At 34.6% G+C, this 57,671-nt stretch carries 50 protein-coding genes and 4 tRNA genes (1 of these 54 running past the window's edge); 32 read left to right on the forward strand and 22 right to left on the reverse strand.

All coding sequences use genetic code 11. From position 1 onward, the window contains the following. Together J3U56_RS03685 and nfsB are read right to left on the reverse strand one after the other, a co-directional pair. On the reverse strand, positions 1-184 hold a 184-nt coding region (locus J3U56_RS03685), incomplete at its 3' end, for a hypothetical protein (RefSeq protein WP_267366757.1). A gap of 484 nt (positions 185-668) precedes the next feature. Then, complete coding sequence (gene nfsB, locus J3U56_RS03690; RefSeq protein ID WP_267333500.1) at positions 669-1,313, reverse strand: oxygen-insensitive NAD(P)H nitroreductase; 645 nt, start codon at positions 1,311-1,313, stop codon at positions 669-671. Between the two features lie 342 nt (positions 1,314-1,655). On the opposite strand from nfsB, the gene J3U56_RS03695 reads away from it, so the two are divergent. From J3U56_RS03695 to J3U56_RS03720, 6 genes are all read left to right on the forward strand, one after another. Continuing rightward, a complete protein-coding gene (locus J3U56_RS03695) occupies positions 1,656-3,308 on the forward strand; it encodes a hypothetical protein (RefSeq protein ID WP_267333501.1) in 1,653 nt (550 codons plus the stop codon). Between the two features lie 319 nt (positions 3,309-3,627). Then, entirely contained in the window at positions 3,628-5,175 is a 1,548-nt protein-coding gene (leuA, locus tag J3U56_RS03700; protein WP_267347628.1) for a 2-isopropylmalate synthase, read from the forward strand. A gap of 62 nt (positions 5,176-5,237) precedes the next feature. Then, positions 5,238-6,317, forward strand: a complete 1,080-nt coding sequence (gene leuB, locus J3U56_RS03705) for a 3-isopropylmalate dehydrogenase (RefSeq protein ID WP_065633829.1) — start codon at positions 5,238-5,240, stop codon at positions 6,315-6,317. Between the two features lie 64 nt (positions 6,318-6,381). Further along, positions 6,382-7,791, forward strand: a complete 1,410-nt coding sequence (gene leuC / locus J3U56_RS03710; protein WP_267366758.1) for a 3-isopropylmalate dehydratase large subunit — start codon at positions 6,382-6,384, stop codon at positions 7,789-7,791. Positions 7,792-7,802: 11 nt separating this feature from the next. Beyond that, entirely contained in the window at positions 7,803-8,405 is a 603-nt protein-coding gene (leuD, locus tag J3U56_RS03715; protein WP_267333504.1) for a 3-isopropylmalate dehydratase small subunit, read from the forward strand. Positions 8,406-8,447: 42 nt separating this feature from the next. Continuing rightward, positions 8,448-9,212 (forward strand): class I SAM-dependent methyltransferase, encoded by a 765-nt coding sequence (locus J3U56_RS03720; protein WP_267333505.1) that lies wholly within the window; start codon positions 8,448-8,450, stop codon positions 9,210-9,212. Positions 9,213-9,247: 35 nt separating this feature from the next. Here the strand turns inward: J3U56_RS03720 and J3U56_RS03725 are convergent, their stop codons facing one another. The 10 genes from J3U56_RS03725 to manD all read right to left on the reverse strand — a co-directional run bounded on the left by J3U56_RS03725 (position 9,248) and on the right by manD (position 20,230). Continuing rightward, positions 9,248-10,663 (reverse strand): RNA polymerase factor sigma-54, encoded by a 1,416-nt coding sequence (locus J3U56_RS03725; protein WP_416380285.1) that lies wholly within the window; start codon positions 10,661-10,663, stop codon positions 9,248-9,250. Further along, complete coding sequence (gene lptB / locus J3U56_RS03730) at positions 10,663-11,388, reverse strand: LPS export ABC transporter ATP-binding protein (protein ID WP_267333507.1); 726 nt, start codon at positions 11,386-11,388, stop codon at positions 10,663-10,665. Before lptB ends, J3U56_RS03725 begins: the two co-directional genes overlap by 1 nt. A gap of 1 nt (position 11,389) precedes the next feature. Beyond that, a complete protein-coding gene (gene lptA, locus J3U56_RS03735) occupies positions 11,390-11,941 on the reverse strand; it encodes a lipopolysaccharide transport periplasmic protein LptA (protein ID WP_267333508.1) in 552 nt (183 codons plus the stop codon). Between the two features lie 3 nt (positions 11,942-11,944). Continuing rightward, positions 11,945-12,508 (reverse strand): LPS export ABC transporter periplasmic protein LptC, encoded by a 564-nt coding sequence (lptC, locus tag J3U56_RS03740; RefSeq protein WP_267333509.1) that lies wholly within the window; start codon positions 12,506-12,508, stop codon positions 11,945-11,947. Positions 12,509-12,607: 99 nt separating this feature from the next. Beyond that, a complete protein-coding gene (yccX, locus tag J3U56_RS03745; RefSeq protein ID WP_267366762.1) occupies positions 12,608-12,946 on the reverse strand; it encodes an acylphosphatase in 339 nt (112 codons plus the stop codon). Between the two features lie 442 nt (positions 12,947-13,388). Beyond that, positions 13,389-14,072, reverse strand: coding sequence for a GntR family transcriptional regulator (locus J3U56_RS03750; RefSeq protein WP_267333511.1), 684 nt, complete (start codon positions 14,070-14,072; stop codon positions 13,389-13,391). A 137-nt stretch (positions 14,073-14,209) separates the two neighbouring features. Continuing rightward, positions 14,210-15,691 (reverse strand): mannitol dehydrogenase family protein, encoded by a 1,482-nt coding sequence (locus J3U56_RS03755; RefSeq protein WP_267366764.1) that lies wholly within the window; start codon positions 15,689-15,691, stop codon positions 14,210-14,212. A 24-nt stretch (positions 15,692-15,715) separates the two neighbouring features. Continuing rightward, positions 15,716-17,224 carry an MFS transporter gene (locus J3U56_RS03760; RefSeq protein WP_267366766.1) on the reverse strand — a complete coding sequence of 503 codons (1,509 nt, stop codon included), beginning with the start codon at positions 17,222-17,224 and terminating at the stop codon, positions 15,716-15,718. Positions 17,225-17,299: 75 nt separating this feature from the next. Beyond that, positions 17,300-18,703 (reverse strand): glucuronate isomerase, encoded by a 1,404-nt coding sequence (uxaC, locus tag J3U56_RS03765; RefSeq protein ID WP_267366768.1) that lies wholly within the window; start codon positions 18,701-18,703, stop codon positions 17,300-17,302. A 312-nt stretch (positions 18,704-19,015) separates the two neighbouring features. Then, positions 19,016-20,230, reverse strand: a complete 1,215-nt coding sequence (manD, locus tag J3U56_RS03770; RefSeq protein WP_267366770.1) for a D-mannonate dehydratase ManD — start codon at positions 20,228-20,230, stop codon at positions 19,016-19,018. 288 nt (positions 20,231-20,518) lie between these two features. Between manD and J3U56_RS03775 the strand changes: the two genes are divergently transcribed. Both J3U56_RS03775 and pabB read left to right on the forward strand, forming a co-directional pair. Beyond that, positions 20,519-21,088, forward strand: a complete 570-nt coding sequence (locus J3U56_RS03775) for an anthranilate synthase component II (RefSeq protein ID WP_267347612.1) — start codon at positions 20,519-20,521, stop codon at positions 21,086-21,088. 8 nt (positions 21,089-21,096) lie between these two features. Further along, positions 21,097-22,842: an aminodeoxychorismate synthase component I gene (gene pabB / locus J3U56_RS03780; protein ID WP_267366772.1), complete on the forward strand. Its 1,746-nt coding sequence runs from the start codon at positions 21,097-21,099 to the stop codon at positions 22,840-22,842. Between the two features lie 50 nt (positions 22,843-22,892). On the opposite strand, the gene J3U56_RS03785 is transcribed toward pabB, so the two are convergent. The 3 genes from J3U56_RS03785 to J3U56_RS03795 are packed head-to-tail and all read right to left on the reverse strand — an operon-like array spanning position 22,893 to position 26,375. Next, a complete protein-coding gene (locus J3U56_RS03785) occupies positions 22,893-23,477 on the reverse strand; it encodes an ABC-type transport auxiliary lipoprotein family protein (protein ID WP_267343939.1) in 585 nt (194 codons plus the stop codon). Further along, the gene (pqiB, locus tag J3U56_RS03790) at positions 23,477-25,114 is read right to left on the reverse strand and encodes an intermembrane transport protein PqiB (RefSeq protein ID WP_267366774.1); all 1,638 of its coding nucleotides are present in this window, start codon (positions 25,112-25,114) and stop codon (positions 23,477-23,479) included. Before pqiB ends, J3U56_RS03785 begins: the two co-directional genes overlap by 1 nt. A 10-nt stretch (positions 25,115-25,124) precedes the next feature. Beyond that, positions 25,125-26,375, reverse strand: coding sequence for a PqiA/YebS family transporter subunit (locus J3U56_RS03795; protein WP_267366776.1), 1,251 nt, complete (start codon positions 26,373-26,375; stop codon positions 25,125-25,127). A gap of 473 nt (positions 26,376-26,848) precedes the next feature. On the opposite strand from J3U56_RS03795, the gene recA reads away from it, so the two are divergent. The 10 genes from recA to rarD all read left to right on the forward strand — a co-directional run bounded on the left by recA (position 26,849) and on the right by rarD (position 34,502). Then, the gene (recA, locus tag J3U56_RS03800) at positions 26,849-27,895 is read left to right on the forward strand and encodes a recombinase RecA (RefSeq protein ID WP_267333520.1); all 1,047 of its coding nucleotides are present in this window, start codon (positions 26,849-26,851) and stop codon (positions 27,893-27,895) included. A 2-nt stretch (positions 27,896-27,897) separates the two neighbouring features. After that, positions 27,898-28,401, forward strand: coding sequence for a regulatory protein RecX (locus J3U56_RS03805; RefSeq protein WP_267333521.1), 504 nt, complete (start codon positions 27,898-27,900; stop codon positions 28,399-28,401). A gap of 206 nt (positions 28,402-28,607) precedes the next feature. Further along, complete coding sequence (gene alaS, locus J3U56_RS03810) at positions 28,608-31,241, forward strand: alanine--tRNA ligase (RefSeq protein WP_267366778.1); 2,634 nt, start codon at positions 28,608-28,610, stop codon at positions 31,239-31,241. Between the two features lie 141 nt (positions 31,242-31,382). After that, entirely contained in the window at positions 31,383-31,583 is a 201-nt protein-coding gene (gene csrA / locus J3U56_RS03815) for a carbon storage regulator CsrA (protein ID WP_065633847.1), read from the forward strand. A 124-nt stretch (positions 31,584-31,707) separates the two neighbouring features. Continuing rightward, positions 31,708-31,800, forward strand: a tRNA-Ser gene (locus J3U56_RS03820). Between the two features lie 21 nt (positions 31,801-31,821). Continuing rightward, a tRNA-Arg gene (locus J3U56_RS03825) sits at positions 31,822-31,898 on the forward strand. A 19-nt stretch (positions 31,899-31,917) separates the two neighbouring features. Further along, positions 31,918-31,994, forward strand: a tRNA-Arg gene (locus J3U56_RS03830). A 19-nt stretch (positions 31,995-32,013) separates the two neighbouring features. Then, positions 32,014-32,090 (forward strand) — tRNA-Arg (locus J3U56_RS03835). A gap of 154 nt (positions 32,091-32,244) precedes the next feature. Next, complete coding sequence (serS, locus tag J3U56_RS03840) at positions 32,245-33,537, forward strand: serine--tRNA ligase (RefSeq protein ID WP_267333523.1); 1,293 nt, start codon at positions 32,245-32,247, stop codon at positions 33,535-33,537. Positions 33,538-33,605: 68 nt separating this feature from the next. Continuing rightward, complete coding sequence (gene rarD, locus J3U56_RS03845; RefSeq protein WP_267333524.1) at positions 33,606-34,502, forward strand: EamA family transporter RarD; 897 nt, start codon at positions 33,606-33,608, stop codon at positions 34,500-34,502. A gap of 44 nt (positions 34,503-34,546) precedes the next feature. Here the strand turns inward: rarD and pflA are convergent, their stop codons facing one another. The 5 genes from pflA to J3U56_RS03870 form a co-directional block, all read right to left on the reverse strand. Beyond that, complete coding sequence (pflA, locus tag J3U56_RS03850) at positions 34,547-35,323, reverse strand: pyruvate formate lyase 1-activating protein (RefSeq protein ID WP_267333525.1); 777 nt, start codon at positions 35,321-35,323, stop codon at positions 34,547-34,549. 255 nt (positions 35,324-35,578) lie between these two features. After that, the gene (gene pflB, locus J3U56_RS03855; RefSeq protein ID WP_267343943.1) at positions 35,579-37,861 is read right to left on the reverse strand and encodes a formate C-acetyltransferase; all 2,283 of its coding nucleotides are present in this window, start codon (positions 37,859-37,861) and stop codon (positions 35,579-35,581) included. Positions 37,862-37,930: 69 nt separating this feature from the next. Further along, positions 37,931-38,779 carry a formate transporter FocA gene (gene focA / locus J3U56_RS03860; protein ID WP_267333527.1) on the reverse strand — a complete coding sequence of 283 codons (849 nt, stop codon included), beginning with the start codon at positions 38,777-38,779 and terminating at the stop codon, positions 37,931-37,933. 374 nt (positions 38,780-39,153) lie between these two features. Continuing rightward, positions 39,154-40,224 carry a membrane-bound lytic murein transglycosylase MltC gene (mltC, locus tag J3U56_RS03865; RefSeq protein WP_267333528.1) on the reverse strand — a complete coding sequence of 357 codons (1,071 nt, stop codon included), beginning with the start codon at positions 40,222-40,224 and terminating at the stop codon, positions 39,154-39,156. Between the two features lie 8 nt (positions 40,225-40,232). Beyond that, entirely contained in the window at positions 40,233-40,502 is a 270-nt protein-coding gene (locus J3U56_RS03870; RefSeq protein WP_267333529.1) for an oxidative damage protection protein, read from the reverse strand. A gap of 214 nt (positions 40,503-40,716) precedes the next feature. Between J3U56_RS03870 and argD the strand changes: the two genes are divergently transcribed. The 3 genes from argD to J3U56_RS03885 all read left to right on the forward strand — a co-directional run bounded on the left by argD (position 40,717) and on the right by J3U56_RS03885 (position 43,607). Continuing rightward, the gene (gene argD, locus J3U56_RS03875; RefSeq protein ID WP_267333648.1) at positions 40,717-41,928 is read left to right on the forward strand and encodes a bifunctional acetylornithine/succinyldiaminopimelate transaminase; all 1,212 of its coding nucleotides are present in this window, start codon (positions 40,717-40,719) and stop codon (positions 41,926-41,928) included. 68 nt (positions 41,929-41,996) lie between these two features. After that, complete coding sequence (gene yihA / locus J3U56_RS03880; RefSeq protein ID WP_065798425.1) at positions 41,997-42,608, forward strand: ribosome biogenesis GTP-binding protein YihA/YsxC; 612 nt, start codon at positions 41,997-41,999, stop codon at positions 42,606-42,608. A 12-nt stretch (positions 42,609-42,620) separates the two neighbouring features. Beyond that, a complete protein-coding gene (locus J3U56_RS03885) occupies positions 42,621-43,607 on the forward strand; it encodes a serine/threonine protein kinase (protein ID WP_267366780.1) in 987 nt (328 codons plus the stop codon). Positions 43,608-43,654: 47 nt separating this feature from the next. Here the strand turns inward: J3U56_RS03885 and J3U56_RS03890 are convergent, their stop codons facing one another. Then, the gene (locus J3U56_RS03890) at positions 43,655-43,951 is read right to left on the reverse strand and encodes a GIY-YIG nuclease family protein (protein WP_267366783.1); all 297 of its coding nucleotides are present in this window, start codon (positions 43,949-43,951) and stop codon (positions 43,655-43,657) included. Between the two features lie 185 nt (positions 43,952-44,136). On the opposite strand from J3U56_RS03890, the gene J3U56_RS03895 reads away from it, so the two are divergent. Beyond that, positions 44,137-44,841 (forward strand): lipopolysaccharide core heptose(II) kinase RfaY, encoded by a 705-nt coding sequence (locus tag J3U56_RS03895; RefSeq protein ID WP_065633857.1) that lies wholly within the window; start codon positions 44,137-44,139, stop codon positions 44,839-44,841. A 200-nt stretch (positions 44,842-45,041) separates the two neighbouring features. Beyond that, the gene (locus J3U56_RS03900) at positions 45,042-45,629 is read left to right on the forward strand and encodes a hypothetical protein (RefSeq protein WP_267343947.1); all 588 of its coding nucleotides are present in this window, start codon (positions 45,042-45,044) and stop codon (positions 45,627-45,629) included. 175 nt (positions 45,630-45,804) lie between these two features. Here the strand turns inward: J3U56_RS03900 and J3U56_RS03905 are convergent, their stop codons facing one another. Continuing rightward, on the reverse strand, positions 45,805-46,464 hold the full coding sequence (locus tag J3U56_RS03905; protein ID WP_267366785.1) for an alpha/beta fold hydrolase: 660 nt from the start codon (positions 46,462-46,464) through the stop codon (positions 45,805-45,807). A gap of 223 nt (positions 46,465-46,687) precedes the next feature. Here J3U56_RS03905 and J3U56_RS03910 point away from each other — a divergent pair, with 223 nt between their 5' ends. From J3U56_RS03910 to J3U56_RS03950, 9 genes are all read left to right on the forward strand, one after another. Further along, positions 46,688-47,740 carry an ABC transporter substrate-binding protein gene (locus J3U56_RS03910; RefSeq protein ID WP_324101508.1) on the forward strand — a complete coding sequence of 351 codons (1,053 nt, stop codon included), beginning with the start codon at positions 46,688-46,690 and terminating at the stop codon, positions 47,738-47,740. Between the two features lie 9 nt (positions 47,741-47,749). Continuing rightward, the gene (locus J3U56_RS03915; RefSeq protein WP_267366787.1) at positions 47,750-48,763 is read left to right on the forward strand and encodes a FecCD family ABC transporter permease; all 1,014 of its coding nucleotides are present in this window, start codon (positions 47,750-47,752) and stop codon (positions 48,761-48,763) included. 1 nt (position 48,764) lies between these two features. Beyond that, positions 48,765-49,529 carry an ABC transporter ATP-binding protein gene (locus J3U56_RS03920; protein ID WP_267366789.1) on the forward strand — a complete coding sequence of 255 codons (765 nt, stop codon included), beginning with the start codon at positions 48,765-48,767 and terminating at the stop codon, positions 49,527-49,529. Then, positions 49,516-50,271, forward strand: a complete 756-nt coding sequence (locus J3U56_RS03925; RefSeq protein ID WP_267366791.1) for a substrate-binding domain-containing protein — start codon at positions 49,516-49,518, stop codon at positions 50,269-50,271. Before J3U56_RS03920 ends, J3U56_RS03925 begins: the two co-directional genes overlap by 14 nt. A gap of 96 nt (positions 50,272-50,367) precedes the next feature. Beyond that, entirely contained in the window at positions 50,368-51,687 is a 1,320-nt protein-coding gene (locus J3U56_RS03930; RefSeq protein WP_267333536.1) for a 2-hydroxycarboxylate transporter family protein, read from the forward strand. Between the two features lie 125 nt (positions 51,688-51,812). Next, positions 51,813-52,973 (forward strand): NAD(P)-dependent malic enzyme, encoded by a 1,161-nt coding sequence (locus J3U56_RS03935; protein WP_267366793.1) that lies wholly within the window; start codon positions 51,813-51,815, stop codon positions 52,971-52,973. A 125-nt stretch (positions 52,974-53,098) separates the two neighbouring features. Continuing rightward, on the forward strand, positions 53,099-54,718 hold the full coding sequence (gene dcuS, locus J3U56_RS03940) for a DcuS/MalK family sensor histidine kinase (protein ID WP_267333538.1): 1,620 nt from the start codon (positions 53,099-53,101) through the stop codon (positions 54,716-54,718). After that, positions 54,718-55,389, forward strand: coding sequence for a response regulator (locus J3U56_RS03945; RefSeq protein ID WP_267333539.1), 672 nt, complete (start codon positions 54,718-54,720; stop codon positions 55,387-55,389). Before dcuS ends, J3U56_RS03945 begins: the two co-directional genes overlap by 1 nt. A 122-nt stretch (positions 55,390-55,511) precedes the next feature. Further along, positions 55,512-57,671 carry the 5' portion of an autotransporter outer membrane beta-barrel domain-containing protein gene (locus J3U56_RS03950; RefSeq protein WP_267366795.1) on the forward strand. Its footprint extends 294 nt past the window's final position, so only the first 2,160 of its 2,454 coding nucleotides appear in the window; the start codon lies at positions 55,512-55,514; its stop codon lies beyond the right edge, outside the window.

The following is a 57,671-nucleotide window of genomic DNA, read 5'->3' on the forward strand; positions in this document are numbered from 1 at the left end:
GCATTCTAAAACCAAGTAATTCATTCAATCCTTTGATTTTAGTCCCTACATTTCCGTCTTGATCTGATTTTAATTGTAAATAAGGCGCATTGCCTGCAATGGTTTTAACGGTAATATTTGATAACGCTTCGGTATAAGGTGAAAAAAGAATAAATAAAAAATGAATACCAATAATAGATAACATTGAGTTAAGTTTTAGGTGTATAACTTTATTGGAAGTATTGATCCGTTTGAAAGTTAGAAGCCACATTAATTGATTAAAAATATTAACTGCAAAATGAGTAAAAAATAAGAAAGCTAGTTTTTTCTTTGTTATAAAAAGTTTACAAATAGAATATTTACTATATATGTGAAAATCCTTAATTCTGAACATACACAAAACCTACAATCCAAGTCCTTTTGAAGTTTAAATAAACAATCATTTTGATTATTCGTTATTTTTTATTTTTACATATATAAAAAAAATAATCTATAAATAACTTTTTTAAATTGAACAGACAATAAATTAATTTATACGAACAACTCAACACAACAACACAATATCGATATAGCGTAGAAAAATATAAAGGGATTAGTGACAATATCAAAAACGATAATAATATTTTTTTTATGAAGAATTATTGCGTCGAAAGAATCGACGCAATAATTTTTAATGTCAAAGCGGCAAATTATAGAAAAGTGAAAAGTTGTTCTTTTGGTAAACGTGATTTTGGTCGATGTGCGTTGCCATCATCAGCAGCGCGATAGCCTAATGTCGCAACTACAACACTTTTCAATCCCTTACTTTTAAGATCTAAAATTTCGTCAATTTTAGCTGAATCATATCCTTCGATAGCCGTAGAATCAACACCAATTGCCGCAGCAGCAAACAAAAGTTGCCCCAATGCAATATAAGTTTGCTTTTCTTCCCAACACTGTTGCGATTCAGGGGTTGCACTATTTAAATTAACAAAATAACGTCGACCTTGATCTTGCGATACTTTTAAATCTTCAGAAGGCAGACGACCGTCTTTTTCTTCTTGATTCAGTAGATTCACTAAATGACTTTCATCCAATGGCACTTTTATACAAAAAACAATAGTATGTGACGATCCTGTCACGCGTGGCTGATTAAAATCAGGAAAAGCAGGCAAAATCTTATTTTTTGCTGTGTCTGACTCAATCACATAAAAATGCCATGGTTGAGAATTTACCGATGATGGACTGTTTCTTAAAACAGTTAAAAGTTGCTCAATAATAGCTACAGGTATCTTTTTAGTAGGATCATAATGTTTAGTGGTATAACGTTTTTGCGAAATTTCGACGATATTCATATTTTTGACTCCACCTTATTGGTTAATGATGAACGATAACTTATTTTTAACTAAATTAATGATTTTCTATTCATTTTAGAATACTATTAATTACCACTTGAATAACAAATTCAACCGATCTTTACTTATCTCTATGCTCCTATATAAAAATGCGTATTATTACACTTCATTTTTTTATAAAAAAACAAATAATAATTATAATTTTCATTTATATCATAGAGTTATTTAACAACAAAACGACACCAATATCTTTACAATAAAAAAAATAGAGAATATTATCTAGCACAATTTTAAAGGCTTTACAGTTTATAGTGATATAAAAGTACCGTTACGGAAAATGTGATGTTTAAAAGTAAACATATATTAACAAAATTATGTGCAGCAGTCTTTTTTTCAAATATTTTTTATTGTTTTTCAGCCAATGCATTAAGTGCCACATCTGTTCAAGTCATAAATGGCACAGAACCTTATATTTCAATAGATAATAATCACACACCAGCAAACATAACTGATTTACTTTGGATTGCAGTAGAAAACGATCAAACTAATGGGACAGAAGAAGTTAACAATGAAAATTCAACTCAGATCGACACGCGAATAAAAAATCCTAATTTAACTTATTATATTCCTGATTTTGATTCATCCCCCGATAAATTAATTGTACTTCCTAAGTCTGTTGAAACTTTTGAAAATATAATAACTTTATTGACTGATTATAATGCAAAAGAAGTGGATATTTTTACTATTCTAAACGATCATCAATATGTTAAAGATGACGATGGTGATAATGGATTTAATGCTAGTGGAACCATGTCTCTCACTATAAAAGATAACAACAATAATACTATTGAGCCAAGCGAAAAATTAAATAACTGTATTGGTTACTACGCGGTAACATTAGCCACAACAGAATCACAGCTTTCAACCACATTTGGGGTACCTAATATTAGGACTTATCCAAGTGTAAATAAAACCTATTATGTCACATCTTCCTCCAAGGATGTGCCTACGATTTGCTGGCTACAACCATCTTTAGAAAAAGGTAATCCACCAGAATTTGCTTATACAAAAGAAGAATATGAAGCGAATTATATTCAGAATACTTGGGAACAAGATATGCCTTGGTGGGATGCCAATAAAGGTTTTTTGCCTCGAGGTTCGTCTGAAGAAAGTTATAATAAGTTTCCTACAACTGCTGCCAATAAATTATATTTTAATGTCGTACTTGCCGGTGCAAACTGGAGTCAAATTTCTTATACTAAAAACCCAACAACATCGCCCATTAGTTTAAAGCTTAGTGGAAAAGATAACGTGCTTCGAGTTGAGTTTACAGGACCCAATTTTTCAGAAAAATTAAAAAATAATATTTCAGCTGCAAATAATACAGTATTTTCTTTAACTGTCGGCAATAAAACTATTTATAGTTTTACTATCACTCAATGGTACCTGATTTCTGAAAATGTAGTTTTTAAAGATCAAAAATCTGCCAAACATTATTGTAGTTGTCAAAACCCAAGAGTCGCGCTGACTTATAGGCGATCATTAACTAATGCAAAAAGTTGGGATTATTTTTTTGGAGAAAATGAAAGAAATAATTACAAACGCACGGTTGGAACGCTTTTATCTGAATGGGGGAATACGGTAAATGAGGTTTATCCAAGCGATTCAACACTTTCAAATGCGCTATCTAATTACGCTTGGACAGATGAACAAGACTACGATATGGGTATAGCTGAGCCGCTAAAATCTAAATTACGAAATTTTAATCCTTTTGATGAAGATAATGGTGATGATGATGAACAAGGCACCTTATATCCCCCACCAATACCTGATGATGGTGACGATGAACTATTTCCAGAAAACGAATGTGATCAAGACCCCATAGATTGGTCTTTCGAAGGAACAAAATTCTATGGTGTTGATTTAACCAACGGAAGTATTGCTTCATTCGATAAAGATACTCAAGGCTTAAAAGCTATCTGCTTTATCGATTAACTGAATTTTGCTGATTAAAATCATAATATTTAATGACCTTTTAAGATTAGATATTGACATTAACTATGTTCTTTGATAAAAATATTGGCATTATTTTGACCAATATAAATTTAGAGATTCGTTTTAATGATTAGAACAACTACTCTCCTCACTAGCTTACTCCTCGCATTATTTTGCGCGGATTGCTTGTGTGTTGAGTAATGAGATAATTTATTAAACAACTCGACAAATTAACAAGAACCCGCGCTAAAGTGCGGGTTTTTTGTTTTCATAACTTGAAATACCGTAATAGCGCTAAAATATAGATAAGGAATAAACAATGAGCGATCAAGTCATTATTTTTGATACCACACTACGTGATGGCGAACAAGCTTTACAAGCAAGTTTAAGTGTCAAAGAAAAACTACAAATAGCGCTAGCTTTAGAAAGAATGCGGGTGGATGTGATGGAAGTTGGTTTTCCTATCTCATCCCCTGGTGATTTTGAATCAGTACAAACGATTGCTAAAACAATTAAAGATAGTCGTGTATGTGCATTATCTCGCTGTATAGATAAAGATATTGATGTTGCAGCAGAAGCGTTAAAAGTTGCCGATCAATTTCGTATTCATACTTTTATGGCAACTTCAACCTTACACGTGCAAGACAAATTAAAAATGACATTTGAAGATGTCGTTGAAAGGGCTGTGCACTGTATTAAACGTGCACGTAATTATACTAATGATGTGGAGTTTTCTTGTGAAGATGCAGGCCGTACCCCAATTGATAACTTATGTCGGATTGTTGAAGCAGCAATTCAAGCAGGGGCAACAACGATCAATATTCCGGATACTGTCGGTTATACTGTCCCTTATCAATTTGGTGGCATTATTCGTACCTTATTTGAACGTGTCCCGAACATTGATAAAGCGATTATCTCTGTTCATTGTCATGATGACTTGGGCATGTCGGTGGCTAACTCGATTAGCGCGATTCAGGAAGGTGCTAGGCAGATTGAAGGCGCGATGAATGGTTTGGGTGAACGCGCAGGTAATACAGCTTTAGAAGAAGTCATTATGGCAATTAAAGTTCGTCAAAATATTCTAAACGTTCACACCAATATTAATCATCAAGAAATCTATCGTACCAGCCAAATCGTCAGTCAAATTACTAATACACCAATACCGGCCAATAAAGCGGTTATTGGTAGTAATGCTTTTGCCCACTCCTCCGGCATTCACCAAGACGGTGTGCTTAAAAATCGTGAAACCTACGAAATCATGACACCTGAATCTATTGGTTTAAATCAAATCCAATTAAATTTAACTTCACGCTCGGGTAGAGCCGCGGTAAAACACCGACTTGAAGAGTTAGGTTATCATGATAACGATTATAATTTAGACCAAGTATACGAAGCATTTTTAGAGCTTGCAGATAAAAAAGGACAAGTGTTTGATTATGATTTAGAAGCCTTAATTTTTATCAATCAATTAAAAGATGAACAAGAACATTATGTGTTGGACTATTTTAATGTTCAATCAGGCTCTACTGTTGTTTCAACTGCATCAGTAAGTTTAATTATTGGCGATCAAAAATTTTCAGATGCAGCAACGGGTAATGGTCCAGTTGATGCAGTTTATCAAGCAATAAATCGTATTACTGGCGAGCCAATAACGATAGTTAAATACCAATTAGCGTCAAAAGGGCAAGGTGAAAATGCTTTAGGACAAGTAGATATCGTTGCTGATTATAAAGGTCGCAAATTCCATGGTGTGGGATTAGCAACAGATATTGTCCATTCCTCCGCATTAGCGTTAATTAATGTATTAAATAATGTTTATCGGGCAAATCAAGTTGCACAGCAAAAACAAAAATTGCATCATGAATAACATATTAAGTTATGTTGTTTTATAAATAAAAAATAAATCAATCAAATTGTTAAGGAATAAAAATGTCACAAAATTATCATATTGCAGTGTTACCTGGTGACGGTATTGGCCCTGAAGTAATGAAGCAAGCTTATAAAGTGCTCGACGTTATTCGTCAAAAATATAATCTTTCAATAACAACCAGTGAATATGATGTCGGTGGCGCCGCTATTGATATCCATGGCTGCCCATTACCAAAAGAGACGCTTGAAGGTTGTGAAAAAGCTGATGCGATTTTGTTTGGTTCAGTTGGTGGTCCAAAATGGACAAACTTACCCCCTGATCAACAACCAGAACGCGGCGCATTATTACCATTACGAAAGCATTTTAAATTATTTGCTAACATGCGCCCTGCTAGTTTGTATCAAGGTTTAGAAGAATTATGTCCTTTACGGGAAGATATTGCAAAACGTGGTTTTGATATTTTATGTATGCGTGAGCTAACTGGTGGTATCTATTTTGGCTTGCCTAAAGGTCGTGAAGGTTCGGGTCCTCAAGAGCGCGCCTTTGATACAGAAGTTTATCACCGTTTTGAAATTGAACGTATAGCTAAAATGGCATTTGAAGCTGCCAAAATTCGTCGTAAAAAAGTCACTTCTGTTGATAAAGCTAATGTACTACAAACATCAATTTTATGGCGTGAAGTTGTAAACGAAGTCGCTAAACAATATCCAGATGTCACACTTGAACATATGTATATCGATAATGCAACCATGCAACTTGTTAAAGATCCTTCACAATTTGATGTCATTTTATGTTCAAATTTGTTTGGTGATATATTGTCTGACGAATGTGCAATGATTACCGGTTCAATGGGGATGCTACCATCAGCAAGCCTTAACGAGCAGGGTTTTGGATTATATGAGCCTGCTGGTGGGAGTGCACCGGATATTGCCGGTAAAAATATCGCAAATCCAGCTGCACAAATTTTATCGTTAGCACTACTCGTGCGTTATAGTTTAAAACGTGATGATATTGCCAAAGCTATTGAAAATGCGGTTAATAAAGCTTTAGAACAAGGAACCCGTACTATCGATCTTGCTCGTGGTGGTAGTTATGTTTCAACCGATGAAATGGGTGATACCATTTGTCGTTTAATTTAATTTTTAGACTAAGGGTTAAGCAATCATATTAACCCTTTTAAAGAATATTAAAGGAATATAAGCAATGTCTACAAAACCCAAAACATTGTATCAAAAATTATATGATGCACATGTTGTTTACGAAGCACAAAATGAAACCCCTATTTTGTATATCGATCGCCATTTAGTTCATGAAGTTACCTCACCCCAAGCCTTTGATGGTTTACGTGCGATGAATCGTAAAGTCCGCCAACCACACAAAACATTTGCAACTATGGATCACAATACTTCAACCAAAAGTAATGATTTAAGTGCGTGTAGTGAAATGGCTCGCATCCAATTAACAGAATTAGCAAAAAATGCTCAAGAGTTTGGCATTTCGCTATATGGTTTACAAAGTCCGTTACGTGGGATTGTCCATGTTGTCGGGCCTGAGCAAGGGATGACTTTACCAGGAATGACCATTGTATGCGGTGACTCCCATACAGCTACCCATGGCGCATTTGGAGCGCTGGCTTTTGGTATTGGAACATCAGAAGTTGAACATGTATTAGCGACCCAAACCCTAAAACAAGGTCGAGCGAAAACCATGAAAATTGAAGTCAAAGGTCAGGTTGCCGACGGCATTACCGCTAAAGATATTATTTTAGCGATTATTGGTAAAACGACCAGTGCTGGTGGTACAGGACACGTGGTTGAGTTTTGTGGTGAGGCGATTAAATCCTTATCAATGGAAGGCCGGATGACATTATGTAATATGGCTATTGAAATGGGTGCTAAAGCAGGATTGGTCGCACCTGATGATGTCACTTTTGAATACTTAAAAGGTCGCCAATTTTCACCTAAAGGAGAAGATTTTGACAAAGCCGTGGCTTACTGGAAAACCTTGAAAACCGATGAAGGAGCGCATTTTGACCTTGTAGTCACCCTTGAAGCAAAAGATATTGCACCACAAGTCACATGGGGAACAAATCCAGGGCAAGTAACCGCTATTGATAAGCAAGTACCCAATCCACACGATTTTTCCGATCCGATCGAAAAACAGTCTGCTGAACGTGCATTAGCCTATATGGGATTAACTGCTGGAACTAAGATGTCTGATATTAAGATCAATAAAGTATTTATCGGATCTTGTACGAATTCACGCATTGAAGATTTACGCGCTGCGGCTGCTATTGCTAAAGGACGAAAGGTGGCACAAGGTGTACAAGCCTTAGTCGTGCCTGGTTCTGGACCAGTCAAAGAACAAGCAGAAGCTGAAGGATTAGATAAGATTTTTATCGATGCGGGATTTGAATGGCGCTTACCGGGTTGTTCAATGTGCTTAGCGATGAATGATGACAAATTAGCACCAGGCGATCGCTGCGCGTCAACCAGTAACCGTAATTTTGAAGGGCGTCAAGGTCGTGATGCTAGAACCCATTTAGTGAGTCCTGCAATGGCGGCGGCGGCTGCCATTACTGGTCATTTTACAGATATTCGTAAACCATTTTAAGGAGACTTGTCATGGCAAAATTTACAAAACATACAGGTCTAGTTGTGCCATTAGATGCAGCTAACGTAGATACGGATGCTATCATTCCTAAACAATTTTTACAAAAAGTCACGCGTACCGGTTTTGGTAAACATGCTTTTCATGAGTGGCGATTTTTGGATGATGCAGGTCAAAAACCTAATCCCGATTTTGTACTGAACAAACCGCGTTATAAAGGGGCAAGTATTTTATTAGCGCGCGAGAACTTTGGGTGTGGTTCATCACGAGAACATGCACCATGGGCACTTGCGGATTATGGTTTTAAAACTATTATTGGTTCAAGTTTTGCTGATATTTTTTACAATAATTCGTTTAATAATCAGTTATTGTTAGTGAACTTATCGGAAGAAGACGTTGACGAACTATTTAAAATAGTTGAAGCCAATGAAGGAATTGAATTTACAATTGATCTTGAGAATGAAGTTGTTATCGCTGGAGATAAGCAATATTCGTTTAAAATCGATGCATTCAAACGCCACTGTTTATTAAATGGTTTAGATAACATTGGCTTAACCCTGCAACATGAAGATGCTATTAGTGCATTTGAACATAACATACCGTCATTTTTAGCATAATTTTAACTTTGGGCACAAAAGTGCCCAATACCGAGATTACCTATGGCAACACATCACGATAACGTAAAACAGCAATTTGGTGAGCAAGCAAATGCTTATCTAACAAGTAAGGTACATGCTCAAGGTCCTGATCTTGAATATTTGGATAAGTTTCTTATCCCCTATTCTGATGCCCAGTTACTCGATATGGGATGTGGAGCCGGTCATGTCAGTTTCATTGCAGCAAAATATGTTAAACAGGTTACGGCATACGATCTATCTGATGAGATGTTATCGGTGGTTGCTTTAACTGCGCAAAGCCGTGGTTTTAGCAACATTTCAGTCAAACAAGGTTATGCTGAGTGTCCACCCTTTGCCGATAACCAATTCGATATTGTGGTAAGTCGTTATTCCGCACATCACTGGCATGATGTCGGTAAAAGTCTACGAGAGTTACACCGCATCATCAAACCTAACGGAAAATTAATCATAATGGATGTTGTGTCACCTGGCCACCCTGTTTTAGATATTTGGCTACAAACTATTGAAGCTATGCGTGATACTTCTCATGTTCGTGATTATACTCCAGGTGAGTGGTTAACATTCTTAACCGAAGCAGGTTTTAGCATAGATAATATAAAACGCCATCGCTTAACCTTGTCCTTTGACACATGGGTTAAACGCATGCGAACACCTGAACGCTTAATTGATGCAATAAGGCTGTATCAAGAAACTGCTGCCAACGACACAAAGACCTATTTTGAACTTCAAACAGATGGATCTTTTACGACAGATATGATGATTATCGAAACAACAAAATTAATCTAGTATTAATTGTTGATAGTGACCAAACAATTTTATCCTTAAAGTTGTTTTCTTTGATTTGATGAAGGTATTGATAAAGCTTCACGGTATTTTGCCACAGTTCGACGAGCAATAATAATTCCTTGTTCTTCAAGAATTGACACTAACTTGCTATCACTCAGTGGCTTTTTACTATCTTCGCCTGAAATATACTTTTTAATTAATGCTCGAATGGCAGTAGAGGATGCTTCACCCCCAGAATCGGTATTTACATGGCTAGAAAAAAAGAATTTTAACTCAAATATGCCACTTGGACATTGTAAATATTTTTGGGTCGTTACGCGGGATATGGTTGATTCATGCATATCAATTGCCGCCGCTACATCCGATAGAATCATGGGTTTCATATACTCTGCGCCATGCTCAAAAAACTGCTGTTGATGTTCAACGATAAATTGGCTTACTTTAAGTAACGTTTCATTGCGATTTTCAACACTTCTGATAAACCAATTGGCATCTTGTAGATGTGATTTTATGTATTGGCTATCACTTTCACTGGCTAACTTTTCCATCGCCGCATACTGCTGGTTAATACGCAGAGCCGGTACTGTATCAGTATTCAAATCAACTATCCATTTGCCATTTACTTTTTTGACTAGCACATCTGGGATAATATAATCTGGAGGGGTCGTGTTGACAGCATCACCTGGATAAGGATGTAAATGCTGAATAAAATTAATCGCTTCTTTTAATTGTTCATCACTGGCATTTAATACTTTTTTTAAAGTTCTGTAATCATGAGTTGCCAATAAATCAAGATAATTATCAATAATTTGTTTAACTAATGAAGGAACTGTTACATGTTGAGTTTGAATTGATAAACACTCTTGTAACGATCTCGCACCAACGCCTATTGGATCAAAATGCCAGATTCGCTTTAAAACCGTTTCAACTTCAGTCAATTCAATTTCACTATTACCCTGCTCTTCTAATATTTCATCTAACGAAACTGTTAAATAGCCGCTTTCATCAATCGCTTCAATAATCGATACCGCAATGGCGCGATCAACATCACTAAAAGGCGTTAATTCAAGCTGCCATTTTAAGTAATCATGCAATGTTTCATGCGTTTCGCCTTGATAAATAGGCAACTCATCATTACGATAGTCAGAATGCGTGCCTGAAGGTGTTCCTGCTGTGTAAATATCATCTAACGAGGCATCTAATGGTATATCTTCAGGGATCTCTTGACTATCTAACGCTTGTCGAGTATCGATATTTTCATCTAATGTATTTTGTTCAACACTGATTTCATCATACTGATCAGCCACTTCTAACAAGGGATTATTTTCAAGTGCAGTTTGAATTTCTTGTTGTAGTTCTAAAGTTGACAACTGCAAAAGTCGAATCGCCAATTGTAATTGTGGTGTCATCGATAGTTGTTGGGAAACTTTCAGTTGTAAACTTGGTTTAATCATAATCGGAATTCATTTCCTAAGTAGACTTTTTTAACATATTCGTTACTTAAGATACTATTTGGTGTTCCTTCAGCAATTAAATGACCTTTATTAACAATATAAGCACGCTCACATACATCAAGGGTTTCGCGAACATTGTGGTCGGTAATCAATACACCTAGCCCTCGATCACGTAGATGCTTAATAATATTTTTAATATCAATAACAGAAATAGGGTCGACACCTGCAAACGGTTCATCAAGTAAAATAAATTTAGGATTGGCTGCCAGCGCCCTTGCAATTTCAACTCTACGCCTTTCACCACCCGATAAAGACTGACCAATACTATCGCGGATATGGGTGATATGAAACTCTTCAAGCAATTCTTCTGCTCGATTTAATTTTTCATTTTTATCGATATCTCGACGCGTCTCTAAAATCGCCATAATATTATCAATTACAGATAGTTTTCTAAAAATAGACGCCTCTTGAGGTAAATAGCCAATCCCTTTTTGCGCTCTTTCATGTAGAGGTAAAATACTGATATCATGATCATCAAGATAAATTTTACCTGCATTTAATGTGACTATTCCTACCACCATATAAAACGTTGTTGTTTTACCTGCGCCATTTGGCCCTAGTAATCCAACAATCTCACCTGAGTTGACCGTCAAACTGACATCTTCAACAACCTTTCGTTTTTTATATATTTTGGCTAAATTAATCGCCTTTAAAATTGACATATTATTTTTTTATCTCTTTAATTTGACTTGGGATAATAGTACTTTTTACGCGACCATTTTTAGGCTGAGCCATAATTAGCTGTTTTTTAACATCATAGGTAATAACTTGGCTAACTATATGATTATCTTCTTGAAATAGCTCTGCCTTTCCTTGTAAAACGACATTGCTTTGTTTCACATTGTAAATAATTTGATCCGAATGACCTGTAACAATTTTGTTATTCTCTGGCAATATTTGTTTAAACTTTACTGGATTACCATAAGCGGTAATTTTCTGTTTTGTCGAATCTTGCATATCAGTTATCACAACTTTATCTGCCCAAATAGTTAATCCCTCTTGAACAATTTGCACATGACCTATAAAAGTAATAATATTTTTATCAATATCAATTTGTTGGTTATCGGCATCAATAGTGATCGGTTTATTATCAACAAACATCTTTTGATCCGTTTTGGTTGGTGATGTTGGTTCGGCTGGTTCTTGTGCAAAACAAGCAAACGATGTTGATAGCATAAAAAATAATGGAAAAAGTAGCTGTTGTTGCAATTTCATGTTCTATTTTGCCTCGGTATTATAATATGTTTTAACATTCTCAAGTATGTTTGCAGTCTTTGCTTGCAAATCGCCAGCTAATCCTAGACCTGTTGAGTAAAAACCAACACCTTTGATAGTAACTGGATCTTTAGACGTTACAAGTTGTGTATTTAAATCAATGACAGCATTATCGGTATTAACACGCTGTAATTGAGCATTGGGGGTCAAATTATCCAATTGAACATCATTATAAAGATAAATGTGTTTATCATTAGTCAATGTCGCAGTTTTGGCTCGAATATGCCATGTGACAGTGTGGTCTTGATCATAAAGCGTTAAATTTGGAAGATCAAATTCCGTATTATTTGAATCATCAAAATGTCGTACTTTGCTAGATTCAATCTTGTATACAATTTCGCCTGATAAATCATACACATCTGTTGTCATGTCATCGCTCTGATAAATTGGCGTATCAGTTAAATTAACAGAGGATTGCGTGGTTGCGTCATTGTCTTTTTGATAATTATAATAGACGCCAACTACCACAATAATAAGCAAGATACAGATTATATTTTTTTTATTCATAACATACATTAATCACGCAAATAAGATTGATCAATAATAAGGAAAAATCATTATCTTGAAGTTTAATATTTTTTCCATTTTACTTTATTTTTTATTAAATTAATATCTGACATTGAAAGAAGTTAATCCATTTTCAGGTAATAATTCGCAACTTTTTATATTCGTAATATGAGCGGAAGCTGGTCCTCCCTGCTCTAGCCATTGTGTAAACTGAGTAAGTTGTAAATTATCGCCTTGTATGACAATTTCGACATTACCATTATCCAAATTTTTAACATATCCTAACAGACCAAGCTTTTGTGCTTGTTGATAAGTAAAAAACCGAAATCCTACACCCTGAACAAGGCCGCTAACACATATTTTAATTCGTTTTATCATATTAAAACCGAGTATTTTTATTTTAAAGTTGACAATAATTAATCGCAAGGTAATGGCCATTAAAATAGGTAAACCATTATTTTATTCCTGATAATAAATCAACAATGATAAAATAGAAATCGGTAATTGATTAAATACATCATTATGTTCAAATCACCAATAAAATTAAATGATAAATTGATTCATTATTTAATCTAACTTTAAAAGTTTTGATAACAAAATGCATACCAATTTATCTATCAGTGATAGCCACATTCAGTGGCATCTAAAACAACTTTATCAGGGATAACTAAACCAGAATTTTTTGTTATCCATAATATTATCTAATCAGACAATAATTATGAGTCATTACGGTTAAGGAAAGGGTTAACACTTAACACACAATATTAGCCGTAAAACTGATAGGTTATGCATTAAGCTACTACTATTTATTGGTATAATTATCAAATGCTCTAAAATTTTTAAAAATTGTATTAGACAAAATAAATTTGACTAATATAAGTTAATCAACAAACCACATATTATGTTGTTGTGATACAATTTTTATTGTTTTTAATATCGTTGCTAAATGCTCATGAAGCGCAAGTGTAGCCATTTCCGGATCATGTTTTTTTAATGCAATAACAATTTTTTCATGCTGTTTAACTAGTTCTTCTGGTGGGGATATATCTTCTAAAGTAAGGTATCTTACCCTGTCCATCATTGCTTTGATATTTTCGACGGTTTCCCATGCCATAGGACAATCAATAACATTCATTATAATCTGATGAAATTCATCATCTTTTTCAAGAAAATAACCAATATTTTTATGTTTGTTAGCATCAATTTGTTCTTTTAGATTTTTTTCGAGTAATAAAAGATCTGAATCACTAATTTCTTGTGCTGCACGTTTAATAATTGCACACTCAACAGCATCGCGAATAAATTGACCATCAATGACTTTTTTAACTGATATTTTCGTTACAAAAGTGCCACGTTGTGGAAGAATTTGGACCAATCCAGCTTCTGCTAGTTTAATAAAAGCTTCACGAACCGGTTGGCGTGAAACATTAAATTGACTTGAGATATCTTTTTCAGACAATAAAACACCCGGTAATACTTGGCAAGTGATGATTGCCTTTCTTAATTGACGATATATTTGTTGATTAACAGGTTCTGAGACAGTTAACACTTCAGATTTGAACATATATGTTTTTCAAATAACAAACTAGCATGAAAAGAATAGTAGGGGATTTTTGAATATAAGAAAAGTTTTTTATTTAATAATAAAAGTGCAATCATCTAATGATCATTGCACTTTGCTATTAATTATTGTTAGTGGAATTAAAAATTTTGAGTGATTTGTTTAACTGTCTCTTTTGCGCCTAGGTCGCGTAAAGAAAGATAAGCGTTAGTTATCTGCTCAATAAACAATGGATTTGTTGGTAGATCCTCTCCAAAAACATGTGTTAAAGATAACAGCGCATTAACTCGTTCTTGATTATCAGAACTGTTTAAAACCAACGCTTTTAATTGTTCGGCTGCTGGATCGCAAACGTCAATAACGTTACCATTATCATCCACGCCACTCACATAACGCATCCAAGCAGCAATACCCAAGGCTAAACAATCAAATGGAGTACCATTAGCCAAATGATAACGAACAGAATCAAGCATACGTTGTGGGAGTTTTAACGTTCCATCCATTGCAATTTGCCATGTACGATGTTTTAAACCGGTGTTGCGATAACGTTCAAGTAATGAATCAGCATAAGCTTTTAAATCAACACCTTTAACCCGTAATGTAGTTGCTTGTTCATTTAACATTAAATGTCTAGCTGCTTTTACATAATTAGGATCTTGCATGCACGCATCTATATGCAAATATCCAGCTAAATAACCTAAGTAAGCCAAAAAGGAATGACTACCATTTAACATACGTAATTTCATCTCTTCATAAGGCAATACATCATCCACTAATTCTGCCCCTGCTTTTTGCCATTCAGGACGGCCAGACACGAAATTATCTTCAATCACCCATTGTCTAAATGGTTCACCAGCGATACCTGCCGAATCATCAATACCACCAAGTTGTTTTTTTATTTTAGCCATTGTTTCTGGCGTTGCCGCAGGTACAATTCGATCAACCATCGTTGATGGGAAAGCCACATTATCCGCAATCCATTGCGCTAAATTTTCATCTCGCTGCTTAGCCAAGGCTAACACAACATTACGAGTAACATGTCCATTTTCTGGCATATTGTCACAAGACATAACGGTGAAAGGTTTTAATCCTTGATCTTTACGTAAACGTAAAGCTTCTACAATAACACCAGGAAGCGATTTAGGTGTATGTGGATTAGCAATATCATGATTAATCAATGGATTATTGGTATCAATTGATGCTGTTGAGGGTAAATAGCAATAACCTTTTTCAGTTACTGTGATCGACACAATCGCAATTTCTGGACGAGTCATCACATCTAAGACTTTGTGTATTCCATCAATATCTGCATGTAATGCTTCTTTTGCAATACCTACAACACGAGTATTCCAGTTATCATAAGACATTTCACAAACACTAAATAAAAAGTCTTGCTGTTTTAAATCTTCAATCTGTTTTTCACCACCGATTAAATTAACTTCACAATAACCCCAATCGCTATTGTGTTCATTAGCTAAAATATCAGCAAAGACCGCCTGATGAGCTCGATGAAATGCTCCAAAACCAAGATGAACAATTTTGGTTTTAATTTTGCTTCTATCATAAGTTGGGACAACTACCTCTTTAGGTAGTTGTGATAAAGTTTGATTTGATAATTTCATTTTTTATTCCATTAAATTAGATTATTAAACAGTACGCCAAACATTTTCATATTTATGGCCCGTTAAATCCTCAATAACTTTTCTGGTTTCATCGGTAACATCTTCTTTAACACCATTATTTCTTAATCTTTCAATCTCAGTAACTAAAATAGCATGAGTTTGTTTATTTAATTTAAAGGTAAGTGCAAAAATTAAAGCAATAAATAACAGCCCAGCGGTACCACAAAGGAATAATAATCCTATGGTGGTAATTGCTTGTTCACTTTGTGTAAGGCTTCCTTGCACAAAACCACCTTTTTGTAAAATAAGACCCACAACGAATGTAGCAATTGCAACAGTCGTTTTTCTACCAAATGTCATCACCGCAGCATATAATCCTTCTCGTCTTTGTCTGGTTAATATTTCATCTACATCCGGAATAAAAGGAAATACATTCCAAGGTGTAAACTCAAGCACACATCTTCCTGCCTGATAGCAAACGGCAAAAACATAAAGTAGTAATATTTTTGATTCAGGATTAAATATATAGACACAGTAAAAACCAATGATACAAATAATCATTGTTGAATAAGAAAAGGTATATAATTTACCTGGTCCATATTTTACCATGGCAAAACCAGCAATTAATGTTATCGGTAGACCTATAATACTAAGTGAAAGTAATGCAGCCGCAACTGAGGATGGAACAATTAAACAATATACACAGAAAAAAACAAATACTGTATTAAATACATCTTTAGCGGTAAATGAAAATAAATAAATAGCTAAATGACGTCTAAATGCTTTTATGTTAAAAGTTGAGAAGTATTCAGCAAATAATTTTTTAAAAGTTGTTAATTTTTCAGCAAGAGTTTTTTTGATAGGCGCTTGTTGTAAGTGAGCTAACATTTCAGCTGTTGGTTCTCTCTCCCATGTAACTTTATAGGAAATAAATACACAAATAGCAAATATTACTGCAAAGAATAATCCATTAATAAAATAGGCATAGGCATTATTTTCACCAAAATAACTAATTAAAATGCCAGGAACAAAGGTTGCTAAAAAAGTACCACAAGCGGACAAGAACATTCTTCCGGTTGATAATTTAGTTCTGTCGTTGTAGTCCTTAGTCATTTCAGATGGAAGTGTTTCCCATGGAATAAGCACTATTGCAGCGACGATTTCAAAAGCCAAATAAGCAGTAAGATAGAACCAAAAATTCATACCAACTATCCATAATAATACATAAAGTAACATCAATGGCGAACCAATTAATAAGAAAAATCGTCTACGACCAAACTTTTGACCCAATTTATATTTATAGAAGTGATCAGTAAAACTGCCCATAAATAGACTGACAATTGCATCAACAATTCTTGCAATAGCAACAATGGACGCTGCTTCTAATGGTGTTAATCCTACAAAAGTTGTGTAAAAAAATAGTAACCATGCACCAATAATTGAAAAAGCACCTCCACCCATGATGTCGGTTAAACCATAACCAATGGCAATAGGAAGTGTTATTTTCCTTTTTTTATTTATTTGTGTATCCATTCTTTATTCCTTAATTTGATAATCAAATCTTTATTTACTTTTTTTAAAGATCTATGTTGCAAGTTAGCTTCGAACTTAAAATTCGAAATAGGAAAGCGCATTTTTATAGCAAATGCCCGTAACCAGTTTTCCTAGCAATTGATAATCTTCTGGTACTTCTCCGTCTGTAACCCATTTACCAATTAAATTACATAAGATACGGCGGAAATATTCATGACGGGTATAAGAGATGAAACTTCTTGAATCTGTTAACATTCCAACAAAATTCATTAATAATCCATGGTCGGCAAGGGTGGTAAGTTGTCTTAACATTCCTCTTTTAGTATCACTGAACCACCATCCAGCTCCATATTGCATATTGGATTTTACTAATCCTGATTTTTGAAAATTCGCAATTGCTGAGGCAACAATATCATTCACACTAGGATCTAAATTATAGATAATCGTTTTAGGTAATGAATTTAATTCATTCATTTTATTAAATAGTTGATTTAAATTAATTGCTAAATTTTGTTGATCACAAATAGAATCAAATCCAGCATTGATACCAACTTTATTGAGCATGATCATATTGTTGTTGCGAACTACACCAAAGTGAATTTGCATAGTCCAATTTCTTTTATGATAAAAACCAGATAATGCAATTAATACTGCTGATTTATATTGGATTTTCTCAACTTTATCCAAAGCAATGTTATTCATCTTTTTCTCAAATAACCTATTTTGTGTTTCAAGGTCACTTGGGTAAAATTCAATGCTCATCAATCCATGATCAGATAATCGACAACCCTTTTGATGAAAATATTCAACTCGATTTTCTAAAGCTGTTAAGTAATCACTAAAATTATTGATTTTAACTGATGATTTTTTTTCAAGATGTTGGACAAAAGTAATAAATTTTTCACCATCACTATCCAATGCTTCATCTGGTCTAAATGTTGGTAGCACTTTAGTTTTAAAATCATGCTGCTTTTTTATGTCATCATGATGTTCTAAGCTATCTAAAGGGGAATCAGTAGTACAAATAACTTCGACATTTGACAAACTGATCAGTCGTTGGGCTGTATAATTTTTTTCTTTTAAAATATGATTACATTGTTCCCATATTTCATTATAATTCTTAGCATTTAATGATTGAGTAATATCAAAATAGTTAGCTAACTCAAGATGACTCCAATGAAACAAAGGATTACCGATGGTGTTTTCAAGAGTTTCACTCCAGGCTTTAAATTTTTGTAAAGGTGATGCATTACCTGTAATGAACTCTTCATCAACACCATTGGCTCTCATAGCTCGCCATTTGTAATGATCGCCCGACAACCATAAGTCATAGATTGAATCAAATTTTTTATTTTCAACAATTTCTTTTGGATCCAAGTGACAATGATAATCAATGATGGGCAAATTTTCGGCAAATTCATGGTATAATTTTTGTGCTGCTTTGCTATTTAATAGAAAATTTTCATGTATAAAAAACATATTTTATTACCTCGTTGTGCACAAATAAAATCCCCTTTGCATATAGATAGTTGTAACACTAGTTCTATATCCAAATAAGAACACACATATCCAATATAGATTTAAAATGACCGATGCATTATTTTATGGACACTTTAATACTTCTTTTTTCATCTATTCTGGATGTAATATTTAAAAAATTAGATTGTTATATTTTCATAAAAAGTATCGTAACTTGACCTGTTCGTTAACCTGATAAACGAACTTCACGTTCCTCAATAACGAGTTCATTAGGCTGTTTTATTACAATACTTTTCATATAAACTCCTTAACTTACCAATTCCACAATGTGCCATCTTCAAGACGAGCAATTGGCAAATAGGCTGGGTTGTATGGATATTTTTGCGCTAGTTTTTCATCAAAATCGATACCTAAACCTGGTTTGTTACTTGGGTGCATATAACCATCAGTAAAGGTCCAGTTTGGCGAGAAGACTTCTAACATCTGCTCTGAGTAACCCATAAATTCTTGAACACCAAAGTTAGGTACCCACATATCAAAATGAAGTGCAGCGGCATGACAGATTGGTGATAAATCTGATGGACCATGTGAGCCAGTTCTAACTTGATAAAGCGACGCAAAATCAGCTATTCGACGCATATGAGTTATGCCGCCTGCATGGGTTATTGTGGTTCGGATGTAGTCAATAAGCTGTTCTTCAATTAACTGTTTACAGTCCCAAATACTGTTAAATACTTCACCTACAGCAATGGGGGTTACAGTGTGTTGACGAATTAAACGGAAACATTCTTGATTTTCGGCTGGTGTTGGGTCTTCCATCCAAAATAGACGATAATCTTCAACACTTTTACCAAATCGAGCCGCTTCAATTGGTGTTAGACGATGGTGCATGTCATGCAATAAATGTTCGTTAAAACCAAATTTATTCCTCACTGCCTCGAATAATTTTGGTGTGAAATCAAGATATTTGTCGGTTGCCCAAAACTGCTCTTCTGGATAGTTACCTCGTGTTGCCGGTTCATAAGCTAAGTTTTTACCTTTACTTTGACCGTAGGTGGTTTTCATTCCCGGTATGCCACACTGCACTCGAATGGCCTTAAAGCCCATTTCTTTATGTTTAGCATAATCATCTAATGCTTCTTCAATATCTTTACCTGTAGTATGGCAATACACCATTACACCGGTGCGAGAAGCACCACCTAATAATTGATAAAGGGGCATATTGGCAACTTTACCTTTGATATCCCATAATGCCATATCAATTGCTGATATCGCTGACATCGTCACAGGGCCTCGACGCCAATAGGCACCTTTATAAAAATATTGAAAGATATCTTCTATTTGACTGGCATCTCGTCCAATTAATTGTGGGCAAAGATGATCTTTAAGATATGATGCGACGGAAAGCTCACGTCCATTGAGCGTCGCATCACCTACTCCATATACACCCTCATCTGTTGTAATTTTTAATGTGACAAAGTTTCTGCCAGGACTACAAACAAAAACGTCTGCTTTTACGATTTTCATTGAATACCTCATAATTAATTTGTGTAGCAACAAATTAATCGATTAAATACTACCATACAAGTAGAGTTGTATGTATTTGTGATTACTGTCACAAAAAGAGACTCAATTTGGTAAAAATTCAAGAAAAGCTAACTGGTTGATATCAAAAAATAAGAGTGAAAATAAAACATCAATTGAAAAGAACGTCTCTTTTTTAAAAAGTTGTTTGTATAATGAAGGCTCGCATGTGATTTTTGATTAACGCAAATTTGTAATAACGTTAATGACTGATAAAAAGTGGATACTATTTTGATTTTACTCATTGATAACTATGATTCTTTCACTTTTAATATTTACGACTACTTGTGCCGAGTGGGTGCTAATGTAAAAGTAATTAAAAACGATGAAATGTCGATTACTGAATTAAAACAACTCGATTTTACTAAAATCGTTATTTCACCAGGACCCGGGACACCGAATCAGGCAGGCATATCACTTGAGGTTATTGCCGAATTTTCTAATACCTGTCCAATACTTGGAATTTGTCTTGGTCACCAAGCTATTGCCCAATACTATGGGTATCAAATTGGAAAAGCGCCACAACCAATGCATGGCAAAATTGATAAAATAGTTCATGATGGTCAAGGGTTATTTAAAGACATTAAAAACCCCTTATCAGTTGTTCGTTACCACTCCTTAATTGCCTATGATAATTTACCTTTTGATAAATCCCCTCTTATGATTACTGCGCGCAATAAACAAGGAATAATTATGGGATTACGTCATAAAATATTACCTATCGAATCCGTGCAATTCCATCCTGAAGCAATTAAAACTGAGTTTGGTTTACAAATCATTTATAATTTTGTACATAGGTAAATAATAACATGAGAATATATATCGACTTCGAAGGTCAGCATAAGTATTTTTGCAACCCAATCTCGATAATAAAGACTAATGATACCTCATTAGTCAATCAACATTTACAGGAGATCGAAGGATTTATCCAACAAGGCTATTATGCTGTTGGTTATTTAGCTTATGAAGCAGCGATGGGATTAAATCAATCAAATCAAACCAAAATTAATCGCCATAATAACCAAGATTTACCTTTACTGTTATTTGGTATTTTTGATCAGTATTCCAGTGTTGAGTCTTTACCATATCATGATTACACCCCACAATCACTTGAATTGATGAGTGACACTACAATTAATGAATATCAACAAAAGATCAATTATATCCGTGAACAAATTGAATTGGGCAATACCTATCAAACTAACTATACGATTGCATTTAAAGCACCTTTTACACAATCACCCCTTGATTACTATCATTTTTTACAAAAAAATAATTTTGCCAATTATTGTGCATATTTAGAATTTGATGATTATCACATTTTATCGATATCGCCCGAGCTATTTTTTAAAATAGAAAACAGATTAATAACCACAAAACCGATGAAAGGGACAACGAAACGAGGGATAAATCAGCAACAAGATGCCCAACAATTATCGCAATTAATGTCAGAAAAAAATCTCGCTGAAAATATGATGATAGTCGATCTGCTGCGCAATGATTTAAGTCAAATATCAGAGCCAGGATCTGTCACTGTTCCTCAATTATTTACTGCAGAAAAATATCCAACTGTTTGGCAATTAACTTCAACAATTCAGGGAAGATTAAAAGAAAATATTCGGTTATATCAGATTTTTCAAGCTATCTTTCCTTGTGGTTCAATCACTGGTGCACCAAAAACAAGTACTATGCAAATTATTGCCAATATTGAAAATTCACCACGTGGGGTTTACTGTGGCACAATCGGCTATATTAATCCATATATGCAGCAAGCAACATTTAATATACCAATACGAACATTAACTATTCATAATCAACAAATGAGTTATGGCGTTGGGGGTGGAATTACATGGGATTCAACCGCAGAAGATGAGTACGACGAAATCCTCGCTAAAACAGCTATATTAACCCGTAAGTCATCAATTCCTGATGCGATTATTGAATCTTTGTTACTTGAAGAAGGCCAATTTTTTTTATTAGAAGAGCATTTAGCTAGGCTTGCTGATTCTGCTAATTATTTTGATGTTCAGTGTGATACAAAATCAATAAAATTTCAGCTCGTTGAGTTAGCAAATCGGTATCGCGAAGGTAACTATAAAGTCAGGTTGTTACTGAAAATTGAGGACGGTAGTTATCACTTAGATATTGATAAAATTGATTGTGGTATGTTGTTAAATAAAATAACGTTGGCGCCAAATTGTGTCAATAGCAATAATGTTTATCTGTACCACAAAACAACGAACCGGCAACATTTTATGCATATTACCAAAGGACATGAGTATATTAATTTCAATGAAAAAGGCGAAATTACCGAATTCGTTAATGGCAATATTGCCTTATTTATCAATCAACAGTGGGTCACCCCTGTTGTCAGTTCGGGGTTATTGCCCGGAACGATGCGGCAATATTATATAAACAATCACCATTTGGTAGAACAAGTCATCACTAAAGCCCACCTATTAAAAGCACAAAAAATTGCTTTTATAAATAGTGTGCGTAAATGGGTGGAAATAGATAATGAAGTATTTAATCAATTCAAACACAATTTAACTTAAATAACGATTCATATTCCGTCATATTACTGACGGAATATGAATTTTTTAAATTAACGCGTGATTGAATTAGCAAAATCTTGTTCTTCTTCTTGCCAACCTTTAGATAACGCTTTAACCAATGCATCATAACCATTGGTCATAAGAGCAACATGGCGTTCAAAGGGTTTTGTCTCAATGTTATTATGACTATCTGTTATAACCCATCTTCCTTTGATAAGGGCATCGCCTGAATAACTACCATGAAAACCGTCAATAAAGAGTTTTACCGTTAAAGTTGGTGTTGACAGTGATTTACTGGAAACTAAATAATCAGGAAGAAAAACACTTAAGTCTTGAACGACGCGATCTTGAAGTTGTTGCGATAACGTTGATGCCCAAAGATGGTTTGAAGCAGTTACATATTTAATATCGTCTGTTTGCAAAACAATTCCAGGCTTATTTAAAAAATTTGCCACATCTACCGTTTCAATCCAAATAAAATGCTGAGTTTTTTTCATTGTGTGTGACGTTTGCTCAGGTAAATCACTCGCTAATTGAAAATAGCTTTTGCTTGGCGCATTAGAAGAACATCCCACTAATAAACTCAGTGATATTGCAACAACAATTGAGATTAGGTGTCGTATTATTTTAACCATCATTTTTTACCTTTAGCTTTAGGTTCTTGATCTTTCTTATTCGGTGCAGAAAAAATCAATGCATTACTTTTATCATTGAGGGTATTAAGTAATGGCGTTAATTCATCCATCATTTGTTGCACTTTTTGTAGACTTTCTTTCATTTGATTATTTAAATCAGAACCTGGTTGTAATCCTTTCATGGTCTCATTTAATGAACGCATTGCCTTTTGAAGATCTTTTGGCATATTTTGCATTTCTTTGCTTGCCATAATTTGATTTATCGAGTTCATTAACCGCTCGCTTGAAGCAAGTGATTTATTAAATTGAGACATCGTGTTATTAAGTGGTAAATTATTAAAATTATCAAGTAATTGTATAATTTTAGCTTGTATTTGAGCAATGCCTGTTGATGTGGTGTCAATCGTGTCGTAACCAAATTGTTTTGACTTTTTAACATCATACTTATTTTTTAAATCAGAATAGAAATCCAGATCGATATAAAGTGCACCAGTAAACATATTTGATGTTTTCAAAGATGCCCTTAAGCCATTTTTTTGCTCATCCATAATAAGTGTAGCAATATCTATCTTCTGATCTACAAGTTCCGACAAGCGATCTGGTTCAATCCTTATCAGAACAGGAACTTTTTGATTAAGAATTGAAGATTGTTCTAACATTTCTGGGGTATAAAATGGAACCTTCGAAACTGTTCCTAATCGAATACCATGATATTCGACCGGTGCGCCTTCAGAAAGCCCTGATATTGAATCAGAGAGCATAATAAGAAATTCTTTATATTCAGTATACTGTGAATCTTGAATGGATTTTTTATTTTCATATAACTTATATACAGAATATTGCTCAGCAGGGGCGCCTAATTTTGATCCATCCGGTAGATCAAAACTGATGCCGCCAGACAATAAAACATCCAATGAAGGCACATTTAAACTCGCACCCATTGATGATAACGTTAAATTAACACCACCTTCTTTCCAAAAACGTACGTTTTGGGTCACTAATGCATCATAAGGTTGAGTGATAAAAATTTGATATTTCATTTTTCGTGAATTAACATCAAACTGTGATGTTTCAACATTCCCAACACGATAACCATGAAACATAACCGAAGCACCACGAGGAACAACACCATTTTGATCACTTTCTAAATTCAACCGTATACCTTTGATACTAGGGTCAGATAACGGTGGTGTATCTGATAAAATAAAAGGATTATTTTTAAAGCTATGTGTATCATTACCTGATGCTAACTCAATATATACACCTGACAAGATAGTGTTCAAACCGGTAACACCATCTCGACCTATCTCGGGTTTCACAACCCAAAATATTGAATCATTTTTAAGTAATGGTTTCATATCGTTATAGATTCGACCTTTAACCACCACTTGGTTGTAATCATCCGATAGGGTTACTTCATCAACAATACCCACATCGACACTGCGATTTTTGATTACCGTTTTACCTGCAACAATACCACTTGCATCTTTAGCAAGTAAGGTAAATGGGGTGCCACGGTCAGCATAATGAGAATAAATAATCCAAAGCCCAACAACAGCAGTGACAATTGGTATTATCCATATTGCTGAAATAGCTCTGATTTTAATTATTTTTGCTAATTTACTTGTTGTTACCATATTGTTCCTATTATTCTATTTTTTTATTCGATGTACGATCCCAAATTAATCGAGGATCAAAATTTTGTGATGCAATCATGGTAATAATCACCACTGTTGCAAAAAATATTACGCCTATGTCGGGGTAAACACCCATCATTTGCTGATTTCTAACCAAAGAACAGACAACCGATACCACAAAAATATCAATCATTGACCATTTGCCAATAAATTCAACAACTGTATATAGTTTCTTCATTTTTAGACAATTATGTCTATGTTTTTTCTTGGCTGCTAAAGCAAAATAACAAAGCCAGCTAAGCGAAATAATTTTCAAAATCGGAATAACTACACTGGCGATAAAAATGACTAATGCAACCGGTATATCACCTGCTTGCCACATATAAATAACACCATCAAGAATGGTAGAACTTGATGGCGAACCAAAAACAACTGTTATCATAATTCCAAACAAATTAGCTGGAATATAGATAATTAACGATGTCACTAATAAAGCAATAGTCCATTGTATTTTATTTCTATTTCTTGTTTGGCTTTTTTGTTTACAACGAGGACATTTGACATAATGTTCAGGTAAAATCGCTTCACAATAATGACACAGTTTTAAATGCTGACAAATTCCTGTCTTACCTACTTTTAATTCATCACTCGCAAAATTATTGTTATGGATTTCGTTCCAAATCGTTTCTGGTGAAAAAATCACATCAGCTTTTATATAAAAAAAGACAAACAAACAAAAGGCCCAAAAAGTTTCAGTTACACCAATGCTACCGTAACTCATTAACTTAACAAAACTCACCAAAATACCGGTTAAAAATATTTCAGGCATACACCAATGTTGTAATTTTTCATAAGCAATTAATAGATCTCTTTTTCGATATTTTGACAATGGCAATTTAGAACAAAGGACAGTGATAATAGCAAGATTAAAAATAGGAAAAGCTAGAACAAATACAATAAATAACGCAGATAGATAACTGTACCTGTCAAAGAACATAATACTAGGAATATCTAAAATACTCACACCATTAAAATTGCCTACTAAGCGTATATCAATAAAAACAAATCTGCAAGCAATAACAATCATAATCAAAGAACAAACTGCATACATCGTTGCTCTAAATTTCATATTAATATTTTTTTTTATCAACGTTGTGTTGCAGCGAGGACATACGGCTTTGTGTCCTGACGTGACTGGTGAAAGTTCAGTGAGTAAATCACAATTTGAACATAATACGTAATGAGGTTGAGCGATGGTCATTATTTTCCTTAATTACAATAAATAATAGCCTTAATTGATAACGTTTTTTCTAGTTAACATTATATTTCATTAAAAAATTGATTCATTAATTCGAAAACAACTATTGGGAATAATTACTTCAACACACTACATATAATGGTTAAGATGTTTCGCTGCTAATCATAACAAATGGTTTTTTTTTATGAAAGTATTACCTAAGCAAATTGCTACAATTTGATGATAAAATTAAATCTATCCTAACAATAAAACTCTAGTTAACTGTATAAAATTTTAAAAGCCATATTTGATAAAAGTTGAGATACAAGCATCTTTAAACCCAAACTTTACTCTATTATTTCATTATCAATAAGTAAAATATTATCAACTAGTTGCTACTACTAATTAAATGCTTATTAAACATAAAAAAAACTTGATACTGTATAACAATACAGTATAATGTACATCAATATCCTTACTAATCGGAATTTTATAATATGAACGAAAACAAACAACGTGCACTTTCAGCAGCATTAAGTCAAATAGAAAAACAATTTGGTAAAGGTTCAATTATGCGTTTAGGGGATACCCAAACGTTAGATGTTGACGCGGTTTCAACTGGTTCATTAGGGCTTGATATCGCATTAGGAATTGGCGGGCTACCAATGGGTAGAATTGTCGAAATCTTTGGACCAGAATCATCAGGAAAAACTACATTAACTTTATCTGTTATTGCGCAAGCACAAAAAGAAGGGAAAACGTGTGCTTTCATCGATGCTGAGCATGCTTTAGATCCAATTTATGCAGCAAAATTAGGTGTGCAAGTTGATGATTTATTAGTTTCACAACCCGATACCGGCGAACAAGCGCTTGAAATTTGTGATGCATTAGTACGATCTGGTGCTGTAGATGTCATTATCGTCGACTCTGTTGCTGCTCTAACACCAAAAGCAGAGATCGAAGGTGAAATGGGCGACTCTCATATGGGATTACAAGCCCGCTTAATGTCACAAGCATTACGTAAATTAACTGCTAACATTAAAAATGCTAATTGCTTAGTCGTATTTATTAACCAAATTCGTATGAAAATTGGTGTTATGTTTGGTAATCCAGAAACAACAACCGGTGGTAATGCACTTAAATTTTATGCCTCTGTGCGTTTAGATATCCGTCGCACTGGTGCTGTTAAAGAAGGCGAAGATGTGATTGGTAGTGATACCCGTGTAAAAGTGGTCAAAAACAAAGTGGCGGCGCCATTTAGACAAGCTGAATTCCAAATTCTTTATGGATGTGGTATTTCTAAAGAAGGTGAATTAATTGATTTAGGTGTAAAACATAAGCTTGTTGATAAAGCTGGCGCATGGTACAGCTATAACGGTGAAAAAGTTGGTCAAGGAAAAGCTAACTCTATCAAGTTTTTACAAGAGCATCCCGAAATCGCCCAAGAACTTGAAACCAAATTACGAGATTTATTACTAAATAGCCCTGCTGTTTTCTCTGCTGATGAGGACGAAGTTTTATCAGAAGAAGATAACAACTTTTAGTTATGAATAAAAAAATCAATAAGTCAATTTTAAATAAAGCTGTGCAATTACTTGCACAGCGCGATCATTCATCTTATGAATTACACAACAAAATAGTGCAATTCTTTGCTAAAAAGATACAATGCTCAGAAGATGAATATCATGAACAGTTAAATCAATTAAAAATAGAAACCTCTGAGGTTATTCAATATTGTATCGATCACAATTGGATGAATGATAGACAATATATCGAAAAATATATTGCTATGCGTGCATGTAAAGGTTATGGTCAATATAAAATTGCATTAGAATTAAAACAGCGTGGCCTAGACGTCGATTTGAGCCGTGAACTATTACAAATAACAGATATTAATTGGAGTGAAATTGCTCATCAACAATTATTGAAAAAGTTTAAACACATTGATATTAAAGAAGATTATCGCCAAAAACAGAAAGTAATTCAATTTTTAACTGCTAGAGGCTATAGCCAAGATAATATTAAAACCGCATGTAATTTATTGACTTAAGTTTGTATAATACCTAGAATATAATACAGTTAAGTTAAACACAGCCCATTACAAAGAAAGCTCACTATATCATTTTTATTTTTCCTTATATTTACTTGTTATATTAGTTAGATTCACCGCAGTATAAAGAATATTTACTTTTCAACTTTAGTTGTAACGGGTATATTACTATGTTTAAAAATCTATCGTTTAATATGGAAGCCTAAATGAAAAGCACTGCAGAAATTCGTCAAAATTTTCTTGACTTTTTCCATAGCAAAGGACACGAAATTGTCGCAAGTAGTTCCCTTGTTCCACATAATGATCCAACTCTTTTGTTTACTAATGCAGGAATGAATCAATTTAAAGATGTATTTCTTGGAATAGATAAGCGTTCCTACACGCGAGCAACTACAGCACAGCGGTGTGTACGAGCTGGCGGAAAACATAATGACCTTGATAATGTAGGTTATACTGCACGACATCATACATTTTTCGAAATGTTAGGTAATTTTAGTTTTGGTGATTATTTCAAACATGATGCGATTCATTTTGCTTGGGAGTTATTAACCAGTAAAGAATGGTTTAATCTTCCTAAAGAAAAATTAACTGTCACTGTTTATGAAACTGATGATGAAGCCTACTCTATTTGGCAAAACGAAATTGGTATACCTAAAGAACGTATTATCCGCATAGGTGATAACAAGGGCGCACCTTATGCTTCAGATAATTTTTGGCAAATGGGTGATACAGGGCCCTGTGGACCTTGTACCGAAATATTTTACGATCATGGCGATCATATTTGGGGAGGACCTCCAGGTAGTGCTGAAGAAGATGGTGACCGATTTATTGAAATCTGGAACATTGTATTTATGCAATTTAATCGCCATCCTGATGGGACTATGGAACCTTTACCTAAACCGTCTGTCGATACCGGTATGGGATTAGAACGAATTGCAGCAGTTTTGCAACATGTTAACTCTAACTATGAAATTGATTTGTTCAAAAAACTCATTAAAGATACGGCTCAAATCATTCAAACTAAAGACTTAGAAAGTAAATCACTACGTGTTATAGCGGACCATATCCGTTCTTGTGCTTTTCTAATTTCAGATGGCGTAATGCCTTCTAATGAAGGTCGAGGCTATGTATTGCGTCGTATTATTCGACGAGCAGTACGACATGGTCATATGCTTGGTGCAAAAGATATTTTCTTTTATAAACTAGTTAAACCATTAATTGAGGTGATGGGCAGCGCTGCAACAGAATTAGCGCATAACCAAAAAATGGTTGAAAATACCCTTAAAACCGAAGAAGAACAATTCCTAAAAACTCTTGAACGTGGATTATTTTTACTCGATCAAGAATTAGGTAAAATAACTGGTTCTGTGTTGCCGGGTGAGATTGCCTTTAAACTTTATGATACATATGGCTTTCCATTGGATTTAACAGCCGATGTATGTCGAGAAAAAAACATCACAATTGATGAAGATGGATTTAATAAATGTATGGAAGAGCAACGTAAGCGAGCTCGTGAATCTAGTGCATTTAGTGTCGATTACAGTAATGTTATTAAGCTTGATGATAAAACCGAATTTTTAGGTTATCAGGAAACTGAAGCTTCAGGTAAAGTGATTGCCATTTTCCAAGGTGGCCACAAAGTCGAAAGTATTAATGAAGGTGATGAAGCCATCATTGTTCTAGACAAAACACCTTTTTATGGCGAGTCAGGTGGACAAATTGGCGATAAAGGCGTGTTAACTGCTGCAAATGTTGAATTTAAAGTTATCGATTGCCAAAAATATGGTAAAAGTATTGGACATATAGGCAATATTGCTAAAGGATCATTAAAAGTTGGTGATACAGTAACAGCAGCTATTGATGTTGAACTAAGGGAACGTATTCGTCGTAACCACTCAGCCACACATTTATTACAAGCGGCATTACAACAAATATTAGGTAAGCATGTTCATCAAAAAGGTTCCTTGGTTAATGATAGTTACTTACGTTTTGACTTTTCGCACAATCAAGCAATTACAACAGAGCAACTGATTGAAATCGAAAATCTGGTCAACCAGCAGATACGTCGCAACTTACCTGTTGAGATAGAATTAATGCCAATTGATCAAGCAAAAAGCAAAGGTGCAATGGCATTATTCGGCGAAAAGTACGAAGAAATTGTACGCGTATTAACGATGGGTGATTTTTCAATCGAACTTTGTGGTGGTACTCACGTTAGTAGAACCGGTGATATAGGTTTATTTAAAATCACTTCTGAGTCGAGCATCGCTTCTGGTGTAAGAAGAATTGAGGCAACATCTGGGCAAAATGCGATGGAATACATCCATTATGAAGCTAATTTGTTAAATCAAATTGGATCACTGATAAAAAGTGACAAATCGACAATTTTAACACGAGTTGAACAATTAATTGATCAAACTAAAGTGTTAGAAAAAACTATTGAGCAATTGAAGGCTGAAAAAGCTAGCCAAGAAAGCCAACAATTGTTAAATCAATGTGAAAAAATCAATAATAAGAACTTACTAATTGCTAAACTTGATAACGTCGAAGCTAAGCTATTACGCACAATGATTGATGATCTTAAAAATCAATTAAAAACAGGTGTCATAGTTTTAGCTGCTGTCAATGATGGCAAAATCAATTTAGCAGCTGGTGTAACTAATGACTTATTAGGCATTGTTAAAGCTGGCGAATTAGTTTCTCAATTAGCATTAAAAGTAGGTGGTAAGGGCGGTGGGCGGCCTGATTTCGCTCAAGCAGGTGGAATGGATCTTTCGGCGTTACCAGAAGCTTTATCTTCTGTAAAAAAGGAAATCAGTAATAAATTACAAGCAAGTTAGCCAGATATACTCAAGTGAATATTAATTAAACATTAGAGTGTATTCTGTAAAATTCCGTCTTTCTGTCTCACCGATGGAAGGCTGACGAAGCTATATCTTAAAATTGTTTGGATATATACTTAACTGATATTAGGAGATCTAATGTTAATTTTAACTAGGAGAGTAGGTGAAACATTAATTATTGGTGACGATGTAGTCATTACTATTTTAGGCGTCAAAGGTAACCAAGTCAGAATTGGTATCAATGCCCCTAAAGAAGTTTCTATCCATAGAGAAGAAATATATAACAGAATCCATCATTCGCAAGACAAAATTGATGAGATATCTGAGCCCAAAGAGTAATATTGGGCAGGAAATAAACAACTAGTGCGCGCAAACGAAAAAATGTTTGACTTATTTTTTCTAGAACGTAATATGTGCGCCACACATTGTGATTTTGTTGTTGAAACCAAATCACAGTTGTTTTGGTGAGATGGCCGAGAGGCTGAAGGCGCTCCCCTGCTAAGGGAGTATGCGGTCAAAAGCTGCATCGAGGGTTCGAATCCCTCTCTCACCGCCATTTTTAAAAAATTTAAAATATGCATCCGTAGCTCAGCTGGATAGAGTACCCGGCTACGAACCGGGCGGTCAGGGGTTCGAATCCCTTCGGATGCACCATTTTAAAAAATTCTAAAACGCATCCGTAGCTCAGCTGGATAGAGTACCCGGCTACGAACCGGGCGGTCAGGGGTTCGAATCCCTTCGGATGCACCATTTTTTTACGAACTTACACGCATCCGTAGCTCAGCTGGATAGAGCACTCGGCTTCGAACCGAGCGGTCAGGGGTTCGAATCCCTTCGGGTGCGCCATTTCGGTTGAATCCCGGCATAATTCTAGTATACTAAGCTCACAAACTTTATATCTTTTATCAATCTACTTTTTTATTTATATATGTTGTTAGCTAGATTAAAATAACGGTTCAAGTAGATAGATAGCTTTAATAAATAATAATGGACTTTTTTTATGTTGGATCCAAACTTACTTCGAAATGAATTAGATCTTGTTGCCCAAAAATTATCTCGACGCGGATTTAAATTAGACGTTGAAACACTAAGTCAACTAGAAGAAAAACGAAAAGTTTTACAAGTTGAAACTGAAAATTTACAGGCTGAACGTAATGCCCGCTCTAAAGCTATTGGTGAAGCAAAAGCTCGAGGTGAAGATATCACGGCTGTACGTGAAGAAGTCAATAAACTTGGTGAAAAGCTCAATACCGCAAAAGCAGAGCTTGAAATCTTACTTAACCAAATCAAAGATATTGCATCAAATATTCCGAATATTCCTGATGATTCCGTTCCTGATGGCAAAGATGAGAATGACAATGTCGAAGTATCTCGTTTTGGTACACCAAGAACATTTGATTTTCCTGTGCTTGATCATGTTGCATTAGGTGAACGTTTTGGTGGGCTTGATTTTGCTGCTGGTGTAAAACTTACCGGTGCACGTTTTGTTGTTATGAAATCACAAATTGCACGTCTACATCGAGCAATAACGCAATTTATGCTAGATCTTCATACTGAGCAACATGGTTATGAAGAAATCTATGTGCCTTACCTCGTCAATAAAGCTACCCTATTTGGCACTGGGCAATTACCAAAATTTGCAGGTGACCTATTTCACACTAAACCACTTGATGAAGAGGCTGAAAGCAGTAATTATGCATTAATCCCGACAGCAGAAGTACCCGTTACCAATTTAGTGCGAGATGAAATTCTAGATGAAAGTGTATTACCATTAAAAATGACGGCTCATACGCCTTGTTTCCGCTCTGAAGCGGGTTCTTATGGTAAAGATACCCGTGGCTTAATTCGAATGCATCAATTTGATAAAGTGGAGCTTGTTCAGATTGTCAAACCTGAAGAGTCCATGAAAGCATTAGAAGAGCTAACTGGGCATGCTGAAAAGGTATTACAGCTACTTGAGCTGCCTTATCGAAAAATCGTATTATGTACCGGTGATATGGGCTTTGGCTCATGTAAAACCTACGATCTTGAAGTATGGGTGCCAGCTCAAAATACTTATCGCGAAATTTCGTCTTGTTCAAATATGTGGGATTTCCAAGCTCGTCGAATGCAAGCACGTTATCGCAATAAAGCAGATAATAAAACTTACCTAGTTCATACCTTAAATGGTTCTGGATTAGCGGTAGGACGAACTCTTGTTGCGATTATGGAAAACTATCAACAGGCTGATGGATCTATCAAAGTACCATCAGTGTTAGTACCCTATATGAATGGCGTAGAAGTGATTGGTTAAAGATAAATCAATTTAGCTTAAGATAGCGCTACTAATAGCGCTATTTTTTTATTAATTTAGGTGAAAAAATGATAAAAGGTGTTGTCCTTTCAATACTTGCATCATGTCTTTTTGGATTACTTTATTATTATCCAGTATTACTACAGCCGCTTTCGGTTGTCGATATTTTTTGCTGGCGATTATTAACGTCTTTTCCAGCAATTATTATTCTTATCTGTTTTGAAAAACAATGGTCAGCTATTGCTGATCTATTTTTGCGAATAAAACAACGACCAGTATTACTTTTAGGATTGATAGCATCCTCATTACTTCTGACCATCCAAATGCTTATTTTTATTTGGGCACCGCTTAATGGCCATGGTTTATCTGCATCTTTGGGATATTTTTTATTACCCTTAGCGATGGTTATTTTTGGCAAAGTTTTCTATGGAGAAACATTAACATTTTTTCAAAAAATTGCTGTCACGTTTGCCGCTATTGGTGTCTGTTTAGAAATTTACACAACAAGCGCTTTTTCATGGGAAACAGCCGTGATAGCACTTGGTTATCCAATTTACTTTATGACAAGAAGAAAACTAAAAATAGAAGGCATATCAGGGACCTTTTCAGATTTTTTCTTCATTTTTTTAGGTTGCCTTAGTTATTTTATTTTCAATTATAACGTACAACAAATTATTCATGATTTAACCCATTTTCATATCTTTATCCCTATGCTGGGGATAATTACCGCTATTGCATTTGCTATGTATTTTGTTGCCAGAAGGTTACTACCTATGGGCTTATTTGGATTGCTCGGCTATGTAGAGCCGGTTTTACTAACTTGTGTTTCTTTATTATTCTTACACGAATCTATCTCATCACAGCATATTATTTCATATGGATTTATTTGGTTATCTGTTTGTGTTTTAGCGTTGGAGGGAAGTATATTTGTACTAAGAGCGATAAAACGAAAAAGAATTCGTTAATTAAACAGCCACAAATTTTGTAGCTGTTTAATTTAAGGATGATGTTACTTACTAAATGTCACGGGTTGACCATAGCTTTCTATAATAGATTGAATCCTATCAAGTGTTTCCCTTGGTGGGGCTTCAACGCCTTCCAATTGATACTTATCACCAAACGTTTCCCATTTGTAAGCACCAAGTTTATGATAAGGTAATAACTCTACTCGTTCGATATTACTCATGCCTTGAATAAATTTACCTAACAAATGTGCTGAGTCATCATCATCTGTCCAACCTGGAACAACAACATATCGAATCCAAGTTTTTTTATTAATTTTTTGTAAGTATTTGGCGAACTCTAATACACGTTTATTTGATACACCAACTAACTTTTGATGTATCTCATCATTCAACTGTTTCAAATCAAGCATAACCAGATCAGTCACGTCCATTAACTCTTCTAGAGTATGATCGATCTGTCTAGCATAACCATTGGTATCTAAACAAGTATTAATGCCCTCTTTATGGCAAGCTTTAAACCACTCAGTAATAAATTCAGACTGTAATGTCGCCTCTCCACCTGATGCGGTAACCCCACCACCATTAGGCATAATAAAGCTTTTATAAGAAACTATCTCTTTCATTAACTCATCAACTGTCACTTCCTTGCCCGCTTTTAAATCCCAAGTATCGCGGTTATGACAGTATAAGCAACGCATTAAACAACCTTGAAAAAAAACAATGAAGCGAATTCCCGGTCCATCAACTGTACCGAAAGATTCAAAAGAATGGATACGACCTTTAATCGGTTGTTTTGTTGTCATAATAATATCTTGTTCCATAAATGTTCTCTAATAATTACTCACATTGCTTTTATATTTATTTAAGTATTTTAACTCATATAATGTTATTTTTTACCAATTACATTAATTGAATATACTCTTATTTGTTGCAATTATACAAAATAAATACTAACAAGTATTAAATTTATCCTATCTATTAGCAACATTTCTATAAGTGGATAACCAATAATTCAATTGGCAAAAAAATAGCGCCCAAATTGGACGCTATTTAATGCAAATCATCAATTAACTAAATTACATTGATTGTGTAAAAGTACGTGAAATTACGTCTTTTTGTTGCTCTTTAGTTAATGAATTGAAACGCACTGCATATCCAGAAACACGAATAGTTAATTGTGGATATTTTTCAGGATGATCCATCGCATCTAATAATGTTTCACGGTTAAGTACGTTCACATTAAGATGTTGACCGCCTTCAATAGTTGCTTCATGGTGGAAGTAACCATCCATTAAGCCTGCTAAGTTACGTTTACGTGCACTATCATCTTTACCTAACGCATTTGGAACGATAGAGAAAGTATACGAAATACCATCTTTAGCATAAGCAAATGGAAGTTTAGCAACAGATGTTAATGAAGCAACCGCACCTTTTTGGTCACGACCGTGCATTGGGTTAGCACCTGGACCAAATGGAGCACCAGCACGACGACCATCAGGTGTATTACCAGTTTTCTTACCATAAACAACGTTAGAAGTAATAGTTAACACTGATTGTGTAGGAATTGCATTACGATAAGTTTTAAGTTTTTGAATTTTCTTCATGAAACGTTCAACTAAATCAACTGCGATATCATCTACACGTGGATCATTGTTACCAAATTGAGGGTATTCACCTTCGATTTCAAAGTCCACAGCAAGACCATCTTCATCACGAATCGTTTTAACTTTCGCATATTTAATCGCAGACAGTGAGTCAGCAGCAACAGATAGACCTGCAATACCACATGCCATAGTACGAATAATATCACGATCGTGTAATGCCATTAATGATGCTTCATAGCTATATTTGTCGTGCATATAGTGAATAGCATTTAATGCAGTTACATATTGTTTTGCTAACCAATCCATAAAGTGGTCTAAACGAGCAAAAACTTTATCGAAATCAAGATATTCGTCAGTAATTGGCGCTTCTTTTGGACCTACTTGCATTTTAAGTTTCTCATCCACACCACCATTGATTGCGTATAGAAGAGTTTTAGCAAGGTTTGCACGTGCACCAAAGAACTGCATTTGTTTACCAACGATCATTGGGCTTACACAACATGCGATAGCATAGTCATCGTTGTTAAAGTCAGGGCGCATTAAGTCATCATTTTCATATTGTAATGATGAAGTATCAATAGATACTTTTGATGCAAACTCTTTAAATCCACTTGGTAATTGTTCAGACCAAAGAATTGTCATGTTTGGTTCTGGTGATGGACCCATAGTGTAAAGTGTATTTAAGAAACGGAACGAAGTTTTAGTCACTAAAGTACGACCGTCTACACCCATACCAGCGATAGATTCAGTTGCCCAAATTGGGTCACCAGAGAATAATTCATCATATTCAGGCGTACGTAAGAATCGAACCATACGTAATTTCATAACGAAATGGTCAACAATTTCTTGCGCGTCTTTTTCAGTGATTAAGCCGGCTTCAAGGTCACGTTGGAAATAGATATCAAAGAATGTAGAAGTACGACCAAGAGACATCGCAGCACCATTTTGTGATTTAACTGCTGCTAAATAACCAAAGTAAGTCCATTGTACCGCTTCTTGAGCTGTTTTAGCTGGCCCAGAAATATCGTAACCATATTTAGCGGCCATTTCTTTAATTTGACCAAGTGCACGATGTTGCTCTGCAATTTCTTCACGACGTTGCATAGTCATTGCTAAGTCAACACCATTTTCAAAATCAGCTTGTAATGAGTTAAACTGTGCAAATTTGTCTTGCATTAAGTAGTCAATACCGTAAAGTGCAACACGACGGTAATCCCCAATGATACGACCACGACCATAAGCATCTGGAAGACCAGTGATAACACCTGATTTACGACAACGTAAGATATCTGGGGTATAAATATCAAAAACACCTTGGTTATGAGTTTTACGATATTCAGTAAAGATTTTTTTGACTAAAGGATCAAGTGTACGGTTATAAGCCTTACATGAATTCTCGATCATTTTAATCCCACCAAATGGGATAATTGCACGTTTTAATGGTTTTTCAGTTTGTAAACCAACAATCTTTTCTAAATCTTTTTCAATATAACCTGCGTCATGAGCAGTAATTGTCGAAATAACACTTGTATCAAAATCCACAGGGGCATGGGTAGCATTTTCAATTTTAATGCCTTCCATTACTTTATCCCATAACTTAGTTGTCGCATCTGTTGCGCCAGCTAAGAAAGACTCATCACCCTCATATGGCGTGTAGTTCTTTTGGATAAAATCGCGGACATTAACATTATTTTGCCAATCACCATCTTTAAATCCTTTCCAAGCGACTGCTTGTACTTCGTTTAAATTACTCATAGTTTTTCACCTCAGGTTTACAAAAATAGTTATTTACCGCTCATATAAATGAGGGTAAATATTTTAAAATCAATGTGGCTTACGTAAATATAAAGCCCAATAAGGTAGCGCAACAGCTAATCCACCTAAAATATTCCCGATTGTTACCGGGATTAAATTATTTATAATAAAATGCTCAACGGTTAATTCTTTAAATGCATCTGCCGACAATCCAACAGCAGACCAAAACTCCGGTGAAGCAAAATTTTTAATTACAATTCCCATAGGAATCATAAACATATTTGCAATACTATGTTCAAATCCACTTGCCACAAACATAGCAACAGGTAATACCATAACTAACATCTTGTCGAGTAAACTGCGACCAGCATAACTCATCCAAGCAGCCAAACATACCATTAAATTAGCCAGTAAACCTAAAAATACTGCTTCAATAAAAGTATGGTGCAATTTATGATCTGCGGTTTGTAAAACGTTTAATCCCCACAAGCCATTAGCTACCATATATTGACCTGAAAGCCAAATAACTGCTACAAACAGTATAGCACCAATAAAGTTACCAATATAGACAAAAATCCAATTGCGTAGCATTTTTAGCCAACTCACTTTGTGAGTCATTTTAGGTAAAATAGTTAATACTGTTGAAGTAAAAAGATCTGCACCGCAGCAAACAACTAACATTAATCCTAATGAAAAGCAGATACCACCGACTAATTTTGCTAAACCAAAAGCAACGCTAGCGGTTCCAGTTGTCACAGTGATATAAAATACAAATGCAATAGAAATAAAAACACCTGCAATAATGGCAGAAAGAAGCGTGCTACAAGGGTGTTTATTTACTTTGTAATTGCCGATGTCTTCAGCGATTTGGGTCATTTGCGCGGGGGAAAACGAATCCACGAGTTTATCTGTACTCAAACTAACATCCTCAAAAAAACTAGGGTTTTATGAGAGCCATAGTATACTCAAAATTTGAAGCAGATCACGTTTTTTTTATTAAAAAATTTTATAACAAAAAATCATTATTTGTTAAAGAAATTACTTTTACTATAAAAAATTCATCTAAGGTTATCCAAAAAAATTTAAAATATCTAATTAATTAAATTCATTTTTTTAGCATCAATATAAATATTTTTATAAGATAAACTGTTATAATACCGTTTAAAATTTTTAAAATAATCGATAGATTCACGTCCAAACTATTTTTACAAATTTGTTGTGATTATTTGAAATATATCGTTTTCGCTTCATTACTAATTCTGCAAATGAAGCGTTTTCACTCTACTAGTCGCTTATTTATTATCTAAAATTCGACTCACTTTTATTAAGTAATTTCGGGATTCTTGAGAAACGTGCGAAGTCACTAATTTTCGATAAACTTGCTGTGGAGTCATAGAATTAATAATGTTAATGGCTTCGTTACGGTCGTTAGAAAACGTACGCAATACACTTCCTGCTCCACCATTATAAGAAGTAATCATGGCATATCTTAAAGAAATTGGGTTATTAATGCCTGCTAAATATTTAGTCTTTAATAAAGATAGATAGGCTGTGCCCATATCAACATTATTACGAGGATCGAGCAAAAACTTACGGCTCGGTTCGCCTGACTTACCTTTTAATTTAAAAATGTCACGACCTGCTGTATGTTGCTGAACTTGCATAAGACCTAATGCGTCGGTTCGACTTACTGCGTACGGGTTAAATGCCGATTCAACTTCCATAATCGCTAAAATTAATCGTTCATCAATAAAATAACGATTCGATGCCTCAGTTACAAGTGGTAAGAACTTTTTAGCACGTTGATTAATGTGGTTAGGCACAAGTTTGATTTCAACATAAGTAATTAAATGAGAACCAGATTTACGCTGTTTTAAATTATTCGCTAACACATAATCAGCAAAACTATTAGCTCGTGCACTCCAACGAATGGGCTGGCGTTCTTGGTCAAGAACTTGGTTATATAAAAAAGGTTCTTTTGATAAATCCTGGCTAATTTTATCTTTACGTATAATATCAACAGGTTCAGGCATTAATAGTGTTGAAACGATAGCTTCTTTCAAATTGTCGAGAGGAGAACTGGATAACGTCTCAATGGTAATGACACCAGAAACAAAATTAATATGCACTCGAGTTTGTAAATTATCCTCGTATTGCACATAATCTTTAGGGCCTGCTATAAGCACCTCTTTAGGCCCCCATATTTGTTCAATATTATTTGCATATTGACCAATTAAAATATTAAAAGCATTGGTATCTTTTACATAATAATCTTCGTCAATTTTATTGGAATTTTTACTAGGACAACCACTTAAAAGGCTCACTGTCACAAATAATGAAATAATTTTTATTTTGTTTTTCATTTGAGTTCTCAGTTTTTAGGTTTGTATCCGTCAATGACAATATCTTCACCTTCAAATAAAAATTTTACCATCTCACTTTCGATTTTTTTACGGTGTTCAGGATTCATCATATTATATTTGTTTTCATTAATTAACATAGTCTGTTTTTTTAGCCATTCTTGCCAAGCACTTTTAGAGATTTCATTATAAATTCGTTTACCTAGTTCACCTGGATACAGTTGAAAGTCTAAACCTTCTGCGTCTTTTTTTAAATAATGACAATAAATAACACGGCTCATCTTAGTTCCTATTGAGAGACAATTATCATTTGGCTAACGATTATACCCGAAAATGGTACGATAAAAACAATAAAATTGTTGCCTTAATCAATTTCGTTTACATGCTTTAAAAATGAATTTTAATTCAAATATAATGAATAATTATTTACTTTACTAAACATTTAAATCACATAAAATAGATGTAACAATTTGGATAAAATATAAGGATAAAATGATGAACACCAAAATCACTCGAGAATTATTTGATAAAGTTATTTTACCTGTTTATGCACCAGCTCAATTTATTCCGGTTAAAGGTCAAGGCAGTCGTGTTTGGGATCAAAATGGTGAAGATTACATTGATTTTGCTGGTGGCATAGCTGTTAATGCCCTTGGTCATTGCCATCCAAGATTAATTAAAGCATTACAAGAACAAAGCGAGAAATTATGGCATGTTAGTAATGTTTTTACTAATGAACCGGCCTTGACTCTTGCGCAAAAACTAATTGATAACACGTTTGCAGATCGTGTGTTTTTTGCTAATTCAGGGGCTGAAGCCAATGAAGCAGCATTTAAACTTGCACGATACTATGCCACTGAAAAATACAGCCCTTATAAAACAAAAATCATCGCATTTTATCAATCTTTTCATGGTCGTACTTTTTTTACTGTATCTGTTGGTGGGCAAGCGAAATATTCCGACGGTTTTGGGCCAAAACCGGCCGATATTGTTCATGTTCCTTTTAACAATCTAGATGCAGTAAAAGCAATAATTGATGACCATACTTGTGCAGTAGTATTAGAACCGGTACAAGGCGAAGGTGGATTAACTTCCGCAACACCAGAATTTTTGCAAGGTGTGCGTGAGCTTTGTGACCAATATAACGCACTGTTAATTTTTGACGAAGTACAATGCGGCATGGGACGTACGGGTAGCTTATTTACCTATCAACAATATGGAATAACACCGGATATATTGACTTCGGCTAAAGCATTAGGTGGTGGATTCCCTATTAGCGCAATGCTGACTACTAATGAAATTGCCTCGGTAATGCATCCTGGAGTGCATGGTACTACTTATGGTGGTAATCCTTTAGCTTGCGCGGTAGGTTGTGAGGCTTTTGATATTATTAACTCGCCAGAAGTCCTAGAAGGCGTTCAACAGCGAAGAGCAATATTTATTGAAAAACTAGAAGAGATTAATGATCAATTTAAAGTGTTTCGAGAATATCGCGGCAAAGGTTTATTATTAGGCGCCGAACTTCAACCGCAATTTCATGATAAAGCAAGAGAGTTTCTTAATGTTGCAACAGAATTTAACGTTATGATTTTAAATGCGGGCACCAATGTACTAAGATTTACACCTTCACTAATCATCTCTGAAAATGAAATACAAGAAGGCATGATGCGCTTTGCTAAAGCCGTCGAAAAGGTTGTCAACGCTTAAGTTTTTCTATACAGTAACGGCATTTTAATCAATTAGGTGCCGTTAATGCACTTAAAGGATACTTTGTTATGACCGATATTCGCCCTTTAAATTACGCAAAAACACACTTTATTCTAAGTGCGCCAGATATATCACACCTACCAAGTGATAGTGGCGTTGAAGTTGCTTTTGCCGGTAGATCTAACGCAGGTAAATCCAGTGCGCTCAACACGCTAACTAATCAAAAAACGTTAGCCAGAACCAGTAAAACACCAGGCAGAACCCAATTAATTAATCTTTTTGAAGTAGAAGAAAATTGTCGTTTGGTCGATTTACCAGGCTATGGTTATGCACAAGTGCCTGAAGCAATAAAACGAAAATGGCAAAAATCACTGGGTGAATATCTACAAAAACGAGAAAGCCTTAAAGGGTTAGTCATACTGATGGATATCAGACATCCACTTAAAGATCTCGATCAACAGATGATTGATTGGGCTGTATCGGTTGAAATTCCGGTGATGTTATTGCTAACTAAAGCCGATAAGCTTGCGTCTGGCGCGTTAAAAAAACAAGTCAATATGGTTAAAGAGGCAATCCTACCTTTTCAAGGTGATATTACTGTTGCGCCTTTTTCATCACCTAAACGAATTGGATTAGATGCATTAAAGCAAAAACTAGATCAATGGTTTAATCAACAGTAAGGAAACCATTTGATGAGTCAATTAGATTTTTCATTTCAATCATTATCACCGGAATTGATCATCGATAGTTTGGCAACTATTGGTATTGAGGTTGACTCAGGCTTAACAGCACTCAATAGTTACGAAAATCGCGTCTACCAATTTATGGATGAACAACGTGCTCGCTATGTAGTAAAGTTTTATCGACCCAATCGTTGGAATCGGCAGCAGATCCTTGAAGAGCATGAATTTACTAAGCAACTAGTTGACGCAGAAATTCCAGCTATTGCACCATTAACACTCAATGGCTGTACATTACATGAAAATCAGAACTATTTGTTTGCTGTTTTTCCTAGCGAGGGTGGTCGGCAATATGAACTGGATAATATTAACCAAATGGAATCGGTTGCCTCCTTACTTGCACGGATTCATCAAATTGGCGCAAAACAACGGTTTTTACATCGTCCAACTATCGGATTAGACGAGTATTTATATCACCCGAAAGAAATCCTATTATCAAGTAATTTAGTCCCCAATAAAGTACGATTAGAACTTAATGAAACGTTGTCTACATTAACCCAAACCATCGAACAGCATTGGCATAACGATTGGCAACCTATTCGTATTCACGCCGATTGTCATCCTGGTAATATTTTATGGCGTGATAATGCTATGTTTGTTGATTTTGATGATGCGCGAAACGGACCAGCAATTCAAGATATGTGGATGCTACTTTATGGAACCACGCAAGAACAACGGCTACAATTAGATACCTTAGTTGAAATCTATCAAGAATTTTTTGATTTCGACACTGCACAGCTTAAATTAATCGAGCCTTTAAGAGCAATGCGTATGGTGCATCATCTAGCTTGGATTATAATGCGATGGCAAGATCCCGCTTTTCCACCAGCGTTTACATGGATAACAGATGAGGATTTTTGGCTTCAACAATTAGCAACATTTAGACAGCAAATTACTGCTATCCAATCACCCGCAATTCAATTGCTATCAGTGAGATAAATAAAACAGCCAAGCTTAAATTAATAAAAACGGGCAAATTGAAAGTGTTAAAGTCCTAACACCTTTAATAGCACCTCTAAATTAGGTTGTAGTTGAACTAATTGCTCTTTTTTGGGTTTGGAAAGTTGTTTAATACGATACTCAAGCCTTAAAGCCGTTGATCTATCACCAACACAAACTTGATACACAATGGCAAGCGCTTGATGACCTTTTAAATACTTTGCGCCCTTACCTATTTGGTGTTGATGTAAACGTCGGCTCGTATCGGTTGTGATACCGGTATACAATGATTGTTTAGCGGTTCTAATAATATATAAAAACCACATAATTGATTTACTATTCATAGTTATCTCAACGTGATAAATTTATTTATCTTTTATAGTTTATCATTATTAATTCATTATATGCATGTGCCTATTTGCGTGAATTTTGTTAGAATAGGCACTTAGGTAAGATTACTACTTCTTTTACTTTATTTAACTTACTGTTCTAGATAGTCCCCATGTTATATATTTTGAGGCGTTAAAATTTGAATAACTTTGCAAAAATTATTGAAGTTGAACGTGGCGATATGAAATTCGCTTATGTTGATAATGATGAAATTAATTATTTAGACCTTTTTGACCAATTTCTGGCAGAAGAAGGGCATCGCGAACTCCTCGACCCCAGTGATAAACTAGAGCGATATACTTATTTGATCAATCACAATCAAAGCAAATTTATCTTTAAAATTGATGGTGGGATCGAACATCGTTTAGAGCGTAAGCTTATTGCCAAAATTACGGGCGATTTTTATTTCAACCTTATTCGAAAGTTGGCAAAAATATCATTAGATAAATGTGATATTGCTTATGAGCTTTATTTGGTTGCTTTTGACAAAAAAACACAGCGCCATTATATGATTTTCAATTTTATTGAAGGCCGCTCATTAAAATGGGAAGAAATGGAGCAGTATGGCGATCAAATAAAAGACTGTATTGAAAAATTACACAGTTATAATTTAGTCTCTAATGACGTACATGGTGGAAATTTTATTTTAACACCTGACGGCAAAATTAAAGCGATTGATTTAACTAATTCTGGTTTTATTTGGTTAACGAAAGCGAATGATGCTATTGAATTAAAAGAACGCTTCAATATCAAAATCAAAGTCCCTGTTTTAGCAATGGCAATTAAAAAATTTACCCATGGCTTTAAAAAATTATCACGAAAAATACGTGGTAAAAAAGATTAAATTAACCAGATGAGAGAAGGTCAAACTTCTCTCTTAATTTAGTAATACATACTGTTGCCTTTGAAGACTTAATTAGTAAAAATTAGCCCTCCATCTAGTTTATAGATTATCATTTTATTCGTTTTTCAAACCATAGAAACACTAGCAAATCTATGTATAACCAGCTAGAATTAATCAGTTAATTCTAATAAGGGTGTGGTATGAAAAAGTTAATTGGTATTGTGACAATATTTACGATGCTAACAGGGTGTACATCTCAAAAGATGATGTCAATTTATCAAACGCAAGGTGTAGAAATCGGTCAAAATTCATCTGGTGTTGATATAGTGAATAAATATACTACCTCACGCCCTATTACTGCCCTTCACTCCTCTTTAGCACTGTGTATAGCTCAAGAACTTGATAATAGCCCTGTGGTATTAACCAGTGATAACTATTTTGGTTCACGTTGGTGGTCATACTATAACATGCCAGTTCAACAACAGGCCGTCACAGTCAGTGGTGGTGATACAATTAAATTAGTTGAAGGAAATAGTGTTGTCGCTAACGCAGTTACAGACTACGAATATTATATTAAGTATTTTGTTAGTTATACCCTGACAACAACGCGCAATCAAAATGATATCCGTTATCTGTTTAGTAATATTAAACAAGCCCAGCAATTTACTGGTTCAGTGGCCAATGACGGTTTTGAAAACGTAAAAACACTTGAAAGCGCGCATCCAAACTTAGTTATTGATGCATTAAACAAAGAAGTTGATAAAATTCAAGCTTGCTTACTGCGATAATACAAAATTAAGCAATATTCTTAATCTTGTAAGATGTGTTTTAAAGATTATACCTTTCAACATATTTTGTAACAAAAATAACTAGTCATTATTCGATATTGACTAGTTTTATTCAAGTAAACATTGACTTACTATTTTTTAAAACGTCCAATCTTCTATTTTAACTAATGAGATCTTAATCTATTTCAAAAAATTTAACCAAATCAGGATATAACATATCATTATTAATGATATAGCTACCATGATCATGGTTTGTCATAATTTTCAATTGCGAGTTAGGTATATTGTCAGCAACTTCAACAAACATTGCAGGATTATAAATATCATTTTCTGCACCAATAATTAAAGTTGGGATCGTAATTTTCGTTAACGAACTTACTTCGATATTAGGTTGTTCAAGCATCATTTTAAATAATGGATCGTTTGTTTGTTCATAGTGCTGTAGTACGTATTGATAGCTTTGTTGCGTAAAATCAGATGGTTTTAAATTCACCCCCAATAATGCCATTTTTTTAATCATTTCTTTACCGCGTAAAGCTAACAATAATGCAATAATGGCGCCATCACTAAAACCTATAATATTAACGGATTTAAGATGTAATTTGTTAATTAACGCCTCAACATCATCAGCCATAACGTTATAATCATAAACATCAGTCTTATCACTGCGTCCATGATTACGACTATCCACTGCATAAATAGTATAATGTGATGTTAATTTGGCGATGAGTGGTAAAAAAACTTGATGATCTTCACCATTACCGTGCAACAGCATCAAAGGCTCACCTTTACCCGTTTTTAGATAGTAAAGGTTTACTCCGTTAACACATAGCATAATTCACCTTAATGACAGTTAGTTGATGTCAAAACAGTATAATTTTGATTTAATTTTTCACCTATCTAAACATAAATAATTTTCATAAACCACTCTTACCGGTCATTAATAAATATTAATTGTTAATAGACTAAAATTTCGCTATATTTAAAATTATATAGCGAATATAATTTTAAACTAATTAATTATTAATTAACACATTATATGTCTATTAGGATGAACGATGGAAATTTATAAAAAGTTTTTACTACCATTTGGATTGTTTTTATCACTATGCTTAACAGTCACCTGTGAAGCTAAACAAGTGACTGATCAACTTAACCGTACTGTTCAAATCCCAGATAAAGTCGAAAGAGTAGTCGTTTTGCAACATCAAACATTAAATCTAATTGTACAACTAAACCGTCAACAAACCCTTGTGGGTGTTTTGTCTTCTTGGCAAAAATTATTAGGAAAAGACTTTGTCAGATTTGCTCCAAATTTGTCTAACCTATCGACACCGGGCGATCTAACTTCGGTTAATATCGAAAGTTTACTTGCTCTCAAACCACAAGTTGTATTTGTCACAAACTACATGCCCAAAGCGGTTATCGATCAAATTGAAAAACTCAACATTCCAGTTATTGCTATCTCGTTACGCAAAGATATAGCATCACAGGCAGATAAAATAAATCCCATTATGGTTGATGAAGAGACAACTTACAATGAAGGATTAAAACAAGCGATACGCCTAATTGGTGACGTGCTTGATGCTAACAATGAAGCCGAGGACTTAATCAACTATTCTTTTGAGCATCGAAAAATTGTCACAGATCGATTACAACGTATAGCACCTGAAAAACGCATACGCGTTTATATGGCTAATCCAGATCTCACCACCTATGGTTCGGGCAAATATACTGGATTAATGATGGAACATGCAGGTGCCATTAATGTTGCTGCAGCAACGATTCAAGGCTTTAAACAAGTTTCGATAGAAAATGTCTTACAATGGAATCCACAAGTAATCTTTGTGCAAGATCGATATCCACAAGTCGTTCAAACAATTTTATCCGATGATTTATGGAAAAATATTGATGCCGTTAAACAAAATAAAGTCTATTTAATGCCCGAATACGCAAAAGCATGGGGATATCCTATGCCTGAAGCTTTAGCCATCGGTGAGCTTTGGATGGCAAAAAAACTTTACCCAGATTTGTTTAAAGATATCGATATGCAAAAACAAGCCAATGATTATTATTGGCGATTTTATCGCGTCAACTATCATGGGGAATAACAATATAATATGATCAGCTTTTCCTATCGCCATTCACATGTTGGCCTGATTATATTAACCATAATATTAATAGTTGTTTCATTAATTATTGGACACTATTCAATATCTGTTAGCCAAGTTATCCATGTATTGCTTTCATTGCCAACATCACAAATAGATCAAACAATGGTGGTTGATAATCAAGTCATTTGGCAAGTAAGATTGCCACGAATTTTATTAGCTTTTCTTGCAGGTGCAGGATTAGCAATTTGCGGCGCCGTATTACAAGGGTTATTTTATAACCCGCTTGTTGATCCTCATGTCATTGGCGTAACATCAGGCGCGGCTTTTGGTGGGACTTTAGCCATTTTGTTAAATTTTTCAACCTTTGGACTGATGGTTTCAGCTTTTTCATTTGGGCTATTAATACTAGTTTTAATCTTATTATTAACTCACGTTATCAAACAAAACAATGTGCTAGTTCTAGTATTAGTTGGATTAATATTAAGTGGTTTTTTTAACGCACTGGTGAGTTTAATACAATACTTGGCCGATAGTGAAGAAACACTCCCCAATATTGTATTTTGGTTATTAGGTAGTTTTGCCACCGCTAATTGGGATAAATTAATGACATTAGCCATTCCAATTGTTATTGCTAGCTATTTATTAATCCGGCTAAGTTGGCGAATAAATATTTTATCATTAGGGGATAGTGAAGCTAAAAATTTAGGTATATCAATTCTTTTTTCTCGATGGTTAATTTTAATTTTGTGTACCTTAATTATTTCTATGCAAGTGGCAGTAAGTGGTTGTATTGGCTGGGTAGGATTAATCATTCCTCATGCCGCGCGATTATTGGTCGGTAGTAATCATCAACGACTACTGCCGATAACATTCTGGTTAGGTGGTGCTTTTATGATTATTGTTGATGATATTGCACGAACCCTCAGCACGGCTGAAATACCACTCGGTATTATTACAGCGCTGGTTGGTGCGCCTTGTTTTGTTTTGTTATTACGACACCAAATTTTACAGAAATTCTAAAATGACATCAGCGATTATAACAACACATAACTTAATTTGTGGTTATCAACAGAGTAAACCCTTAACTACTGCGATAAATATTACAATTCATACCAATGATATTATCGCTATTCTTGGCGTGAATGGCCGAGGAAAAAGTACTTTGCTTAATACGTTAATGGGAACGCTTAAGCCTTTAAGTGGCACTATTAACAATCCTCATTGTTGCAGCTTTGTCCCACAAAATTTTATGCCTAATATAGATTATAAAGTATGGGAAATTGTGGTAATGGGAAGTGCTAAAAAATGGGGATTATTTGGAAAACCCGATCGACACCTTTTGCAGTTAGTTGAAGATAAGTTAGCTCAATTTGGATTAGCACATTATAGTCATCACCTATTTTCACAGCTTTCTGGCGGTCAAAAACAGTTAGTGCTTATTGCTCGGGCATTAATGAGTGAATCTAACATTTTATTACTCGATGAGCCAACAAGTGCATTAGATTTACATAATCAACATAAAGTGTTAAACATTTTGTCCTCATTAGTACAGAAACAAAATTTAACTATTGTGTTTACAACGCATGATCCAGCTCATGCAATGAGTTTAGCTAACAAAGTATTATTACTTGATGAAACAGGTTATCAATATGGTCTCACCCAAACGTTGTTAACCGAGACACAATTAACCCAGTTATATAACATCACAATGAAAAAAATAGTTTTTTCTGACTGCCAAACCATCATTCCTCTTTACACATTGAGTAATCATTATGACAACACTTAATATTTATGCAGCGGGAAGTTTACGTATTGCATTTCCTGCATTAGCCGAACTATTCAAACAAAGCTTTTCAACCGAAATTCATATAAAATTTGGACCGGCTGGATTACTATGTGAAAAACTATTGCAGAAAACGCCTGACGATAATATTCATTTATTTGCATCGGCTAACACGTTGCATCCTAAAACACTCATAGATCACGGAAAGGCTATATCTGATTATGTTTTTGCCCATAATCGCTTATGTGTCACCGTCAGAAATGAATCAAAATGGACATCAAGCGATATCATCAAATTATTATTACATCCTGAAACACGTATTGGTATGTCTACTCCGCAAAAAGATCCCTCTGGAGATTATACTTTTCAGCTATTTGATAACATAGGTACCTACTATGAGGGTATGGGTAAGCAATTAAAACACCGCGCAAAACAATTAGTCGGGGGATCACTAGAGAGTCATATCCCTAAAGCGATGCATCCGGCTGAATTTTTTTTACTAAACAACACCGTTGACGCCTATATCGGTTATGCTAATTATGCACAAACAATTTTACAAAATCCGAAATTAGCTATGATTAATTTGCCTGACAAGTTTAATCCTGCTATAGATTACAGTATTGCCTTACTTAAACCAGCTCATAAAATGGCGAAGTTATTTATTGGTTTTTTACTTAGTGAAAACGGTCAAAACTGCTTGATGGCTAACGGCTTTGGTAAAATAACGAACATAAAAACAAATTAACTACTTACATTAATTACAAAACGAGTTAGATAAGTTTCATATTCTTCTGATTTCGAACTGTATAACTATACTACTGTTATTTAGAGAAATAATAAAATGACAGAAAGGAGAGATACAGTTATGGGCATGATGCAGAAAATACAAGAAAATAAAATTTATATTGGTTCGTTACCCTTACCAATTTTTATTGTGTGCTCAATTATTGTTATCATTGCAGCCCAGTTGAACATGTTACCTAAAACATTAATTGGTGGTTTTGCGGTGATTTTACCCCTTGGATGGTGTTTAGGCACTATTGGGCAAAATATTCCCTTTTTTAAAAAATTTGGTGCACCAGCTATACTTTCCTTAATTGTGCCTTCAATCCTTGTATATTATGGCGTTTTTGATGAAAACACATTAGCCGCCACAAAAATGTTAATGAAGGATTCTAATTTCCTGCTGTTTTATATTGCGAGTTTAGTTTGTGGTAGTATTCTTGGTATGCATCGAGTCATTTTGATTCAAGGTTTTATTCGTATGATGATTCCTATGCTGCTTGGCATGTGCATCGCAGCTGTTGTAGGCGTTGCAGTTGCTGTCGCTTTTGGTGATACATGGGAACATGCATTTTTCTACACAGTATCCCCAGTGATGGCAGGCGGAATCGGTGAAGGTGTGTTACAGCTATCTAATGCTTATAGTAATATCCTTAATCAAAATTATGATTCCTTTGTGAGTGCATTAATCCCAGCAACCGTTGTAGGTAACTTTTTTGCTATTACTTTCACCGCTATTATGAGTCGAATCGGTGAGTTAAAACCACAGTTAAGTGGTCATGGTCAGTTAGTCAAAATTGAATTTGATGGACTTGCCGACGCATTAAAAGAAGATAAAACACCATTAGATGCTAGAGCCATGAGCGGTGCGATAATGATTTTAGCTACCTTATTTATTTTCGGTATGATTTTAGAAAAGATAACTCACTTCCCTGGACCAGTTTTAATGATCATTGCTACTGCAATAGTGAAATACTTCCGTTTGCTGCCTGAAAGTGTAGAACGGGGTAGCCAGCAATGGTATAAGTTTATTTCTGGCAATTTTACCTTCCCATTAATGGCAGGATTAGGGTTGTTGTATATTGATTTAGGTAGTGTAGTCAATGTATTAACCGTGCCTTATTTTATAACCATCATTTCGGTTGTATTAACTGTTTCTATGACCGGTTTTGTATGTAGTTTCTTCCTAAAAATGTACCCTGTTGAAGCCTCGATTATTTCATCTTGTCAAAGTGGTATGGGGGGAACAGGCGATGTTGCGATACTTTCAACCGCTAATCGAATGAATCTAATGCCTTTTGCGCAAGTCGCAACGCGATTAGGAGGCGCATTAATGGTGATATGCACAACAGCACTATTAAGATATTTACATATGTAGTCGCAAAAAAGATGAGTTAAAATAATTAATAATTATCATGTTACATGATTAGGTTAACAGTTTAGATATCCAATTATCTAACCTCTTATAAAAAATTGATTGAGTATAATTAAAAAGGAATAATTATGACAACAGTGCAAGAAAAAGCCTTAGCTATCAGTAAACAAATGCATGGCAAATTTGAAATAAATGCTAAAGTCCCGGTTAACTCTATGTCGGATTTGAGTGTGGCTTATACCCCTGGAGTTGCTGCAGTGTGTACTGAAATTGCTAAAAATCCTGAATCAGTTTATGAGTATACCAGCAAACGCAATCTGGTTGCGGTTATAACTGATGGTTCAGCGGTATTAGGGCTAGGAAATATAGGGCCTGAAGCAGCAATACCCGTCATGGAAGGCAAAGCGATATTATTCAAAAAATTTGCTAATGTTGATGCCATTCCATTATCACTCAATACGCAAGATCCTGATGAGTTAGTTAAGCATATTGCAGCATTAGCCCCATCTTTTGGCGGAATTAATCTTGAGGATATTAGCGCGCCAAGATGTTTTGAGATTGAGAAAAGATTGCAAGAAATATTAGATATCCCTGTTTTCCATGATGATCAACACGGCACAGCTATTGTTGTTTTAGCCGCGTTATATAATGCTTTAAAAGTGGCGGGTAAAACAATTGAATCGGCCAAAGTTGTTATTAACGGCGGTGGAGCTGCCGGTTTAGCTATTGCCGATATGCTTTTAGCTGCAGGTGTTACCGATCTAAAAATCGTCGATAAAATTGGCATTTTATCTGAAGATGATCAAAGCCTACCACCTCATCATTTAGCGATAGCCAAAAGAACAAATAAATCAAAACAAAAAGGTACACTTGAAGATGCAGTAAAAAATGCCGATGTTTTTATTGGCGTATCTGCACCTGGGGTTTTAAAAGCCGATTGGGTCAAAACCATGGCAGAAAAAGCAATTATTTTTGCAATGGCAAATCCGACACCCGAAATTTTTCCTGATGAAGCAAAAGCCGCTGGCGCTTACATTGTCGGAACAGGGCGCAGTGATTATCCGAATCAAATTAATAATGTACTGGCTTTTCCCGGCATCTTTAGAGGTGCGCTTGACGCGAGAGCCAAAAATATTACATTAGCCATGCAGTTAGCGGCAGCTAAAGGTTTAGCCAACATTATTACACCCGATAAATTATCTGTAGAGTGTATATTACCCAACGCTTTTGAGCCTAATGTCGCCAAAGTCGTAGCCGAAAGTGTGAAAAATGCGGCTAAAAGTGAATAAGTAATAGAGGATCAATAACTAAACTTAACAATCAAAACCTACTATCAAAATAATTGGGTAGTAGGTTTTCACCATTAATAAGTTAATATAATCAAACTATTAATGATTTAGCATGAATGATGAATATGAAGTATCTTTTTAATCGATTAACACTCAAAATTAAATTAATTAGCTTAATTTGTTTGGTATTTATACTATCGGTTATTGCCCAAAATATTTATATTGTACATGTTGTTAATGACGAATATTTAATGCATTCACGTCAAGGGGTTGAAAATATTGCTAATATCATCTCAACATCCGATGACATCATCCATAAAATGCAAACCCCAACACCAGAACATTTAGCCTCCATTCAAACTATTGCTGAACAAGCACGGATAATGACTCAAGTCGATTTTGTGGTTATTTTTAATATGCAAAGCATACGCCTTTCCCATCCAGATAAAAACAAAATTGGGCAACTTATTGTTGGCGGCGATGAGCAACCGGCATTAAAAGGCGAATCCTATTCATCCATTGCCAAAGGAACCTTAGGCGATTCAGTGCGTGCTTTTAGACCTATTTTCAATCAATTACACCAGCAAATTGGGGGGGTTCTAGTTGGACAAACGCTAAAAAAAATTAATCATTCAGCAGCCAAAACCAGTCAACCTATTTGGTTATCATTAGTCGCATCATTAATCATCGCCATTATCTTAGCGTCTTTACTTTCTCGAAACATAAAAAAAATATTATATGGACTCGAACCATTAGAGATGGCTCACTTATTTGAAGAACGAAATGCAATTATACGAACAGTTAAAGAAGGTATTGTGGTTGTTAATCGTGAAGGGCTGATAACTCAAATTAACGACGAAGCGAGAAGAATATTACGTTTACCAGATAGCAAAGATAATATTATCGGCTATCCAATTGCAAAGATTATTCCCAATACTCGATTGTGTGATGTCATGATGACAGGTATTCCTGAATATGATTGTGAACAAAACATCAATGGCGTTGTTATTTTAACTAACCGAACACCATTATTTGTAAAAGAATCACTTGTTGGCGCGATTGCCTCATTTAGGGATATGACAGAAGTACGACAATTAGCCGAAAACCTAACGGGGGTGAATCGTTATGCTGATGCATTACGTTCACAATCTCATGAATTTAATAATAAATTACATGTTATCTATGGGTTAGCCTTTAATGATAATAAACAAGAGTTAATCGATTATCTTGAAGAGATAATAGGTAACAAACAAGCCGAATCTAAGCTAATTAGTCAAACAATAAAAGATCCTATTATTGCGGGATTTTTAAATAGCAAATTTAGTCGAGCTCGTGAGCTCGGTATATCATTATCTTTAAATGTTAAAGGTGAATTAAAACTCATCCCGAATATATCTGTGACCCACAGTTTAATTACCATTCTTGGCAATCTCATCGATAATGGATTAGATGCTATTCAATTTTTAGATGATAAACAGATCATTATTAATTTAGTGATAAGTCATGAAATTTTTGAAATTGAAGTCATTGATAATGGAGAAGGTATTGCACAAGAAGATATACAATATATCTTTAACAAAGGCTATTCAACCAAAGGAGATAACCGAGGTATAGGACTTTATTTAGTATTAGCTAGTCTTGATGAACTTGGTGGGCATATTCAATTGTGTGATCCAATTAATAAAAAAGGGGCTTGTTTTAAAGTATCATTACCACTTTGTGAACTTTATAGAGAGAAAGAGTAATGGTTGATGTATTGATTGTTGAAGATGATCCAATGGTGGCGGAGTTAAATAAAAAATACCTACAAAGGATGACAGGATTTCATTTAATTGCCAATGTGAGTAATGGCGAACAAGCACTCCATTTTATTCATGACAATCATATAGATCTTATTTTACTCGATGTCTTTATGCCTAAACTTAATGGGCTTGAGTTGTTACAACATATTCGTATCAGTTATCCACAAATTGATATTATAATGGTGACAGCAGCATGTAATACCAGTGATATCCAAACAGCATTACGTTTGGGCGTAATTGATTATATTGTCAAACCATTTACCTTTGAACGTTTAAGAACTGCACTTATTTCATATCAAGAACGAGTACGTTTATTGTCATCATCAAAAATACTTAATCAACATCAATTAGACGATCGTATTTTTGCCAAACCATCGATAAACCATAAAGAGTTACCCAAAGGAATTGATAGCCAAACATTAAAAAAAGTCCGTGAAACTATTATTCACTATAATCATGAATTTTCGATGAGCGATATTGTCGAGTTAATACCATTATCGCGCATATCATTAAAAAAATATCTTGATTACTTAGAAGAACGTGAAGAGCTGGAAAGTCATTTGACCTACTTATCCATTGGTAGACCTGTAAAACGTTATACTTATCAGAATTAATTTGTGATTATTTTTAATTAACATATTGATTATAAAATAATAACAGTCAAGAAATAAAAATTATTGATTATTATTATTGATGGTTTATTATCCTCATTTTTAAAAGGATTTTTAGATAAACCATGAAACTCAAATCAATTTCTTTATTAATCATCACAGTATTTAGTGCCAATCAAGCACAAGCTTATAACTATGTCGCTTCTTCTGATGTCATTTTACCTTTTAACCAGATTAATGAACGTTATTTCATAACTAACAGTACTACTAATGCGGTTAATATTAACGTTTCTGACGGTTTGACTGTTAATAGTGATGGTTCATTTCACTTAGGTTTTAGTGGTAAAACCGATAGTGAAACAGCTTCACTTGCCGCAGGTGATATCAATATGAACATCAATGGTAACTTTCAAATTCATAATGATACATGGATTGGTAAATTTGATACAAAATTCTTTACTCAATATTTAGGGTTGCATAAAGATTATCCATATAACCCTATCAATCAAGACATTAACGTTCATGTAACAGGCGATATTAATGTTGAATTAGGTGCAGATAAAGAAAGAGGCGGACTCATGATTTTGGCTGGTAATGTCATGGGAACAGGCGTAAATACGACAGGTAAAACCACCGTAAAAGTAGATGGCGATACCAATATTCGAAGTGGCGATAATCATTTAGCCGGTACCGCTCTAGCACCAGCTAAGTTAATCACTCGTAGCTTTAATTTAACTGGTGGTGATATTGAAATCATCGGAGCAAAAACAGTACTAGAAACGACCAATAACGATATCAATAAGTCTTCTGTGACCATAGGTAAGACCGGTAAAATGATCATTATGCGAGGAGGGACTGTTGATGTCAGCCTTGGTGGTAATTTCAACGTGATTGATCAAGGTATTTTAAGTGCTAGCCGAGGTAATGGTTTTGTCAAACTGGCATCAAATGGACAGGTATATATCGGTAAAAATGCGACAATCGAATCCTCTAAAGGCTCTCTTTTCATTAGTGATCAAACTAACCGAACATCACAATTAAATATTGATGGCATTATTAGTTTTGGGGTTTCTGATACCAAACAGATTAATGAAATTAATGGTGATAATGTTAATGTTAATACAACAGCAAAATTTTCTGCAACAGATGACTTTTTAAAGAACGCATTTAAATATACCTCTTCTGAAGCTAATGCCACCGTATTATCAGCAAATAATTCTTTGAAAATTGCTAATATTCAGAATAATGAAACAAAAGCACTTATTCAAAACATTTATGGCGATCTGAACTTTAAATTAACAGGCAATGAGTTAAAATTTGTTAACGCGACTAATGTCACTGACTTTAGTAATGCCGCTCAAACAAAAGCTGCTGCTGATCGTCAAATTTCCCGTTATTATCAACAAGTCGGTACTAATTCAAAAAATGTAGCAAAACGATTTGCACAAAATGTAGCTAAAGTTTCGTATGAATCATTCTATAATCCGACTAAGAAAGGCAGTGTTATTTCTGATAAATCGTTAGCTGGCGATTTAAACTGGGCAATATTAAGCGCAATAGGACGAGGTAATTTAGCTATTGAAAATCGTGGCACGAGTTTACAATTTAATCGCACCTTAGCTGGATTATATAATAATAATCAGGGTTTACACTTGTCTGAAATTGCACTTAACAACTTCAATTACACGAAATCAATCTTAGACAAACAAGTTGGACAATATTTTCAAAATAAAAAATTAGTCAATAATGATGATAATTTATGGATAAACCTTACCCATCATGATGAAAATACCGATAACCATGATGGTATTTCTGGTTATAAATACTCTTCTAACGGATTTATGATGGGATACGACAACGAGTTGCTAGATAACCTACTGGTAGGTTCAGCAATCGGTTATTCGTCAGGTGATTATAAAAATAAAGCAGCTTCATCCAATGATTCAGATATCAATAATTATCAAATTCAGCTTTATTCTACTTATAAATCACCAACAAATATCATTGCATCAACTTACGCCGGCTACTCTTATGGAAAAAACCGATTAAAAGCAGACGACAATCACAATACTATCAAAGAAAAATTCCATAGTAATACGTGGAATATTGGTAGTTCGATTGGTTATGACTGGCAAAGTACTGATCAACTAACATTAACACCTGCGATTGGTTTAACTTATGTGCATACTGAAAATAGCGCACATGATGTCAGTTATAACAGTATTGATTTAGTTAAATATGCTAAATCATCTAACTCATCATTATTGATTCCTGTCGATTTAACA

The sequence above is a fragment of the Gilliamella sp. B2824 genome (genome assembly GCF_026536245.1).
Classification (GTDB): Bacteria; Pseudomonadota; Gammaproteobacteria; order Enterobacterales; family Orbaceae; genus Gilliamella.

What these genes read in the sequence shown, in the direction of transcription:
- J3U56_RS03870 (WP_267333529.1), bottom strand. Translation starts at nt 40,502, where the DNA reads ATGAGCCGTGTTATTTATTGTCATTATTTAAAAAAAGACGCAGAAGGT.
- J3U56_RS03890 (WP_267366783.1), bottom strand. Translation starts at nt 43,951, where the DNA reads ATGAATAGTAAATCAATTATGTGGTTTTTATATATTATTAGAACCGCT.
- mltC (WP_267333528.1), bottom strand. Translation starts at nt 40,224, where the DNA reads ATGAAAAACAAAATAAAAATTATTTCATTATTTGTGACAGTGAGCCTT.
- leuD (WP_267333504.1), top strand. Translation starts at nt 7,803, where the DNA reads ATGGCAAAATTTACAAAACATACAGGTCTAGTTGTGCCATTAGATGCA.
- manD (WP_267366770.1), bottom strand. Translation starts at nt 20,230, where the DNA reads ATGAAAATCGTAAAAGCAGACGTTTTTGTTTGTAGTCCTGGCAGAAAC.
- J3U56_RS03695 (WP_267333501.1), top strand. Translation starts at nt 1,656, where the DNA reads ATGTTTAAAAGTAAACATATATTAACAAAATTATGTGCAGCAGTCTTT.
- J3U56_RS03905 (WP_267366785.1), bottom strand. Translation starts at nt 46,464, where the DNA reads ATGCTATGTGTTAACGGAGTAAACCTTTACTATCTAAAAACGGGTAAA.
- J3U56_RS03755 (WP_267366764.1), bottom strand. Translation starts at nt 15,691, where the DNA reads ATGAAATTATCAAATCAAACTTTATCACAACTACCTAAAGAGGTAGTT.
- J3U56_RS03805 (WP_267333521.1), top strand. Translation starts at nt 27,898, where the DNA reads ATGAATAAAAAAATCAATAAGTCAATTTTAAATAAAGCTGTGCAATTA.
- J3U56_RS03750 (WP_267333511.1), bottom strand. Translation starts at nt 14,072, where the DNA reads ATGTTCAAATCTGAAGTGTTAACTGTCTCAGAACCTGTTAATCAACAA.
- J3U56_RS03785 (WP_267343939.1), bottom strand. Translation starts at nt 23,477, where the DNA reads ATGGTTAAAATAATACGACACCTAATCTCAATTGTTGTTGCAATATCA.
- leuA (WP_267347628.1), top strand. Translation starts at nt 3,628, where the DNA reads ATGAGCGATCAAGTCATTATTTTTGATACCACACTACGTGATGGCGAA.
- yccX (WP_267366762.1), bottom strand. Translation starts at nt 12,946, where the DNA reads ATGGCCATTACCTTGCGATTAATTATTGTCAACTTTAAAATAAAAATA.
- J3U56_RS03915 (WP_267366787.1), top strand. Translation starts at nt 47,750, where the DNA reads ATGATCAGCTTTTCCTATCGCCATTCACATGTTGGCCTGATTATATTA.
- uxaC (WP_267366768.1), bottom strand. Translation starts at nt 18,703, where the DNA reads ATGTTTTTTATACATGAAAATTTTCTATTAAATAGCAAAGCAGCACAA.
- J3U56_RS03885 (WP_267366780.1), top strand. Translation starts at nt 42,621, where the DNA reads ATGAGTCAATTAGATTTTTCATTTCAATCATTATCACCGGAATTGATC.
- nfsB (WP_267333500.1), bottom strand. Translation starts at nt 1,313, where the DNA reads ATGAATATCGTCGAAATTTCGCAAAAACGTTATACCACTAAACATTAT.
- J3U56_RS03900 (WP_267343947.1), top strand. Translation starts at nt 45,042, where the DNA reads ATGAAAAAGTTAATTGGTATTGTGACAATATTTACGATGCTAACAGGG.
- recA (WP_267333520.1), top strand. Translation starts at nt 26,849, where the DNA reads ATGAACGAAAACAAACAACGTGCACTTTCAGCAGCATTAAGTCAAATA.
- J3U56_RS03910 (WP_324101508.1), top strand. Translation starts at nt 46,688, where the DNA reads ATGGAAATTTATAAAAAGTTTTTACTACCATTTGGATTGTTTTTATCA.
- lptC (WP_267333509.1), bottom strand. Translation starts at nt 12,508, where the DNA reads ATGAATAAAAAAAATATAATCTGTATCTTGCTTATTATTGTGGTAGTT.
- pabB (WP_267366772.1), top strand. Translation starts at nt 21,097, where the DNA reads ATGAGAATATATATCGACTTCGAAGGTCAGCATAAGTATTTTTGCAAC.
- pqiB (WP_267366774.1), bottom strand. Translation starts at nt 25,114, where the DNA reads ATGGTAACAACAAGTAAATTAGCAAAAATAATTAAAATCAGAGCTATT.
- lptB (WP_267333507.1), bottom strand. Translation starts at nt 11,388, where the DNA reads ATGTCAATTTTAAAGGCGATTAATTTAGCCAAAATATATAAAAAACGA.
- pflB (WP_267343943.1), bottom strand. Translation starts at nt 37,861, where the DNA reads ATGAGTAATTTAAACGAAGTACAAGCAGTCGCTTGGAAAGGATTTAAA.
- lptA (WP_267333508.1), bottom strand. Translation starts at nt 11,941, where the DNA reads ATGAAATTGCAACAACAGCTACTTTTTCCATTATTTTTTATGCTATCA.
- leuB (WP_065633829.1), top strand. Translation starts at nt 5,238, where the DNA reads ATGTCACAAAATTATCATATTGCAGTGTTACCTGGTGACGGTATTGGC.
- csrA (WP_065633847.1), top strand. Translation starts at nt 31,383, where the DNA reads ATGTTAATTTTAACTAGGAGAGTAGGTGAAACATTAATTATTGGTGAC.
- J3U56_RS03920 (WP_267366789.1), top strand. Translation starts at nt 48,765, where the DNA reads ATGACATCAGCGATTATAACAACACATAACTTAATTTGTGGTTATCAA.
- J3U56_RS03760 (WP_267366766.1), bottom strand. Translation starts at nt 17,224, where the DNA reads ATGGATACACAAATAAATAAAAAAAGGAAAATAACACTTCCTATTGCC.
- serS (WP_267333523.1), top strand. Translation starts at nt 32,245, where the DNA reads ATGTTGGATCCAAACTTACTTCGAAATGAATTAGATCTTGTTGCCCAA.
- J3U56_RS03925 (WP_267366791.1), top strand. Translation starts at nt 49,516, where the DNA reads ATGACAACACTTAATATTTATGCAGCGGGAAGTTTACGTATTGCATTT.
- alaS (WP_267366778.1), top strand. Translation starts at nt 28,608, where the DNA reads ATGAAAAGCACTGCAGAAATTCGTCAAAATTTTCTTGACTTTTTCCAT.
- J3U56_RS03935 (WP_267366793.1), top strand. Translation starts at nt 51,813, where the DNA reads ATGACAACAGTGCAAGAAAAAGCCTTAGCTATCAGTAAACAAATGCAT.
- argD (WP_267333648.1), top strand. Translation starts at nt 40,717, where the DNA reads ATGAACACCAAAATCACTCGAGAATTATTTGATAAAGTTATTTTACCT.
- dcuS (WP_267333538.1), top strand. Translation starts at nt 53,099, where the DNA reads ATGAAGTATCTTTTTAATCGATTAACACTCAAAATTAAATTAATTAGC.
- yihA (WP_065798425.1), top strand. Translation starts at nt 41,997, where the DNA reads ATGACCGATATTCGCCCTTTAAATTACGCAAAAACACACTTTATTCTA.
- J3U56_RS03930 (WP_267333536.1), top strand. Translation starts at nt 50,368, where the DNA reads ATGACAGAAAGGAGAGATACAGTTATGGGCATGATGCAGAAAATACAA.
- pflA (WP_267333525.1), bottom strand. Translation starts at nt 35,323, where the DNA reads ATGGAACAAGATATTATTATGACAACAAAACAACCGATTAAAGGTCGT.
- leuC (WP_267366758.1), top strand. Translation starts at nt 6,382, where the DNA reads ATGTCTACAAAACCCAAAACATTGTATCAAAAATTATATGATGCACAT.
- rarD (WP_267333524.1), top strand. Translation starts at nt 33,606, where the DNA reads ATGATAAAAGGTGTTGTCCTTTCAATACTTGCATCATGTCTTTTTGGA.
- J3U56_RS03945 (WP_267333539.1), top strand. Translation starts at nt 54,718, where the DNA reads ATGGTTGATGTATTGATTGTTGAAGATGATCCAATGGTGGCGGAGTTA.
- J3U56_RS03720 (WP_267333505.1), top strand. Translation starts at nt 8,448, where the DNA reads ATGGCAACACATCACGATAACGTAAAACAGCAATTTGGTGAGCAAGCA.
- J3U56_RS03795 (WP_267366776.1), bottom strand. Translation starts at nt 26,375, where the DNA reads ATGACCATCGCTCAACCTCATTACGTATTATGTTCAAATTGTGATTTA.